This is a genomic window from Rhizobium sp. A22-96 (assembly GCF_053521805.1).
On the sequence record NZ_JBNWDQ010000011.1, the window covers coordinates 56,770 to 110,874 of the forward strand.

Genomic DNA, 54,105 nt, shown 5'->3' on the forward strand with positions numbered 1-54,105 from the left:
TTCACGGCTGGGGTTCCCGTAAATGGTCTATGACCGCCGATGGACATGCACGAGATACTGTTGAATGCGCCTGATGTATCGCAATTCCGGCCGATGGTAACGAGCCATCCCCGGCAACATAGAATTAACCTAAAGTTTTCGTAAAATTTTAGCCAATGCGGGTTAACGCGGCCGATTCGGCGCTCTCGCGGTCCCATCCGTTCTTCAGCCTGTTCGGACTAAGCAATAGAGCCGCACTCTCGACGCTCCATCCACACGCGGATCATCCATAGATTCGCCTCTATTCGAAAGAAGGTTCGTCTCTCGAATAGAAGCCGCATGCTGCTGATATCGTGAGGAGGGGAAGCCGAAATGGATGTCACGCGCCGCGCGGTGCTGCAAACTGGCCTTCTGGCCTTCGCCTCTACATGGCCGGCCGTGAGCTGGGCCAACGCGGCCACTCCAGCCTGGCCGGCATCGCTGGTACAGGCCGCAAGGGCGCAGATCGGCGTTACCACGCGCTATGACCCCACCTATGTCAGAATAGCCTATCCGGGCGGAGATGTGCCCCCAGATCGGGGCGTTTGCACCGACGTCGTCATCCGTGCCTATCGCCATGCCTTCGGGCTCGATCTGCAAGCGTTGCTGCACGAAGACATGAAGGCCAATTTTTCCGCCTATCCCAAAGCATGGGGCATGAAGGCGACCGACCCCAATATCGACCACCGCCGCGTGCCGAATCTCGCCGTCTACTTCACCCGGCGGAAAGCGGCGCTGCCGCTCAGCGCGGATTTTGCGGCCTATCGCCCCGGTGACCTCGTCACGCAGATGCTTCCGGGCAACCTGACCCACATCGTCATCGTCTCATCGAAAACATCGACAGAGGCGCCGGGGCGGCCGCTGGTCATCCAGAACATCGGTGCCGGCGCAAGCGAGGACGATACTTTATTTGCCTATCAACGGACGGGACATTATCGGTTCGCGCCCGTCTGATCCGGGCGCGCCACGTGTCATCTCGCAATATCAGCGAAAGCGGTGGCGAACAGGCTACCGTGGTCTGGCCAGATCTCTCTCGGGCCACTCTTGGCGCAGAACGGCATAGACATACTCGTCGCCCCAAATGCCGTTGAAACGATCGTTCTGGATGAGGTGCGCCTCGCGACGCAGGCCGAGCCGCTCGACAACGCCGACGGAGCCGGCATTCTTCGCATCCAGCCGCGCGAAGATCCGGTGAAAGCCGAATTTTTCAAAGCCGAGAGTGATGATGGCGCCGGTGGCTTCGGTCGCATACCCCTTCCCGGCATACGCCGGGTTGAAGGTATAGCCAACCTCGGCCTGAAGGGCTGCCTTGCTGGCAAGCTGCAGGCTGACGTCACCTAGCAGAGCACCGTCCTCCCGCCGAATGGCGGCACACAGGAGTGCATCTCCATCTTCGCAAAAAGAGGAATTCAAACGTGCATCGAAACGCTCCCTCATCACCGCCAGCGTAGGGGGATCGCGGTACAGGAAACGATAGATCTCAGGAAGCGAACGATAAGCGCGATAGGCCTCGAAATCCTCAGGCACAAAGCGGCGGAGAATGAGCCGCTCTGTGAATGCGAAGGGTTCGGCGTTCGTATTCGTCATCGGCAATCCTCTAAAAGGATATCCGGAAAGCTAGTCCTCCCGGCTAGTAACCGGGAGGGCAATTCAAATCAGCACGTTACTCGGCGTCGGCGCTCGACAGCGCTTCCAGCGTCGGCATCGAGGTGATGTTGTAGCCGGCGTCGACGAAGTGGATTTCGCCGGTCACGCCTGCCGACAGCTCCGACAAGAGATAGAGCGAGGACGAGCCGACCTGATCGATGGTGACCGATTTGCGCAGCGGTGCGTTGCGCTGGTTCCACGACAGGATGGCGCGGGCATCGGAAATGCCGGCGCCGGCGAGCGTGCGGATCGGGCCGGCGGAAACGGCGTTTACGCGAATGCCGCGCGGGCCGTAGTCGGCGGCGAGATAGCGAACGGACGCCTCGAGCGCCGCCTTGGCGACACCCATGACGTTGTAGTTCGGGATGACACGCGTCGAGCCGTTATAGGTCAGCGTCAGCATGCTGCCGCCTTCCGTCATCAGTTCGGCGGCGCGCTTGGCGATCTCGGTGAAGGAGAAGCAGGAAATCACCATGGTGCGGGTGAAATTGTCGCGCGTGGTGTTGGCGTAGAGGCCCTTCAGCTCGTTCTTGTCCGAGAAGCCGATTGCGTGGACGACGAAATCGAGCTTGCCCCAGCGTTCTCTAATTGCGTCGAAGACGCTATCGACAGAAGCGAGATCCTCGACATCGCAAGGCAGAAGAAAATCGGAGCCGACTTCGGCTGCGAGCGGCTTGACGCGCTTGCCGAGCGCTTCGCCCTGAAAGGTGAATGCCAGTTCCGCGCCTTGGGCTGCGAGCGCCTTCGAAATGCCCCAGGCAATGGAATGATTGTTTGCGACGCCCATGATGAGGCCGCGCTTACCCTGCATGATTCCGGTCATTGCCTTATCCGTTGTAGCGCTGGAATACGAGCGTAGCGTTGGTGCCGCCGAAGCCGAAGGAATTCGAAAGAGCGATGTCGATCTTGGCGTCATCGATGCGCTTGCGAACGATCGGCACGCCGGCAAATTCCGGATCGAGTTCGGTGATATGGGCGCTTTCGCCGATGAAGCGCTGCTGCATCATCAGGATCGAATAGATCGATTCCTGCACGCCAGCAGCACCGAGCGAATGGCCCGTCAGCGACTTGGTCGACTGGATCGGCGGGATCTTGTCGCCGAACACTTCGCGGATAGCGCCGATTTCCTTGCTGTCACCCACCGGCGTCGAGGTGCCGTGGGTGTTGATGTAGTCAATGTCGCCCTTCACGGTAGCCAGTGCCTGGCGCATGCAGCGTGCCGCACCCTCGCCCGACGGTGCGACCATGTCGTAGCCATCGGAGGTAGCGCCATAGCCGACGATCTCGGCATAGATCTTGGCGCCGCGTGCCTTGGCATGCTCAAGCTCTTCGAGAACCAGCACGCCAGCGCCGCCAGCGATGACGAAGCCGTCGCGGTTTGCATCATAGGCCCGCGATGCGGTTTCGGGGTGATCCTCGTTGAACTTCGAGGACATGGCGCCCATGGCGTCGAAGAGGTTCGACATGGTCCAGTCGAGATCTTCGTGTCCACCGGCAAACATCACGTCCTGCTTGCCCCACTGGATCATCTCAGCTGCATTGCCGATGCAGTGCGCCGAGGTCGAGCATGCCGACGAGATCGAATAGTTGACGCCGTGGATCTTGAACCAGGTCGCAAGCGTTGCCGATGCGGTCGACGACATCGACTTCGGCACGGCGAAGGGGCCGATGCGCTTCGGGCTGTTGTTCTTGCGGGTGATATCGGCGGCTTCGATCAGCGTGCGGGTCGACGGACCGCCGGAGCCCATGATGATGCCGGTGCGCTCGTTGGTGATGTCACCTTCCTCGAGGCCGCTATCGGCGATCGCCTGCTTCATGGCGACATGGTTCCACGCACCGCCCTGCGACAGGAAGCGCATGGCGCGGCGATCGACCAGATCGGTAGTATCGATGGTCGGCGCGCCCCATACCTGGCACTTGAAGCCATGCTCGGCAAAATCGGGGGAGAAAGAAATGCCGGACTTGGCTTCGCGCAGCGAGGCGGTCACTTCTTGAGCATCGTTTCCAATCGAAGAGACAATACCCAGACCCGTAACAACTACCCGTCTCATGTCGATGACCTTTTCTTAAACAGTCTGTCTTGGTGGAGGCGGCAGCGCCGCAGTTCAGGCAACCTTGTCCTTGGACAGGCCTACACGCAGGTCCGTCGCCTGATAGATGGTTTCGCCGTCGGCCTTCAGCCAGCCGTCGGCGGTGCCGAGGACCAGGCGGCCGCGCATGACGCGCTTGAAGTCGATGCCGTATTCGAGGAGCTTCGTATCCGGGCGAACCATGCCCTTGAACTTCACTTCGCCCGTGGACAGCGCCATGCCGCGGCCGGGCTCGCCGAGCCAGCCGAGGAAGAAGCCGGTCAGCTGCCACATGCCGTCGAGGCCGAGGCAGCCCGGCATGATCGGGTTGCCGGCAAAATGGCAGGGGAAGTACCAGTCGTCGGGGCGCACGTCATACGCGGCGCGAATGTAGCCCTTGTCGAAAGCCCCGCCGGTTTCGGAAATATCTGTAATGCGATGGACCATCAGCATCGGTGGCAGGGGAAGCTGTGCGTTGCCCGGGCCGAACAGTTCGCCGCGACCGCAGGCCAGGATTTCCTCGTAGTTGAAGCTGGATTGTCTCGTCGTCATAAAAATTCCGTTTCCCCCGCATGAATGCCGATGGATGTGAAGCTTTAGTGCAAGATCGACAGAAAATGAAGCGCAACCATCACACTCTCATTTATCTGTCCGATCGAACGTACCAGCTCTTATGTGGTGGTCGCATACAGGAACGCCAGAGCTGCTGCCAGTGGCAAATGCGCCAAAAGCCCGATTTTTCCGGCTTTTGAGCACCTTCCCACCCCATTGAAACTATTGAAAGCAATCAAGGCAAAAGTTATATGGCTTAGTGAAGAATTATGGAAATCAGGAATCCGGAGTCCCTGAATGGCGGAAGAAGCCGAAATCGCGATCGAGACCAGGCTGCGCAATGTGGGTCTGAGACCCACCAGGCAGCGGATCGCGCTGGGTGATCTTCTCTTCGCCAAGGGCGACCGACACCTGACGGTCGAGGAACTTCACGAGGAAGCGGTCGCCGCGGGCGTGCCTGTTTCCCTCGCAACTGTCTACAATACGCTGCATCAATTCACCGAAGCCGGCATGATCCGCGTTCTCGCCGTCGAGAGCACCAAGACCTATTTCGACACCAATGTCTCCGACCACCATCACTTTTTCGTGGAAGGCCATAACGAGGTGCTCGATATTCCGATCAGCAATCTCACGATCGGCAACCTGCCGGAGCCGCCGAAGGGCATGGAAATCGCCCATGTCGACGTCGTGATCCGCCTGCGCCGCAAGCAGCGCTGACCTCTTCCGCAGCACCGGGATTGCCCGGCAGCGGACAGCTTTCATTTACATGACATCATCCGGATGCCGCCCTGGCTTGTGATGATAGGTCGGGAAGGTCCAGCCGAACCAGAGCGCGCCGCCGCGCACGGCAAAGGCCGCAGCAACGCCGAGCCCCGCCGATGCATAGAGCGGCAGCATGGTCGCATTGGCAGCCGTGAAGACGCCGGCGCCGACAAGAGCCGCCGTCACGTAGATCTCCGGCCGCAGCAGCACCGAGGGCTCGTTTGCCAGGAGATCGCGCAGGATGCCGCCAAAGGTGGCCGTCAGCGCGCCGGTGATGATGGCAACCGTCGGCGAGCCTGTCGCCGCCATGCCCTTGGCCGCCCCCATCACGCAATAGGCCGAAAGCCCCACCGCATCGAGCCAGAGAAGCAGCCGATAGCGCGATTCGAACAGATGAGCGGTGAAGAACACCAGGACACCGACGATGGCGCAGATGATGATATAGGTTGGGTTCAGCACCCAGAAGACCGGCACCCTGCCAAGGATGATATCCCGAAGCGTGCCGCCGCCGATGCCGGTGACGGCGGCCAGGAACAGAAAGCCGATCGGATCAAGCTGCTTGCGCGACGCCGCGAGCGCGCCGGTTGCGGCAAAGAGAGCGACGCCGACATAATCCAAAAGCGAGAGAAGCGACATCGGGAACTCCAAAAGGGCGCCGGCGGCAATTTTGACGAAATGAATCACGACGGCAAGGGTCGCGCAAGCAGGCGCATGTAAAGATGTCGTAGCGGTCGCGGCGACCAAAGAGGCCGCGACGGCGCTTCGAAGAGGACCTCCCCCGGTGAAATCCCTGCTGATCGTGATTCTCAATCTCATCGCATTCGTGATCATGCCCGCTGCAGCGCTGGCGCAGCAATCGCTCCTGCAGGACCCGGTGGCTTTCGAGAAGGAACATTTCACCAAGGCTTGCGATGGCCAGGTGAGCTTTGGCGACCATTTCGCCACCCAGCAGGACATCAACAACGACAAGCTGATGGATATCGTCATCAACGAGGGCGAGATCACCTGCAAGGGCGAAAAGGGCCCCTACTGCACGGATGAAGGCTGCCCCTATAATTTCTATGTCCAGGTGGCCGAGGGCGGCTACCTGCTCATCGCCACAGCACAGACCTATGGCTACGATTTCATCCAGCGTTTCGGCAATATGGTGCTGGTCATGAAGATGCACCCGCGCTTCTGCGACCGCACCGATAACGTTCCGTGCGAGATCACCGTCAGGGTGCGCGGCGTCAAATTCGTCACCATCTCGAAGAAATAGATCTCAGAACGCAGGCGCGTCACTACGGCGCGGGATAAAGCGCCGAGGTGCGGCCGACGAAGTAATAGCCGACGAGGCCGGTCCACTCGCGCAAGCCGGTCGCCAGCAATTGCGCATTGAGCGAGGGCTGGGTGAAATCGAAGCGCAGTGTTTCCTTGCCGGTGCTGCGATAATCGACCGGCCAGGGCACGACGGGAATGCCCTGCTTGCGGAAAATACCCATCGAGCGCGGCATGTGGAAACCCGACGTGATGAGCAGGCAATCCGAAAGGCCATTCTGCGCCAGCAGCTCCTTGGTGTTGACTGCATTCTCGAAGGTGGTGCGCGAGGTCCTGTCCTCGACCATGCGGCTCGTCGAGATGCCGAGTGCGGTGAAGAAGCGCTCGGAGATGACAGCATCGCCCTCATAGGTGCCGCCGATCGAACCATCGCCGCCCGAGATAACGATGCGTGCCTGCGGATATTTCTGCGCCAGCCGCAGGGCCTCGACGAGCCGGTCGCCAGCCGAATCGAGCTCATAGCCGCCCCGCGCCGTCGTCACCTCATTCTGCGTGGCGCCACCGAGCACGATCATGCATTTGAGATCCGCAGGATCGGCGGCAGCGCGCGGAAAGCGCTCTTCCAGCCCCTGCACGACATAGGCGCCCGCCGTCGTGTACAGCGCGACGAACAGGATCAGGAGGGACAACAAGGATGCAGTGATTGCAGAAGCACGCCAACGCAGAAGCGTGGCGATGAACGCCAGCAGACCGAGGAAAAATGCCAGCGACAGCGGCTGACCGAAAATCCAGACAAGTTTCGAAAAAACAAACACGGCACACCTCAAGCTTGTCGGCAAAAACGATTCGCTTTCTCCCTAGCAGATTTTGTGCACTGCAATGTGGCTATTTCGATCGCCGCGTCATTGAAGCGGCAATGGTGAGGCGCTGATTGAAGCGATGCTGAAGCGGCCGGGGGATGAAGAGGGTCGCGAGCGCCAATACAAGCGCGACCATCGAAACCAGCCAGAGAGCGCCTGCGCCAAGGGCATTTGCGAGAAGTGCGCCGATAACGGCACCCGATATCATGCCGCTCCAAGGCACGATCTGCACCGTCCAGGCAAAATCACGGTCGCCAAGCAGAAAACGGCCAATGCCGCGGCCAAACCGCGACAGCGCGCCGGTCACGTAGGTGAGCCCGATCGGCAGACCCTCGATATGTTCGACCGTGGCGTTGACCATGCCCATGGCCAGCACGACCAGGTAGAACTGCACCAGCGGCAGAGAGGGCAACCCAAGGCTCGCAGCCGCAGCGAGAAGAACGCTGACGCAGACAAGCACGACGAAGGCGCGCCGGTCGGCAAGGTGGGCAACAACGATCCCGAGCGCATTGCCGGCGATGAAGGTGACGATCGCGGCCAGCAGCACCAGCGCATGGCCGAAATCACCCGTGCCGAAAGCAATCGCCGCCCGCGTCGTATTCCCGGTCATGAAGGACACGAAGTTGCCGGTGAGCATCAGACCGACCGCATCGGTCATGCCGGCGAGAAAAGCGATCGAGGCAACGAGGAGCAACCCCGTCACCCTGCGGCGGGTCTTGATGAGACGACGGCGGCGCTGTCTGGTCATGTCCGAATCGGATGAGTTGCGGAAGGCCAGAGGCTAGCATGGCATGGGTGAGATGCCGAGAATTATGGAAAGGGCCATCCGGCAGATAAGGCGGTCGTCTACCAGACGCTCAAATATCTCAGCAGGGAAACGATGCCGATGATGATGACGATGATCTGCACGATTTGCCGCGTGCGGCCATCGAGCGGTAAGCGCTGGACCAAGTAGAGAACCAGGACGATGACGAGGAAGGTAATCAAAATCCCGACCAGAACTGAAGCACCAAGCATGGACTTTCCCTTCGCAAACTAAAAACACCGTAGTCTATGAGGATTTAACTATGGGACGGCTGGTTAAAGTAAAGGCTTGGGGCCCAAAACAAGGCTGGCGTGCCTTGCCTAAGGAGGCAGATGCCACAGAAGAGAGAACTATAGTCTTTTCTTTGCAAAAGCTCGTCCCGAACCGGATTTCAGATATCTTTCGAATTCAAAAGCCTGCGATTCGTCGGAGAAGGCGATGTAGGTTTTGACTGACCACGGCGCATATTTGGAGGTATGCGGCACCTCCTTGGCATTGTGTTTTGCCATACGGGCTTTCAGATCGCCAGTCACACCGATGTAGTGGCGGTCTGGGAACTCGCAGCTCGTGAGGATATAAACGTATTTCATTCGGGGAATGATAGTGTGTCGAAGTGGATATGCAACTCATGCGTTATCCCCACCTAGACGAAAATCATCGGCGACGTTTAGCTAGACGATAATCGTAATATTTGGAGAAAGTCCGCTTTCGTTACTGCGTAACTTCAGCGCGACAGCCTTCGCCGTCTTCTCGCCTTCGGATCATCAAGCCTGACGGCTTGCCGAGCCGAAGCTCGCAGAGCGAAGGCTGGTGGAGCTAAGCGGGATCGAACCGCTGACCTCTTGCATGCCATGCAAGCGCTCTCCCAGCTGAGCTATAGCCCCATCAAGGTGGTGCCGTTTGACCGGCCCTGGGTCCCTTCCGAGCGCGTTGCCCGTCGGGGTGGCGGCTTATTACTTGTGGTTTTTACAGATAGCAAGCCGAAAAATTCGGCCCGGAACACTTTTCTTGCTGCCCGGGCCGATTGTCCTTGAGATCAGACGTCGTCGTCGTCGCCGGTGACGCCGATGATGTCGCTCATGTCGTCATCATCTTCATCTTCGTCGGCTTCGAGGAAGGTATCGTCGTCATCGTCATCGATTTCGACTTCGTCGTCACCGATATCCGGAATATCGTCGCCGCCGGCGGCTGCCTCATCGGCATCCTCGAGCGACACCAGTTCGACTTCGGTGTTCTCGGTATCGACTTCAGCCACTTCTTCTTCTTCCGGAACTTCCTTCGCAGCCGAGGTTTCCTCGAAGAAGGACAATGGCCAGGATTTGCCGGTATAGGGCGAGATCACCGGATCCCGGTTCAAGTCGTAGAACTTCTTGCCGTTATCCGGATCGGTACGTTTTGTTCCAAGGTCCGCTTTCGCCACTGTCAAAGCCTCATGAATGGCCGAATGGAAATTCGGCAATGCCGGGGAAGCCGGCGTTTTAAGGGAAATATCAGCCGGTCCCCTTAATCGTTGCGGTCGTTTCTGTCAAAGCTAAACTTCATACCGCTCTGCACACGGTTTTCGCGCATTGCGGCAGAATGGGTCAACCGATGTCTATTGAAGAGCAGTTGCGCCTCCAAAACATCTATCGCAAGGCCACCGCTTTTTCTGTTTTTTTGATATGATGACAAGATTGGGCGCGACGATCGAGGTCGAGGACTGCTAGAGCGCGATCAGGCAACCAGACGGCAGCCTACCTTCATCACGTGCCCCAGGATGGCGACAGCAAACGGACCGGAACCATGTATCAGCCGCCCCAACATCGCGAAGACGATCTCGATACGCAGCACGACCTTATCCGCGCGCACCCGCTCGGATTGCTCGTTACGGCTGGTGATGGCGGCCTGATGGCCAATGCCATCCCGTTTCACCTCAAGACCGGCTCTTCGCCGAAGGGCATGCTGCAGGCGCATGTCGCGCGGGCAAACGGCCAGTGGAAGGAAATCGCAGCCGGCGCACCGGTCCTCGTCGTCTTCCAGGGCGCCGACACCTATATCACGCCGTCCTGGTATGCGACGAAACAGGAAACCGGCAAGGTCGTGCCGACCTGGAACTATGCGATCGTGCAGGTTCGCGGCAGCGCACGGACGATCGACGATCCCACCTGGCTGCGCGCCCAGATCGGCGCATTGACAGGCGAGAACGAAAGCAGCCGCCCGCAGCCCTGGGCGGTCGACGATGCCCCGCCGGAATTCGTTACGGCCCAGCTGAAGGGTATCATCGGCATCGAGATCGACATAGAAACGATTGAAGGCAAATGGAAAGTCAGCCAGAACCGACCGCTTGCCGACCGGCAAGGCGTGGCCGGTGGCCTCGACACGATCGATCGCACCGACGCCGCCGAAATGGCGGATCTGGTGCGTCGCTATAGCAAGTAATATCTGGATTAAGGCTGGGGACAGAAGAAGAATGATCATCGCCATCGATGGGCCTGCGGCGGCGGGCAAGGGAACCTTGGCGCGCCGGATTGCGGAAACCTATGGCTTTCATCATCTCGACACCGGCCTCACCTACCGCGCAACCGCCAAGGCCCTGCTGGATGCAGGCCTGCCGCTTGATGACGAAGCCGTCGCCGAGGCGATGGCGCGCAAGGTCGATCTCGCCGGGCTCGACCGGGCTATACTGTCGAAACACGAGATCGGCGAAGCGGCATCGAAGATCGCCGTCATGCCGGCGGTGCGCCGGGCTCTCGTCGAGGCGCAGCGCCGCTTTTCGCTGAAGGAACCGGGCGCCGTGCTCGATGGGCGCGATATCGGCACCGTCGTCTGCCCGGATGCGCCGGTGAAATTCTATGTCACGGCTTCGGCCGAGGTGCGGGCGAGACGGCGCTACGAAGAGATCGTGGAGGCCGGCGGCAGCGCCGACTATGCAGCCATTTTCGAAGATGTGCAGCGGCGCGACGAGCGCGACATGGGCCGCACGGACAGTCCGCTTCGCCCTGCGCAAGAGGCGTACTTGCTTGATACCTCAGAAATGAGTATAGAAGCGGCGTTTCAGACGGCAAAGTCGATCATCGACGCCGCTCTGAGCCGAAATGCATGACAATATGAGCGGCTTTCGCGCGTTCCTAGCGCCCGAAACCGCCAATCAATAGCCTGACATTCCGTCCATGCGCCGGATAGCTTCCCGAAGGGGAGGCGGACTGGGGTCAGGCCTGTTTAACGCGAACCACCGGCGCGTCAGTGTCCAGATTGCATGATCGGGACACGCCAGGAGATTTTATGTCTGTAACAACCCCCTCTCGCGAAGATTTCGCGGCCCTTCTCGAAGAATCCTTTGCCAAGAACGACCTGGCTGAAGGCTATGTCGCCAAGGGTATCATCACGGCCATCGAGAAGGATGTCGCCGTTGTGGACGTCGGCCTCAAGGTCGAAGGCCGCATCGCGCTGAAGGAATTCGGTGCGCGCGCCAAGGACGGCACGCTCAAGGTCGGCGATGAAGTCGAAGTCTACGTCGAGCGTATCGAAAACGCGCTTGGCGAAGCCGTTCTCTCGCGCGAAAAGGCTCGCCGCGAAGAAAGCTGGATCAAGCTCGAAGTCAAGTTCGAAGCTGGTGAACGCGTCGAAGGCGTCATCTTCAACCAGGTCAAGGGTGGCTTCACCGTCGATCTCGACGGCGCTATCGCCTTCCTGCCGCGCTCGCAGGTCGACATCCGTCCGATCCGCGACGTGACCCCGCTGATGCACAACCCGCAGCCCTTCGAAATCCTCAAGATGGACAAGCGCCGCGGCAACATCGTCGTATCGCGTCGTACGGTTCTCGAAGAGTCCCGTGCCGAGCAGCGCTCTGAAATCGTTCAGAACCTCGAAGAAGGCCAGGTTGTTGACGGCGTCGTCAAGAACATCACCGATTACGGTGCGTTCGTTGACCTCGGCGGCATCGACGGCCTGCTGCACGTCACCGACATGGCATGGCGCCGTGTGAACCATCCGTCGGAAATCCTGTCCATCGGCCAGCAGGTCAAGGTACAGATCATCCGCATCAACCAGGAAACCCACCGTATCTCGCTCGGCATGAAGCAGCTCGAGAGCGATCCGTGGGATGGCATCCAGGCCAAGTATCCGGAAGGCAAGAAGATTTCCGGTACCGTCACGAACATCACCGACTACGGTGCGTTCGTCGAGCTGGAGCCGGGCATCGAAGGCCTGATCCACATCTCGGAAATGTCCTGGACCAAGAAGAACGTTCACCCCGGCAAGATCCTGTCCACTAGCCAGGAAGTCGAAGTGGTCGTTCTCGAAGTCGATCCGACCAAGCGCCGTATCTCGCTTGGCCTGAAGCAGACGCTCGAAAACCCGTGGGCTGCGTTCGCCCGCAACCATCCGGCCGGCACCGAAGTCGAAGGCGAAGTCAAGAACAAGACCGAATTCGGCCTGTTCATCGGCCTCGACGGCGATGTGGACGGCATGGTGCACCTCTCCGACCTCGACTGGAACCGTCCAGGCGAACAGGTCATCGAGGAGTTCAACAAGGGTGATGTCGTCAAGGCTGTCGTTCTCGACGTCGACGTCGACAAGGAACGCATCTCGCTCGGCATCAAGCAGCTCGGCAAGGACGCAGTCGGCGAAGCAGCAGCTTCCGGCGACCTGCGCAAGAATGCAGTCGTTTCCTGCGAAATCATCGCAGTCAACGAAGGCGGCATCGAAGTGAAGCTCGTCAGCCACGAAGACATCACCTCGTTCATCCGCCGCGCCGATCTGTCGCGTGACCGTGACGAACAGCGTCCGGAGCGTTTCTCGGTTGGTCAGGTTGTCGACGCTCGCGTCACCAACTTCTCCAAGAAGGACCGCAAGATCATGCTGTCGATCAAGGCTCTGGAAATCGCAGAAGAGAAGGAAGCTGTTGCTCAGTTCGGTTCGTCCGACTCGGGCGCTTCGCTCGGCGACATCCTGGGTGCGGCTCTGAAGAACCGCAACGCCGAATAATCCTCGGTAGAAGCCTGGAAACAAAAGACCCGCCGGAGCGATCCGGCGGGTTTTTCTTTGGCTGCGATACGATCCCGGCTATTCCCAGGCCACCATGCGCCGATAGAAATCGAAAGCGTGGTCGCGCTGGCGATCGGCGAGCGAAGGTTGCGGCAAGGCAGGCAATTCCGGTGTGACAGTGGCGCCCTGGCGGGAAGCATCGAGGTCTGCTTCCGCATCATCGGGAGTCCCTGCAGCCGTCTGCGGCTGTGTATCCCGCTGCTCTGAATCCGCGTCATCCTGATCTTGCGGCGTTTCGCCGTCGTCGGCACGTTCCCCTTCTTCATCCGCAATGGGGTCCACGCGATCGACCCGTTTCGATTCGCTTGTCTTGGCAGGAGTGGTTGCCGGCAGGTAGTTGGCGACGACGAAGGGAACACCAACCACCGGCACCTGAGCCGGCATCCCCGCCTGCTCCGCCGTATCGTACATGGCCATGCCGGCCGAAGAAGGCGCCGGCGGCTGCGATTTGCCGGCAAGTACCGCAGCGGAAACGGGCACTTCCGGCTCTCCGGCCAAGGAGACCGGTATCGCGCTCGCCGCAACAAGCCGGCTCCTGCCATTGTCATCAACGGAAGGTTGCGGCTGCGATGCCTGCCCTGCCCCGTTGCCCGTCAGCGCCTGCGCTATGGTTTTTTCCACCGAAGCACCGGGATTGCTGATGATCTGCATGAGGTCGGGATTGGTGGCAATCACTGACGGGCTGATGACGACCTGCAGTCCCTGCTTGAGGTCGGCCTGGATCTGCTGGATGTCGCGCGGCGCCTGTGGCGGCGCCAGCGGCGATCTGATCAGTTCGACTTCGGTCGGAAGCTTGGCCTCGGCGACGATCGCTGCCAGCAAAGGTCCCGCGGCCAGATCTTCGACAAGGGAGGCGAGCTGCAAGGGCGAAATCGTGGCGGTACCGGTGTTCGGGCTTGCTGACGTCGCTTGCTGCGGCGGAACGGCTCCATTTTGCGCGGGTGCCTGCAGCAGGACTGTCTGAGCAGCGGTGGGCACCGATTGGGCCACAGTACCCGGCTGAGACGCTTCCTGTGGTGCGGGCGTCGGCAGTGCCGTGGGTTGGGTGGCCGCAGTCGCCAACGGCTCCTCAGACGGGAGCGCCAGGCTTGTCGCCTGGGTGGCCAAGACAGCTGCTTTCTGCAATGCTGCGGCCCCGGGCGCCTGAGTCTGGGCCGGCACCGGCTTTGCCTCGCCGGCATTCTGACCGTAGGAATTGACGACCGCCTTCAGCACCGCATCGGGCTCGGCAGCCGCTGACTGCTCCAGATTGAGAGCCAGTTGCACCGCCTGCGGGCTCTCGGGCTCCTGCAACACCTCGGCCAGCAGCGGCAGCGGCACCCTCGTGCTCAGCTGCGCGTCCAGCTTTTGCTGCACCACGACGAGCTGTTGCGGCGAGAGGCTGCGAATTGCGACAGCGACGCGCTGGGCGAAGGCGGCGTTGCTTTCACCCGGTTCGCGGGAAACGTTGAGCGCCGCGCTGGCGGCATCGATGGCGGAAAGCAGGCTATCGAACATGCGCTCACGCGCTGCGGCCAGCAGCATGTTCAACTTGCCTTCGACGCTGGTATTGACCGCACTCGACAGAACGGCAACCGGCGTTGCTGCCGTCTGTAGCCCGGCGGTCTCTGCCGTCGCGACTACGGGCTTTTCGACGGGCACACCCACAACAGACACGGCACCAACGGGAAGCAACATGACATGCTCCTTTGTCTGGCAAGACGACGATGGAAGCGGGGGCAGGTTCAGTCAGGGTCCGCTCATGCGGCCGGTGGATTTTCGATTGCCCGATGACCGAGATGGCAAGCGCTGATGCGCCGGGCTGGAAATCAGCTGCAAAATAGCAGCCTATTCCTTAAAAGATCACTAAATTAAGGAGGACGATGCCACTTTTGCGGCACCGACCCGATGAATTTCACCCGCAGGGCGAAGCTCTCAGCTATGGGCGAAAATATCCGCCTCCTCCCAGCCGAGAAGGTCGAGCTTGGCGCGAGTCGGAAGGAAGGCGAAGCAATCATCCGCATAATCCATGCGGCCGTCGCGCAGCAGGCGCTGCGTCAGCTTCTCCCGCAACGCATGGAGATAGAGCACGTCCGAGGCGGCATATTCGAGCTGCGCCGGCGACAGCTTTTCCGCCGCCCAGTCCGACGACTGCTGCGCCTTGGAAATATCGACGTCGAGCATTTCCTTGAGATTGTCCTTCAGACCGTGGCGGTCGGTATAGGTGCGGCAAAGGCGCGAGGCGATCTTGGTGCAGAATACCGGCGTGGTGGTGACGCCGAAGGTGTGAAACAGGACAGCGATGTCGAAGCGGCCATAGTGAAAGATCTTCTGGCGGGCCGGATCGGCAAGCATGGCAACGAGATTGGGAGCCTGCTTCTGGCCGGCGGCAATGCGGATGACGTCAGCCGTGCCGTCACCCGGCGAAAGCTGCACGAGGCAAAGCCGGTCACGCCGCGGAACGAGGCCAAGCGTTTCCGTATCGATGGCTATGGCGCCGGTATAGCGGGCGGCATCGGCGACGGAAATATCGCCTTCGTGGTAACGGATGGTGGCAGCCATGGGATTCTCCGGGCTCTGTCGTCTGAATTCGATTTTCGTCAGTTCTATAGAAAAGACAGGGGGATGACGATACCGCCGCCGTTCAAAATGTCGGCGGCGTATTGATCCAGAGCAATATGGTTTCGCCGTCATGATGATTGCGCCAGGAGTGATAGCGGCGGCTTTCGAAGTAAAGCGAATCGCCCGGCAGGAGATCAAAGAACTGGTCGCTGTCGAGCACCAGCTCCAGACGGCCGGCGAGGACGTGGATGAACTCCTCGCCGTCATGGCGATAGGCGCCCTCGCTGGTCGCACCCGGCGCCAGCACGAAGCGATGGCAGTCCATCATCGTCCTTCCCTCGGCGAGCAACTGCACGGTGACGCCCGGCGTCGTTGCCGGCCAGGCCCGCCATTCGCCCGACCGGATCAGGGACGGAACATCCTCGCGCTCCTCGCCCGACAGACGCGAGACGGTCGTGCCGTAGTAATCCGCGAGATCATGGAGGGTCTTGAAGCTGACGCCCTGCGAGGTCCGCTCCAGCGTCGATAGCGTCGATGAGGTCATGCCCATGTCGGCGGCAACCTGATCCAGCGTCCGGCCGGCGGCATGGCGAAGCGCCCGCAGCTTGCGGCCAATGCCGGAGGGCGCCACCTGCTCGCCATTGTCGGCGCCGGGTGCCGCGGCATCCTCGGTTTCCAGTGCCTCGCGGATAGCTGCCGGGTTGAGGCCGCGCTCGGCACGGAACCAGGAAATGCGCTTCAGCCGCGCCACATCCTCGGCGCTGTACTGGCGATGCCCGGTTTCGGAACGAAAGGGCACGACCAGACCCTGGCTTTCCCATAGACGCAGCGTGGAGGCCGACACGCCGGCAAGACGCGCCGCTTCCGCCACTTTGTAGCGCACGGGCTCGATGCTGCTCATTTGCCAATAATCCCTGATACCAAGTCTTTTGCTCTGCTTAGCATGGATGAAGCGCCCGCTACAGCATCCTTAGCGGGCCTTTAAAGACCTGCTGCGCTGGAGTTGAGCCCTCGGCCTATTCTTGTCACCGCCACAAAATCCCACTTGAAATCTTGCAGGAAAAATGTAGGAATTTTCTACAGAACTTGCAGAAGTTCTGCAAGCTAATTTAAACCACCCTCCCTGGAGCCATAGCGATGACCCTGACTGATCGGAAGAACGCCGCCATTTCCCGCGGCGTCGGCATGACGACGCAAATCTACGCCGACCGCGCCGAAAACGCCGAGATCTGGGACAAGGAAGGCAACCGCTACATCGATTTCGCCTCCGGCATCGCCGTGGTGAATACGGGCCATCGCCATCCCCGCGTCATCGCCGCCGTCAAGGAGCAGCTCGACCGCTTCACCCACACCTGCCATCAGGTCGTGCCCTATGAGAGCTATGTGCATCTGGCCGAACGGCTGAACGCGATCGTTCCCGGTGATTTCGCCAAGAAGACGATCTTCGTGACGACGGGTGCCGAAGCGGTCGAAAATGCCGTCAAGATCGCCCGCGCTGCCACCGGCCGCTCCGCCATCATCGCCTTTGGCGGCGGCTTCCATGGCCGCACCTTCATGGGCATGGCGTTGACCGGCAAGGTCGCGCCTTACAAGATCGGCTTCGGCCCGATGCCGGGCGATGTCTTCCATGCGCCCTTCCCGGTGCCGCTGTATGGCGTCACCGTCGAACAATCGCTGGCAACGCTGAAGAAGCTGTTTGCCGCCGATGTCGATCCGCAGCGCGTTGCCGCCATCATCCTCGAACCCGTGCAGGGCGAAGGCGGCTTCTATCCGGCGCCCACAGCCTTCATGAAGGCGCTGCGCGAGATCTGCGACCAGCACGGCATTCTGCTGATCGCCGACGAGGTGCAGACCGGCTTTGCCCGCACCGGCAAGATGTTCGCGATGGATCATCATGAAGTGGCAGCCGATCTCGTCACCATGGCAAAGAGCCTTGCCGGCGGTTTCCCGCTCGCCGCCGTCACCGGCCGCGCCGAAATCATGGATGCGCCGGGACCGGGTGGCCTTGGCGGCACCTATGGTGGTAATCCGCTTGGCATTGCAGCCGCACATGCCGTCCTCGACGTCATTGCCGACGAGGGCCTATGCGATCGCGCCAATCAGCTCGGATCGCGCCTGAAGCAGCGGCTGGAATCGCTGCGCGACAAGGTGCCTGAGATCGTCGACATTCGCGGTCCCGGCTTCATGAACGCCGTGGAGTTCAACGATGTGACAACGAAGCTGCCGAGTGCCGATTTCGCCAACAAGGTGCGGCTGATCGCCCTCGACAAGGGGCTGATCCTGCTGACCTGCGGCGTCCACGGCAATGTCATCCGTTTCCTGTCGCCGATCACCATTCAGGATGGCGTGTTCAGCGAGGCGCTCGACATTCTCGAAGCCTCGATGATCGAGGCGAGTGCCTCACACTAACGGCTGTCCTTCCCCGTTTCCTCTACGATCGCCCGTGCGGCCTGCCGGGCGAGAACCTGTCGGAGTGCATATAATGTCCTTTACAACAGCAATGACCAAGCATGTCCCCTTCTCCTCGCGCTTCCTGCGCGCCGCCGGCTATATCAACGGCGTCTGGACGGCGGGTGGGGCAACGAAGACATTCGACGTCACCAATCCCGCTACCGGCGAAGTACTTGCCTCGCTCCCCGACATGGGTGCCGCCGAGACCACCGCGGCAATCGATGCTGCCTATATAGCCCAGGTCGCCTGGGCCGCCCGCCCGGCCAAGGAACGCGCCGTCATCCTGCGCAAATGGTTCGATCTCATGGTCGCCAATGCCGATGAGCTCGGAGCAATCCTGACGGCCGAAATGGGCAAGCCGCTGCCGGAAGCCAGGGGCGAGATCCTCTACGCCGCGTCCTATGTCGAATGGTATGCGGAAGAGGCCAAGCGCATCTATGGCGAGACCATTCCCGCGCCATCCAACGACAAGCGCATGGTCGTCATCAAGCAGCCGGTCGGCGTCGTCGGCACGATCACGCCGTGGAATTTTCCGGCGGCCATGATCGCCCGCAAGATCGCGCCGGCCCTTGCCGTCGGCTGCACGGTTGTCTCCAAGCCTGCCGAGCAGACGCCGCTGACGGCGATCGCACTTGCGGTTCTTGCCGAAGAGGCCGGCGTTCCCGCAGGCGTACTCAACATCATCGTCGGCATCGATGGTCCGGCGATCGGACGTGAACTCTGCGGCAATCCGAAGGTGCGCAAGATCAGCTTCACCGGTTCCACGGAAGTCGGCCGCATCCTGATGCGCCAGTGCTCGGACCAGATCAAGAAGGTCAGCCTCGAGCTCGGCGGCAACGCACCCTTCATCGTCTTCGACGATGCCGATCTCGATGCCGCCGTCGAAGGTGCGATGGCTTCGAAGTACCGCAATGCCGGCCAGACCTGCGTCTGCGCCAACCGCATCTATGTGCAGTCCAACGTTTATGATGCCTTTGCCGCCAAGCTCGCTGCCAAGGTTGCCGAACTCTCTGTCGGCGACGGCTTCAAGCCGGGGGTATCAGTCGGGCCGCTGATCGACGAACAGGGCGTTGGCAAAGCCGAAGACCACGTTCGGGACGCAGTCTCGAAGGGTGCCCGCATCGTGGCGGGCGGCAAGCGCATCGAAGGCGCCGGCACCTTCTTCGCACCGACCATTCTGACCGGTGTCGACAGGACCATGAAGGTCGCCCGCGAAGAGACCTTCGGCCCGGTGGCGCCGCTCTTCCGTTTCGAGACGGTCGAAGACGTCGTTCAGCAGGCGAACGACACCGAATTCGGTCTTGCCGCCTATTTCTTCGCCGGCGACCTAAAGAAGGTCTGGCGCGTGGCGGAAGCGCTGGAATACGGCATGGTCGGCATCAACACCGGCCTGATGTCATCGGAGACTGCGCCGTTCGGCGGCATCAAGCAATCCGGCCTCGGCCGCGAAGGCTCGCGGCACGGCGCCGATGACTATCTGGAAATGAAGTACCTCTGCATCGGCAATCTCTAGGGCGCTTTGTTTTTACGCATTCCTGACGGAAAACCGCTGCGCAGTTTTCCTGGAAATGCTCTAAGCCGGCAAATCAAGTCGACGTAATGCTGATGCGGCCCTGCCATAGCCGGGCCGCAGTCAACCGGCCGGTGCGGTAGGCCCCGGTGTCGAGATTGAGCCGGAGCCCGCTGGCTTCGGCCTTACTGATCGGTGTGTGACCATGCACGATCAGCTTCGGCAGCGGCTGCGCGCTGTCGTAGAAATGCGAGCGGATGAAGACGAGATCGTGATCCTGCTGATCGGCAAGCGACCTGTCAGGGTCGATGCCGGCGTGGACGAACAGGGCCTGCGGCGTATCCAGCATGATCGGCAAGCGCCGCAGGAAATTGATGTGATCGTCGGGAAGCCAGGTTCGCAGGAAGATATCGAGCTTTTTCTGGCTGGGATATTGCTCCCGCAGTGCTAGGATATCCGCGCCATAGGAGGCAAGAGTGGCATCGCCTCCGAGCCCTACCCAATCATCCAGCGATATCTCGCCATCGATATAGGCGAGCATTTCCATTTCGTGATTGCCGGTCAGGCAGATGCGATCGAAGCCTTTCGGCGGTGGTGCCATCAGCCGGCCGATGACCTGTGCCGAGGCCGGGCCGCGATCGATGTAATCCCCCAGCATGATGATGAGCTTTTGGCCGGGCAGGCCCGCGGCATCGGCAACGATCTTGCGCTCGAGCGCGCTCAGCAGATCGTAGCGACCATGCACATCGCCGATGACATAGGTGGGCATATCAAGATTATCGAGCCACTCGCGACGCCGGCGATGGCCGAAACCATGAGCCATTTTTTCGCGGATCCTAGCTGCCGACATGAAACTCCCTTTCGAGCGTACACCCCGGAACGCCTTAACAAACTCTGCAAAAAGGACTCAAAAGCGACGATTCTGTGCCGAAAGGCAGGAATCCGCGCTGCTGAGCGATATCGTGGCCGACCGAAGCCTGCGATACCGGATTGCCTTGCGGCAAAGCGTCCCGAACGGCGCCTTTATGCATGGAGAAAGTTGACAGGGCGTATCCGCAATCCTATCGCGCTTGACAACATGACGGAAGAATCTTCCATCATCCCGATCATGGCAGGCTGGCTTTCCAGCGCCCTCGACGCGGTGTCCCTACGATTGCCCAGCAAAAGCCGACCCAGCATCAACCCGGAACGTCACTCCGATGGCGCTTGTAACTTTATCGTGAAGCCTTGATGGATCCGACGACAGCGCTCGAACTCTGCCGCTTTCTTCATGATGCATCGCTGATGCTTCTCTGGGGTGCGTGCGCCTATCTTTCCTTTCTGGTGCCGAGGGAGCTTGCAAACACCGTCTGGCGCATGTCCGCAATCCCATTTTTCCTCATCGCGGTGGTCGCGGCCCTGACGATGCTGATATCCCTGCCCGCGGCAACGGCCATCATCGGCAACGGCTGGAGCGACGCGGCCGATCTCGGCACTCTGCATGATGTCCTGTTCGATACGACAGTCGGGCAAGCCTGGCAGGCACAGGCGGCCGCAGCCGTCTTGATGATCGGCGCCTTCCTGCTGCCGGAAGGCCGGCGCCGGCTTGGGCTTGCCTTGGCCTCCGGACTCGGGCTCGCCGCCCTCTCGCTCACCGGCCATGCCTCGATGCTGGATGGCTGGCTACGCCAGGCGCACCGTGCCAACGATGTCCTTCATCTGCTGACTGGCGGCGGCTGGCTCGGGGCGCTCGTGCCGCTGATCCCCATTCTCCGGCTATTGAGCCGGCCGGAATGCCGGGCGGAGGCGCAACTGGCCCTGCGCCGCTTCTCGACTGTGGGGCACTGGGCGGTGGCGCTCGTCATCCTCTCCGGCATCGTCAACACCATGTTGATCCTCAAACGCCTGCCGACGGACTGGTCCTCGCCCTACCAGACGCTGCTTGCCATCAAGATAGCGCTGGTCGCGGGCATGTCGTTGCTGGCGATCGTCAATCGCTATGTTTTCGTTCCCTGGATGAGTCGCAACCCGAGCCGCGCCTTGCAGGCGCTTCGCATCGGAAGCATCGCCGAAATCATCATCGGTTTCGTCGTCATCGGGCTGGTTGCTGTCTTCGGCATGATGGAGCCGGTCTAGACGGCTGCTTCAGCCGCCCAACGACTTCACCACGGCGCGAACGGCTTCGGCGTCGTCTGCCTTCGGCCTGTATTCCAACCCCACCCTGCCGTCATAGCCCTGGGCAAACAGCCAGTTCAGCCGCTCGGCCAGATCGATGTGTCCGGTGCCGGGATCGCCACGGCCCGGGTGATCGGCGACATGGACATGCACGACGCGGTCGATACGGCCGCCGATGACATCTTCGGTCTTCTCGCCCATGACGGCCGAATGATAGACGTCATAGACGATGCCGATTTCCGCACGGCCGACCGCGTCGACAATATCGAGGCCTTCCTCGGTCGAGGACAGATAATAGCCGACATGGTCGATCTTTGTGTTCAGAGGCTCCAGTCCGAGCCGAACACCCGAACCCTTGAGGATATCCGCACCCGCGCTGAGGGCCGCCACAAGAGCCACGCGCTGCTCGGCGCGTGAAAACTCCGGTAGATCGTCACCCGCCTGCGCGATGAGAACCTTCGCGCCGAGGCGCTGCGCGACAGCAATCGACTCCCGCAGGCCCTTGAGCCAGGCCTCCTTGTTTGCCGGATTCGTTAGCGCGATCATCGGCTCGGCCACCATGCCTGAGACCGCGATGCCGGTCTCGGCGACCGCGGCGGCGATCGCATCGAGATCCTTGTTCGTCCAGTGCCAGAATTCGACCGCATCCAACCCTGCCTGATGTGCCAGACGAATACGGTCGGCAAAGGCATCGCCGTCGCGCGCGAACAACCACTCGATACAAGCCGAAAACTGCCGCATGAGATTCTCCCCTTCCTCAACCGGCCAAGAGCAATGCGCGAGATCGACCGCGACCGCAAGGGGAACTAGCGATGGAACTGCGGCGATGGCCGATGCATCGGAAGCTTGATGGCTTCGACATTCATCGCGGAGAGAACGCGCATGTCGCGGCGGAAATCCGAAGGCGTCATGCCGGCAATGTGGCGGAAGGATTTGTTGAAGGCGCTGATCGAGCCGAAGCCGCTATCCATGGCGACCTGCAGCACATTGGCGCCATCGCGCATCAGCATCGCCTGGGCGCGCGAAAGGCGCAGCAGGTTCACATATTTGGCCAGCGTCATGCCGGTCGATTTCTTGAAGAGATTCATTGCGTATTTCGGATGGAGATGCGCCGCCTTGGCGATATCGACCGTATCGATGTCATGCAGAAAATTCTCGGCGATGAAATCGCACATTCTCGCCAGGCTGCGCGAGGATTGCGGATGGGCTTGTTCGTTTGCCGGGTTTTGCTGCTTCTCCGGCACCATGCGGTAGGGTTCGAAGGCGATGCGCTCTAGACGCAGGAGAAGTTCTGCCACCGCATGTTCCGCCTTGGCGCCGTCTTCGGACATGACGTAACGATGCCAGCGCGCGAAATTCTCGTCATCCGCGGCATCGGTCGCCGAGCTGATCAGGGTCTGCCCGCGAATGAGGCGGCCCGAGATGTCGAGCGGCAGGCGCAGGCGGAAAAAATGCACCAGCGGCAGATGCGCGCCCGCATAGATCGCATCCTCCGACAGATCGTCCAACAGATGCGGCTGACCGCCCCAGAAAAGACAGATCTCGCCCGCTCTCAAAGTAAGCTCGTGATCGCCTATGCGGTAGTGCACGGTTCCGCGCACGATGTAATTCACTTCCACCTGCGCGTGCCAATGCGGTTTTGCCATCGGCAACGGGTGGTTATGGAACATCTGCAGGACATTTGGCAGCCCTTCGACGCTGCTTGCACCCGGCTGATAAACCGCCCGTTGACCCACCTTACTTTTCGCCAAGTCGATGTTCCCTTTTTAGGAGACAGAAGCGTGCCGACAGATAGTTTAAACGCGTTCGCTTGCGGACAGCAATTGAAAAGGGAGGATTTTCAATGCGTTTAAAACTTGCTGGGGCGACGGCGCTTGCCGCCTTGCTCGCTTCCGGTTCTGCCTTTGCAGAGCAAACCACCATCACAGTCTGGAGCTGGAACATCGCCGCGTCGGCGCTGAAATCCACGGTCGAAGGGTTCAATAAGAAATATCCCGATATCAAGGTCGATGTTCAGGACATCGGCAACCCGCAGGTCTTCGACAAGATGCTGGCCGCTTGCGCTGCCGGCGGCGACGGCCTGCCCGACGTCATGTCGATCGAAAACCACAAAGCTTCGATCTTCTGGAACCGCTTTCCGGACTGCCTGACCGATCTGACAAAGCTCGGCTACAATGACGAACTCAAGAAGCAGTTCCCGGATTTCAAGCGCGCCGAACTTGAAGTCGGTGATGCCGCCTATGCGATGCCTTGGGATTCCGGCCCCGTCACCATGTTCTATCGCCGTGATCTCTATGAAAAGGCAGGCGTCGATCCGGCAACGATCAAGACATGGGACGATTTCATCGCCGCCGGCAAGAAGATCTCCGCCGCCAATCCCGGTGTCGTCATGACGCAGGCCGATCTCAACGGCGATAGCGAATGGTTCCGCATGCTCGCCAACGAACAGGGCTGCGGCTATTTTTCGAGTGACAGCCAGAGCATCACCGTCAACCAGCCCGGCTGCGTCAAAGCGCTGGACAAGGTGAAGGAAATCAAGGACGCGGGCCTGATGACCGCGGCGAACTGGAACGAGAAAATTCAGGCGAACACTGCAAGCAAGGTGGCATCGCAGCTCTATGGCGGCTGGTACGAAGGCACCGTTCGTTCCACCTCGCCGGATCTTGCCGGCAAATGGGGCGTCTATCCGATGCCGAGCATGACGGCCGACGGCCCGCATGCTGCCAATCTCGGTGGTTCGTCGCTCGCAATCGCCAGCAGCTCGAAGCACAAGGAAGCCGCCTGGAAATTCCTCGACTACACGCTTGGCACCAATGAGGGCCAGGTGACCATGCTGAAATCCTTCGGCCTCGTGCCGTCGCTGCTGTCGGCGGTGAAGGATCCCTTCGTCAACGAACCGCAGCCCTACTGGGGTGGCCAAAAGGTCTGGGCCGATATTCTCGCCACGCTGCCGAGAATCCACCCGAGCCCCGGCACCCAGTATTTCAGTGACGCCGATGAAGTTATAAAGGCCGTCCAGACGAAATACCTTGCCGGCGGCTATCCGGACGGCAAGGCGGCGCTCGACGACGCGGCCCAGCAGATCGCCTCGGCGACAGGCCTGCCGCTCGCGAAATGAGTGACACTGCCGGGCGCGCATCCCAAGCCGCGCCCGGCATCCCCGCCGCCCTAGAATCAAAGAAACAGAGCGTGATGTCGTCCGAAAACCGCCTACACTTTTCGGCGTCACGCTCTGGGGCGGCGCGGATGCGATGTCACGCGTCATTTCACTGCGCTTAAAGGAGGAGGCTTTCATGCGGTTGCGAAACCGGAGCGCCTATGCGTTCCTTGCACCCTATCTTCTGGTGTTCGCCGCTTTCTGGGTTTGGCCGATCATCGATTCGTTCCTGATTTCGTTCCAGAACACCCGGGTTAATCCGTGGGTCTACAATCTGTCGCTCAATTGGGGGCGCCTGTTCGGCGACCCGGCCTTCTACAACGCACTTCAAAACACGCTGATCATCCTGATCGTTCAGGTTCCCGTCATGATCACGCTTGCCACGGTCATGGCGGTGCTGCTGAATTCACCACTGCTCAAGGCGCGTGGCGTTTTCCGCTTCGCTTTCTTCGCACCCGTCGTGGTCGGCGAAGTTGCCTATGCAGCCGTCTTCCGCCTGATGTTCAACGTCGATTTCGGCATCGTCAACAAGCTGCTCGGCGGTGTCGGCATTTCGCCGGTATCGTGGTTTGCCGACTCCCATGCGGCCATGGTCCTCATCATCATCGCCGTCACCTGGCGCTGGGCCGGATACAACGCCATCATCATCCTGTCCGGGCTGCAATCGATCCCCGAGGATGTCTATGAGGCCGCAACGCTCGACCGTGTCAGCCGCTTCCAGCAGTTCATCCACATCACCCTGCCGCTCCTGAAGCCGATCATTCTCTTCTGCGTCGTCCTGTCCGTTATCGGCACCATGCAGCTCTTCACCGAACCATATCTGATCACCAACAGGGGTGGTCCCGGCGGCGGGACGGAAACGCTCGGCCTGTTGCTCTATCGCCAGGCCTTCCAGTCGACCAACTTCGGCTACGCCTCGGCGGTTGCCTACACGATGGCGGCGCTCGCCGTGGTCATCTCTCTTCTCAATCTCTGGGTGGGGCGCGAAGCGAAATGAAATCAAAGTCCAAATCCAATCTGATCCGCTCCCTCGCCCTGCACGGCCTGCTGGCACCGCTCGCCATCATCTGGCTGTTTCCGCTGTGGATGATGTTCGTCTTCTCGACCATGCCTGATTACGGCATTTTCAGCCCCGGCATCATCCTGACACCGTCGACAGGGTTCATGGACAACTTCCGCAACCTGCAGGCCGACACCAACTTCATCGGCGCCATGACGATCTCCATCGTCGTTGCCATCGTCTATACGGTCCTGTCGGTCATGCTGACCTCGATGGCGGGATGGGCGCTCGCGCGCTATCGTTTCCTCGGCCAATCCGTTGTCGTGGGCATCATCCTCGGGACGATCACGCTACCCTACTCCGTCGTCATCATCCCGCAATTCATCATGGTGGCGCGCGATTTCGGGCTTGCGAACACATGGGTGGCACTGATCGTACCTCCGCTCTTCAATTCGCTCGGCGTGCTGTTCATGCGCCAGGCCTTCTCGATGATGCCGGGCGAGCTGTTTGATGCGGCGCGCGTCGAGGGCGTCAAGGAATGGCAGATCTTCCTGCGCATCGCCCTGCCACTCGCAAGGCCGACGATGGCGGCACTCGCCATCATCCTGTTCCTGGCCTCCTGGAACAACTACCTCTGGCCGCTGCTCATCAATTCCCGGCCGGGAATGATGACCGCGCCCGTGGCGCTCGGAACGCTTATCGGCCTCACCAGGGTCTCCTGGGGCGGCATCATGGCCGGCGCGGTGATGTTGACGGCGCCGATCCTCATCATCTTCGTTCTCCTGCAGCGCCACTTCATCGCCGGCATCGCCGCCGGCGCAATCAAATAATTCCGGGAGACCCGTATGGCTGAACTGTCCCTTACCAATATCGTCAAACGCTACGGTTCACTGGAAATCATCCACGGCGCCAATCTCGATGTGAAGGATGGCGAGTTCGTCGTCTTCGTCGGACCGTCCGGATGCGGCAAGTCCACGCTGCTACGCATGATCGCCGGGCTGGAGGATATTTCCGGCGGCGAACTCAAGATCGGCGGCCGCGTCGTCAACGACATGGAGCCGGCCGATCGCGGCATCGCCATGGTCTTCCAGTCCTATGCCCTTTATCCACATCTGACCGTCGAGCAGAACCTCAATTTCGGCCTGCGCATGAACGGCAACCCGAAGGCTGATACCGACCGCCGCGTCAAGCAGGCCGCCGAGATCCTGCAGATCACCGAGCTGATGCAACGCCGTCCGAAGCAGCTTTCCGGCGGCCAGCGCCAGCGCGTCGCCATCGGCCGCGCCATCGTGCGCGAACCGCAGATCTTCCTGTTCGACGAGCCGCTGTCCAACCTCGATGCCGAGCTGCGCGTACAGATGCGCGTCGAAATCTCGCGTCTTCACAAGAAGCTCGGCACGACGATGATCTACGTCACCCACGACCAGACCGAGGCGATGACGCTTGCCGACAAGATCGTCGTGCTGCGCAGCGGCAATATCGAGCAGGTGGGAGCGCCTCTCGACCTCTACGACGATCCGGCCAATCAGTTCGTAGCCGGATTCGTCGGCTCGCCGAAGATGAATTTCATCCAAGCCGAGGTCACCGACAATCAGTCCGGCCGTGTCGCTATCGTTTTGAAAAACCAGCGCAATGTTCGCCTGACGCTGCCTACCACCTCCGCGAAAGTGGAGGCCGGCCAACAGGTGACGATCGGCGTTCGCCCCGAACACTTTCTCGACGCTGGGCGCGGCGACGCCGATTTGACCGTCGATGTCGATGTCGCCGAGCATCTCGGCAACACCAGCTACATCTACGCCAATATCGCCGGCGGCGAGCAGATCGTCATCGAACGCGAAGAGTCCCGCACTACCAGCAATCGGGACACGCTCACCGTCGCGCTTTCCGCGGCCAAGACATTCCTCTTCGACAGCGCTGGAAACCGATTGCGGTAGGCGCTGCCCTCACAGCAATTCCAGGAAAAGTGCGCCGCAGTTTTCCGTCCGGAATTGCTCAAAACAAAGGCTTGGAGCGCTTCAGCGATCGACGTGGCGCGCTCTGACCCCTCCCAAGACAGCATGCAGATTTACGAAAGGATCGTTCCATGAGTACAGATACACCCATCCGCTGGGGCATTATCGGCCCCGGCAGGATCGCCCAGACTTTTGCCGAGGGTGTCGCCCATTCCCGCAGCGGCAAGCTGGTCGCCATCGCCAGCCGCAATCCGGACAAGCCAGGTCTCGGCGACGGCTTCCCCGGCGCGCGCATCGTCAATGGCTATGAAGCGCTGCTCGCCGACAAGGACATCGACGCCGTCTATATTGCCACACCGCACACCGGCCATGCCGAATGGGCGATCAAGGCAATCCGCGCCGGCAAGCATGTGCTTGTCGAAAAGCCGATCGCTCTTTCCGCTTTCGATGCCGAAGCCATCTACTATGAGGCCAGGAAGGCCGGCGTCTTTGCCGGCGAGGCCTTCATGTACCGCGTGCATCCGCAGACCGCCAAGCTGATCGAACTGGTGAAGAGCGGAGCGATCGGTGAACTGCGCATCATCCGTTCGTCCTTCGGCTTCAACATGGGCACCGTCAAGCCGGAACACCGGCTGTTTGCCAACGAGACGGCCGGCGGCGGCATTCTCGATGTCGGCGGCTATCCGGTGTCGATGGCCCGCCTCATCGCCGGTGCTCGTGACGGTAAGCCGTTCCTCGATCCCGACAAGGTCTCGGGCGTCGGCCATCTCGGCCAGACGGGCGTCGACGAGTGGGCTTCGGCGGTGCTGAAGTTCCCGAATAATGTCATTACCGAAGTCTCCTGCTCGATCATGGCGAACCAGGACAACACGCTGCGCATCATCGGCTCGGAAGGGCGCCTCGAAGTCACGGATTTCTGGTTCGCTTCCGGCCACAAGGGCGGCGTCGGCAAGATCGAGCTCATCAAGGGCGGCGAGACCCAGACCATCGAAGTCAAGGAGGGGCGCTGGCTCTATTCCTTCGAAGTCGATGCGGCCGGCGATGCCATTCGTGCAGGCAAACAGGAATTTGCCTATCCCGGAATCGGCTGGGCGGATTCGATCGGCAATCTCCGGGTTCTCGATCAGTGGCGCGCCTCCATCGGTCTCGAATACGAGGTCGAGAAGGCAACCCACAGAACGAAGAACATTGCCGGCGCGACCGTTGCCAAGGGCAACAGCATTCCCAAGCGCAGCATTCCCGGCGTCGCCAAGCCGGCATCGCTCGTCATGCTCGGCTTCGAGTTCTTCCCGAACTTCGCCTCGGCATCCCTGACCCTCGACGCCTTCTATGAAGCCGGCGGCAACGCCTTCGACACCGCCTATGTCTATAGCGGCGGCAAGACGGAGAGCATCTTCGGCGATTGGCACACCAGCCGGAAGGTTCCGCGCGAAGAGATCGTGCTGATCGGCAAGGGCGTGCATTCGCCGCTGTGCTACCCCGATATGATCGGCAAGCAGCTCGACCAGTCGCTCAACCGGCTGAAGACCGACTATGTCGACATCTACTTCATGCATCGCGACAATACCGACATTCCGGTCGGCGAGTTCGTCGACGCCATGGATGCCGAGGTCAAGGCTGGCCGCATTCGCGGCATCTTCGGCGGCTCGAACTGGACGCGTGCCCGCTTCGACGAAGCAATTGCCTATGCCGAGAAGAACGGCAAGGCAGCTCCGGCGGCGCTTTCCAACAACTTCTCGCTCGCCGAAATGCTCGATCCGATCTGGGCTGGATGCATCGCGGCTTCCGACGATGAGTGGAAAGCTTGGCTCAATGCCAAGCAGCTTCCGAACTTCGCTTGGTCGAGCCAGGGCCGTGGATTCTTCACCGACCGTGCCGGCCGCGACAAGCGAGACGACGAGGAACTGGTTCGCGTCTGGTATTCCGATCGCAATTTCGGCCGCCGCGACAGGGCGATCGAGCTGGCGCAGAAACTCGGCCGCAACCCGATCCACATCGCGCTTGCCTATGTCATCGCCCAGCCGTTCCCGGTGATACCACTGATCGGCCCGCGCACGATCGCCGAGCTGGAAGACAGCCTCTCGGCCCTCGACATCAAGCTGACGCCAGAACAGGTGAAGTGGCTCGAAGGCTAAGACGATACGGCGGCTGGCGGCGCCATCGCCAGCCGCGCCCAAATGGGTAAAATCGAAACAGCTCATCTGGCTTCCCGGATGGGCTGTTTGCATTAGAGCTGCCGGCAATCCCGCGGCATTCGCTCAAGCAGCGAAATCGAAGGCTTTCGTCTCGGTCCCTTCGAGCTGCAACAGGTAGACCTTGCGCTCGAGACCGCCGGCAAACCCTCGAAGATCTCCGGCCGAGCCGATCACCCGATGGCAAGGGGCGATGATCGAGATCGGGTTGCGGCCGTTGGCAGCACCCACCGCCCGGATCGCTTTAGCGGCCCCGATCTCCGCTGCGATCTGGCTGTAGGTACGCGTCTCGCCGAAGGGAATGGCCAGCAATGCCTGCCAGACCTTCCGCTGAAACTCCGTTCCCGAGAAGTCGAGCGGGAGATCGAATAATTTTCGTTCGCCGGCGAAATATTCCCGGAGCTGCCGTTCCGTCTCCAGCAGGACGGGATGGTTTTCATCCTCTGCAACGATCAGCAGAGGCACGCGATTGGGCCGATCATTGTCCCATAGGATCGCTGCAAGCCCGTCATCGCCGCCGACAAGCTTCAGCTCTCCGACGGGCGAAGCGATAATCCGGCAGACATAATGCTTGCCGGCGTTTCGTGAAGCTTTGGTCATGCGGATATCCTTTCACCGAATCACGCCACAGGGGCGCGGCTATCTCTTTGCGGTCTTGCCATAGGACCTCAAATGCCGAGCGCGAGCCACCCGAAAAGCGCCCTGGCGACAGGAAATTCAATGGCCCACATTCCGTGTCCTGACGATCAAAATGCCGAAGTCGCGATCTGGAAATGACGCTGGAATTGTGCAGAATCGGCTGAGGACAGATCATCAGCATGCGGAGCTTGAGATGACAGTTCGCCTGCCCGGCAGTTTAAATCCAGCCAATATGGCGATGACCGGCCTTGGAATTCTCGAATATGAACTGATGTCGGAGCGTGCCAGCACGCTCGGCCAAAACGGCCTGAAGGTTGAGGCGGCGCTTGCCGCCCTGCAAGAGGCCGAAGCCAAGGGCAAAGAGGGCGTCGAACACGAGCGGCTGGTCGATACCGCCGCACAAGCGGTCTGGGCGATGTTCATTCATCGCGAGATCTGCGGCCTGCGCAACGGCCGCGACATCATCCAGCGCTACGGCATTCCGAACAAGGTGCTCGCTCGCCTCGGCGCAAGCCCGCGCCATCCCTAAGCGTCAGGATTTCAGGATCGCCGAGAAACGCGGATCGAAGGCATGGCCGATCGGCTCGACGGCCGCGCCGCGTGCAACAGCCCAGGGATCGGTCATGCCCAGCTGCAGGCGCGGCAAAAGCCGGCCCTTGTGATCGGCGTTGGATGGAAGCAACGGCTGCATGGCATCGATCAACCGGGTTGCAAGCGCTGCCGGCGCGCCGCCACACAGGATCACGGTCTGCGGATCGAAGACGGTTTCGATGAGATGCACGCTCCAGCGCAGGTCGATGGCCGCCTTTTCGATCCAGGCCAGAATCTCCGGATCGGCCGCGGCGGCGCGCTTGTCTATCAGCGAATAAATATCAGGCGTCATAGGATCGACGCCCAGATGCTCGTAAAGCGAAGCCAGGGAGGCGTTATGCTCCACGGTTCGCCGGCCGCTGACCGATAGTAGCGCCATGCCGATTTCGCCGGCATTGCCACGGGCGCCGCTATAGAGTTCGCCGCCGAGGATAAGTCCGGCACCGATACCATAACCGACATAGAGGCAGACGGCATGATCAAGCCCATGCGCGGCCCCGACCATACGCTCGGCGGTGGCGCAGGCGGCGGCGTCGTTTTGCAGGGTGACGTTGAGGCCGGTGCCGGCAGACAGTGTTTCGAGTAGCGGGAAACGCTGCCAGGGGCCCATCATCCAGGGATTTTCGGCCTCATCCTGCTCGGTGCCGAAGGGACCCGGCATGGCGACGCCGAGCCCGACGAGGCGCTTCTCCGCTTGCGCGACACGCTGCTTCAGCTCGGTGCGGACATCTTCTATGAGCTGCAGCACGACGGGGGTGCCGGTGGCCGGCCCGCCGGCCGGTAAATTCGCCTCTTTGCGGATCAGCACATTGCCGACGAGATCCACGGCGATGGCGCGGGTAATGTGACGGTCGATCTGCAGGCCGATCGCGAAGGCGCCTTCCGGCACCAGGCCATAGGGCGTCGAGGGTTGGCCCCTGCCACGCCGCACCGTTTCCCGCGACGTCACAAGTCCGTCGTTTTCCAGCTCCTCCATGATGTTGGAGACCGTCTGCTTCGTCAGGCGGGTGGCGCGCGCCAGATCGGCGCGGGAAAGCGCACCGTTCAGTCGCAGGGCATCGATGATCACCCGCCGGTTATGGGCGCTGGTGCCTTCGTGGTTCGTTCCGCTCGTGGCCCTGATCGGGCGAATATCGTTCATCTGTTTTTGCCTCTTGACACCAATAGAATATTGAAGAACAAATTAGTCAAGACAATTGACTTAAAAGAAACCACAGAGTTTCATCAGGGAACGCAGGGAGCTCAAGGGCTCCGAAGACATGCCGATCCATGTTCGGCAGCCGCCCGGCCAATTGCCTGCCCGACAACCGAAGGCGACGCTTCAGCCGCCATCGGGAACATCGCGTGACTGTCAAAAACTGGAGGATGGAATGTTGAAATCATTGAACAAGACATTGCTCGGCGCAGCGCTGATCGGCGTATCTTTCGCCTCGCATGCCTTTGCCGAAACGACGATCAATGCCCTCTTCATGGCGCAGGCTGCCTATAGCGAAGCCGACGTGCGCGCCATGACGGACGCCTTCTCCAAGGCCAATCCGGACGTGAAGGTCAATCTCGAATTCGTGCCTTACGAAGGCCTGCACGACAAGACCGTGCTGGCGCAGGGCTCCGGCGGCGGCTACGACGTCGTGCTCTTCGACGTGATCTGGCCGGCCGAATACGCGACCAACAAGGTTCTGGTCGACGTTTCCTCGCGCATATCGGACGATACGAAGAAGGGCGTGTTGCCAGGCGCCTGGACGACGGTCCAGTACGACAACAAATATTATGGCATGCCCTGGATCCTCGATACCAAGTATCTGTTCTACAACAAGGAAATCCTGGAAAAGGCCGGCATCAAGACGCCGCCGAAGACCTGGGACGAGCTGAGCGAACAGGCCAAGATCATCAAGGACAAGGGCCTTCTGGCCACGCCGATCGCCTGGAGCTGGTCGCAGGCGGAAGCCGCGATCTGCGACTACACCACGCTCGTCAGCGCCTATAAGGGCGACTTCCTGAAGGACGGCAAGCCGGACTTCCAGAACGGCGGCGGCCTTGATGCCCTGAAGTACATGGTCGCCAGCTACAAGTCCGGCCTCACCAATCCGAACTCCAAGGAATTCCTCGAAGAGGATGTCCGCAAGGTGTTCGAAAACGGCGATGCCGCCTTCGCGCTGAACTGGACCTACATGTACAATATGGCAAACGACCCGAAGGACAGCAAGGTTGCCGGCAAGGTCGGCGTCGTGCCGGCGCCGGGCGTTGCTGGCAAGAGCGAAGCCTCGGCCGTCAACGGCTCGATGGGCCTCGGCATCACCACGGCCAGCAAGCATCCGGATGAGGCCTGGAAGTACATCACTTTCATGACCTCGCAGGCAACGCAGAACCAGTATGCCAAGCTCAGCCTGCCGATCTGGGCATCGTCCTATAGCGACCCGGCCGTCACCAAGGGCCAGGAAGAACTGATCGCGGCCGCGAAAGTCGGTCTTGCCGCCATGTATCCGCGTCCGAACACGCCCAAGTATCAGGAACTGTCGACGGCACTTCAGCAGGCGATCCAGGAATCGCTGCTCGGCCAGTCTTCTCCGGAAGACGCGCTGAAGTCTGCTGCCCAAAACAGCGGTCTCTGATAGTCTTACCGGGCGGCGCATTGCGTCGCCCGCCTCTCCATCCTCCATGAAGAATGAAAGAAGGGGCCCGTCATGTCCGGCACCTCCATGACAACTCGCGCCTGGTTTTTGATGTTGCCGCTGCTGGTGGTGATGGTCGCCGTCATCGGCTGGCCGCTCATCGATACCGTCGGCCTTTCTTTCACCGATGCAAAGCTCGTCGGCACTGGCGGTAATTTCGTCGGCATCGACAATTACGCGAAGATGCTGGCGAACTCCAATTTCCAGCGCACCCTCATCACCACGGCCTGGTTCGCGATCATCTCCGTCGCCGCCGAAATGGTGCTCGGCGTGCTCGCCGCGCTGCTGCTGAACCAGGACTTCAAAGGGCGCGGCGTGCTGCGCGCGCTGATGATCCTGCCCTGGGCATTGCCAACAGTCGTCAACGCCACGCTCTGGCGGCTGATCTACAATCCGGAATATGGCGCGCTCAATGCCGCGCTGACCCAGCTCGGTCTGCTTGACGCCTATCGCTCCTGGCTTGGCGAACCGGGCACGGCGCTGACCGCGCTCATCGTTGCCGACTGCTGGAAGAATTTTCCGCTGGTGGCGCTGATCGCACTCGCCGCCCTGCAGGCCGTACCGCGCGATATCGTTGCCGCCTCGCTGGTCGATGGCGCCTGTCCCTTGAAGCGCTTCCGTTTCGTCATCCTTCCCTATCTTGTCGGACCGCTGATGGTGGCGCTGGTGCTGCGCACCATCGAGGCCTTCAAGGTCTTCGACATCATCTGGGTGATGACCCGCGGCGGCCCGGCAAACAGCACGCGCACTCTATCGATCCTCGTCTATCAGGAGGCCTTCTCCTTCCAGCGGGCGGGATCAGGCGCGTCGCTTGCCCTCATCGTCACGCTTTTGGTCACGGTGCTGGCCGCTGCCTATGCCGCCCTTGTCCGCAAAACCGCAGGGAGTGCCACCTGATGGAACGCAAGAGCTCGCTCTTTACCTGCTTCATCTATGTCTGCGCCATCCTGCTCGCCGTCGTCATCCTGGCGCCGATTGCCTGGCTGTTCATCATGAGCATTTCGCCGGCTGCTGATCTTGCTGCCAAGCCGCTGCGCTGGTGGCCACAGACGGTCGATTTCTCGCGCTACAAGTTGCTGCTGTCGACGCTGGAAAACAGTGAGGGTGCAGCCTTCACCTCGTCGCTGCGCAACAGCATCGAAGTCGCCGGCATGGCGACCATCGCTGCGATCGCGCTCGCCATCCCGGCCGGCTGGGCCGTCTCGCGCACGCCGTCTGTCGGGTGGTCGCTCTCCATGGTGATCGCCACCTACATGCTGCCGCCGGTGGCGCTGGCCGTCCCGCTCTATATGGGCCTTGCCTATCTTGGCCTGCTCAACAACGTCTTCGGACTGGCGCTCGTCTATCTGACAATCCTCGCGCCGTTCACCACCTGGCTGATGAAATCCGGCTTCGATTCCATTCCGAAGGAGATCGAGGCCGCCGCAATGATCGACGGCGCGGGGCTGTTCCAGACGCTGAGGATCATCACGCTGCCGCTTGCCATGCCCGTGGTGGCGACCTCGGCGCTCTTCGCCTTCCTGCTTGCCTGGGATGAATTCTTCTATGCGCTGCTGTTCACCTCGGACCAGCGCGCCAAGACCCTCACCGTCGCTATTGCGGATCTCGCCGGCGGCCGTGTCTCGGATTACGGACTGATCGCGACTGCCGGCGTGTTGGCCGCCCTGCCCCCGGTGCTGATCGGCCTTGTCATGCAACGTGCCCTCATTTCAGGGCTGACCAATGGCGGCGTCAAGGGATGAACATGACCAAAGAGAAAACCCGCCCCGAAGGCCTTGCCGCCATCGATCGCGAAATGGGCCGTCAACATGCAGACGCGCTCGCTTCCTTCGAAGCATCACCCGATATGGCCGCCAGGGCCGCCGCCTCGCTGAAGCGCACCGGACGGCTGCTGCTGCTCGGCATGGGCGGCTCCCACGCCGTCAACCGCGCCGTCGAGCCGCTCTATCGCGCCGCCGGTATCGATGCGGTTGCGCTGCCGCTCTCCGAACAGCTCGGCCAGCCGCTGCGGCTTGAGGGACGCACGATCTTCGTGACATCGCAATCCGGCGAAAGCGCCGAGGTCGTGCGCTGGTTCAACGAGACCAGCGGCACGGTCGAGACTTTCGGCCTGACGCTCGAGGGCAGCTCTTTTCTTGCGAGAACCGCGCCTTCTCTCGTCGGCGCCGGCGGCACCGAGCTTGCCTTTGCCGCAACACGCAGCCTCACCGTCAGCTTCGCGCTGCACTTGGCGATCTTCGCCGCACTCGGGCAGGATCCGGCACGCGCTTTGGCGGTGTTGCAGGCTCCTGAGACGCCCGCCATCGAGCCGGCCCTTGAAGCCCTCGCCAATGTCGGCACCGTCGTCACCTCGGGCCGCCGCCTGCAGGGCGTTGCCGAAGCCCTGGCGCTTGGCCTCACCGAACTCTCCCGCCGTCCCTGCTTCTCGCTCGAAGGCGGCCAGCTGCGGCATGGGCCGATGGAAATGCTCGGCCCCTCGATCGGCGTGGTGCTTTTCCGCGGCAATGATGCGACAGCCAGCCTGGTGACCGCCATGGCCGCTTCCGCCGCCGAAACAGGCGCGCCGGTGGTGATCTTCGATGGCTCCCAGGAAGAGGCAGTACCGGGCTGCGTGACGCTGCGCTTCAAGCCGGAAACCGGTCTTGCCGCCGTCTTTCAGATGCTGCCTGTGGCGCAGCTGCTGATGATCGCCTTTGCCGACGAGCGGGTGGAAGATGCCGGCACGCCGGTGCGCACCACCAAGATCACCCGGAGCGAGTGAATGAAGCCGCTTGCAGTCATCGGCAACGTCAATATCGACCTGATCCTCGGGCCGGCCGCACCTTGGCCGAAGGCCGGCACCGAGATCATCGTCGATCATGACGAGCTGCGCGTCGGCGGCCAGGCGGGCAATAGTGCCCTTGCTTGGGAAGGCCTCGGCGTCGATTACGAAATTTCCGCCAATGTCGGCAACGACCAGTTCGGCCGCTGGCTGAGCGAAGCCTTCGGCGCACGCAGCAGCAAATGGCCCGTTCGGCCGGAGGGCACGACGCTTTCGGTCGGCATTACCCATCCCGATGGTGAGCGTACCTTCTTCACCACCCGCGGCCACCTGCCACGCTTCAATCTCGATGACGTGTTTGCGGTGCTCGACGGCCAACGGCTCAGCGGCGGCTATATGCTGCTGTGCGGCGCCTTCCTCACCGAAGATCTCACCCGGGATTACGACGCCCTTTTCGACTGGGCAGACAAGCACCGGATCACCGTTGCGCTCGACACGGGCTGGCCGCTCGACGGCTGGACGGAGAAAAACTGCGATGCAACGCGCAACTGGCTCTCCCGCTGTGGCGTCGCGCTGATGAACGAAGTCGAGACGACGACGCTTGCCGGCATGGACGATCCAGTCGAGGCTGCGATCGCTCTTCGATCGCACATGCCTGAGGGCGCCATCTTCGTCGTCAAGCGCGGCCCGGACGGGGCGATTGCCATCGACGCCGACGGCACGTCGGTTTCGGCCGCGGCGCCACGCGTCACGGTCGTCGATACGATCGGCGCCGGCGATGTCTTCAATGCGGGCTTCCTCGCCGCCCTTGCCCGCGGCGAGCCGCTTGCGGCCTGCCTTTCGGCAGGAACCGAAGTTGCCTCCCGCGCCATTTCCACTCTGCCGCGCAGCTACGGCCCGGCCAAAGCATCCGAGGAGGCCGTTCGATGAGCGCGCTCGAAATCCAGAATATCCGCAAAAGCTATGGCGAGCTGGAGACGCTGAAAGGCATCGACATTTCGCTTGAGAGCGGCGAGTTCCTGGTGCTGCTCGGCTCGTCAGGCTGCGGCAAGTCCACGCTTCTGAACATCATCGCCGGGCTTGCCGAGGCAACCAGCGGGCATATCCGCATCGGCGATCGCTCCGTGCTCGGCGTCCATCCGAAAGACCGCGACATCGCCATGGTGTTCCAGTCCTACGCGCTCTATCCGAACCTCTCGGTCCACCGTAACATCGGCTTCGGCCTGGAGATGCGCAAGGTGCCTGCGGCCGAGCGCGACAAGGCAGTGCGCGAGGCGGCAAAGCTCCTGCAGATCGAGGCGTTGCTGGAGCGCAAGCCGAGCCAGCTTTCCGGCGGCCAGCGCCAGCGCGTTGCGATCGGCCGGGCGCTGGTGCGCAAGCCGGAGGTCTTCCTGTTCGACGAGCCGCTATCGAACCTCGACGCCAAGCTGCGCATGGAGATGCGCACCGAACTGAAGCGCCTGCACCAGATGCTGAAGACCACGGTCGTCTACGTGACACACGACCAGATCGAGGCGATGACGCTCGCGACCCGCATCGCCGTGATGCGAGACGGCAGGATCGAACAGCTTGGCACGCCGGACGAGATCTACAATCATCCGGCAACGCTCTACGTGGCGACCTTCGTCGGCGCACCGCCGATGAACCTTCTGAATGCCACCGCCGATCAGGGTTCGCTCCGCATCGACGGAACCTCGATTACCCTGCCGATGCCGCCGACGAAGGCGGAGATCAAACAGGGGCAGGAGCTGGTGGTCGGCATCAGGCCGGAAACGTTGCGGCTTGACGAACAAGGCAAGCTCGAAGCCATTTGCGAAGTGGCGGAATTGACGGGACCTGAGCTGATCGTGACGGCGCAAGCCGGTTCGCAGCGGCTGATGGCCTGCCTGCCGCCGCGAACCGCAATTGCCGAAGGACAGACGCTGAAACTCGGTTTCGACGCAAACGCGCTGCATCTCTTCGACCGCGCCACCGGCCTTCGCTGCGAATAGGTTTCGCAGGCTTCCGGATCGCCCGGTCAATCGCCAAAGGCGTCGAGATACCGGGGCGCGCCGCCTGCCATCCGACGATCGAGTCTCTCGTTCGGCCAGATCGGCGAGCGCGTGATCCGATAGACCGAAGCCGGCGGCAGGTTGAAGAGGGTTCCTCCCACCCTTTCCGTCTGCAGCCCGAGGAAATTCAGAACGTCGTCCGACACGGGGCAGCGTGGGCCATAGGTGAACTGGTAGAATGCACCCGCCGGCCCGAGGCAGCGAAATGCGCCTTGCATGATCTTCACCACCTGGCGCGTCGGCATCGAGAGCAGCCCGAGACCGCTCAACACGGCTCCAGCACTGCCCTCGCGCAATGCAGCTGATGTCGCGATATCGGCGGCACTCATCTGCAACACGCATGCGGCCGGAAAGCGGCGTTTCAACAGGACTGCAAAATCCGGATTGAGCTCGACCAGTGTCAGGTTGTGCTCCGCCACGCCGCAGTCGCGCAGGGCCTTGGTGAAGACTCCGGTGCCCGGTCCAAGCTCGATAACTGGCCCAGTCGCCACCGAAATGTCGCGTGTCATGATTTTGGCCAGTGCCCGGCTCGACGGTGCGACGGCTGCGGTGCGAAGAGGAGCTGCCGCCCAATGGCGCAGGAAGAAGAAGCTGTCTCTCATGATATCGGTTCGTCCCTTGTCGGTTGATTGCCTTCCCCAGGGATCTCGATGGTTCGTCTGACGCCTGCATTGCTTCGAAACGTCATGTTGTCGCAATGTCGCCTCGGCAAAAATTACAAGACGAATGGCGAAAGGACGAGTGATGCGGCTCCTTGTGGTCGAGGACGAGCCGGAAATGGCTCTGGCTCTGCAATCGGCGCTACGGCGCTACGATATGATTGCCGATCACGCAGACGACATGAGCATGGCCATGGAGATGATCTTGGCAGGCTCTTACGATGCCATCATCCTCGACCGCGGACTTCCGGACGGCGACGGCCTTTCCCTCATTCCCAAGATCAGGCAGCACAAATCGAACATTCCGGTGATCGTGCTCACCGCCCGCGGCCGGCTTGCCGAGCGCGTCGCCGGCCTCGATGGTGGCGCCGATGACTATCTGGCGAAGCCTTTCGCCTTCGAGGAGCTTCTGGCGCGGCTGCGCGCCGTGCTGCGGCGGCCCGACCATATCAGCCCGATGGCCGTCAGGCTCGGCCGCGTCGTCCTCGACCTGGACCACCGCGAAGCCAGGGTGGAGGGCATGCGCTTCGATCTACCAAGGCGCGAACTCCTCGTCCTGGAAGCGCTGATGCGGCGCGCCGGCCGGATGGTGCCGCGCGAAATCCTGATGGAATCGGTTTTTGGTATGAGCGACGAGGTCCAGTCCAATACGCTCGACAGTCATATCTCGAGGCTGCGCCGCAAGCTTGCCGAGGCGGATGCCGGCGTCACCATCAATGGCGTGCGCGGGGTCGGCTACATGCTGATGGAGCAGGCATGAAGGAGGCGACTGGCCGCTCGCTGACATGGCAGTTGATCCGGCGGCTGCTAGTTCTCCAGAGCCTGATCCTTTTCTTCGTTCTCGGAGCCTTGTTCCTGAAGGGCGATCTCTTCGCCTTCCGCTCGACCGATCGAACCATCGAAGCCCTTCAGCATGCCATTCAGCGCGACGCAGCCGGTGCGTTGCAGCTGCGTGATACGGCGGAGCTGACAGCGCTCAGGGGAGCCGAGCCTGGCCTCTGGTTCATCATCCGCGATGCACGCGGGATGCACATCTCCGAAGGCCCGATCCCGGCGATCTTTACCCGCATCAGTGAAGCGCTGCCCGGCATCGGCCAGGCCCGCTTCGGATCGACGGTCGACGCCGCCGCCATGGATCGACCCGAGGCGCGCATGCGGACTGTCTATACGCCGGCAGGCGAGATGCAGATCCTGACGGGAACCGAAAGCAAGGCTCCGCCGGCCATCGTCGCGCTCGGGCTTCTGCTTGTCTTTCTCAAGGTTGGCATGCCGATCATGATCGTCATCGTCTTCGGCATCCTGCTCGCCACCCCTCTCGTCGTGCACGGCGCGGTGGCTGGCATCGCGAAGGCGGAAAAACAGGCCGCACTGATCGATATCGGCCAACGCGGCGTACGGCTGGAAACCGCGGGCACGCCGCCCGAGATTGCCTCGCTGATCAGCGCCGTCAACGAAGCCCTTCGCCGGCTGGATGACGGCTATGAGCGGCATCAGCGCTTCCTGGCGGATGCCGCGCATGAGCTCAGGACTCCGATCGCCATACTCGGCACCCGCATCGCCGCGCTGCCGCCGACTCCGGAACGCGTACAGCTGATCGCCGACGTGGCGCGGCTGACGACGCTGACCGAGCAGTTGCTCGATATCGAGCGCCTTCAGCGTGATATGGCCGAGTTCAAGCCCATCTCGCTGTTGGCCCTCGGCAAGCGGGTGGTGAGCGATATGGCGCCGCTTGCCTTTCCCGCCGGTTACCAACTGGATCTCATCCATGAAGGGCCGGACGACCCCATTCATGGTGACGAGGCAGCGCTGGAGCGTGCGCTCGCCAGCCTCATCCAGAACGCCATCGATCACGGCGGCGGCAAGGGAACGATCAGCATTCGCATCGCACCCGGACTGATTGACGTCTGCGATGACGGCCCAGGCGTGCCGCCCGCCGAGCGCGATCGGATCTTCGAGCCTTTCTACAGGCTGAAACCGCGCTCCAGCGGGACGGGCCTCGGCCTTCATCTGGTGAGACAGATCGTGGAATTGCACGGCGGCAATGTCACGGCCGATACCAGCCCCACGGGCGGCGCACGACTGACCATCGATCTGACATCGGATCGCCGGCGGATATTGCCGGCGAAACAGGCCGGCACCGCATATCCCCAGCCTCGATGAAGCAATTGTTGGTTGCCGCATAAATTTCGCTTCCCGTAATGTTGCTGCAAGGCGATGGGCCGACTCTGATGACCTAACGATCATCGGAACAGAACCGTGCTTCAACGACTTCAACGCAACGCGCGATGGCCTTTTGTCGGGCTTCAATTGAGCAACGTGGCCCTGAATTTCAGCCATGCCTTTGCGACGGTGCTCTATCCCTGGATCATGTATGATCTCACCGGCAGCGTGGTCTGCATGGCGCTGATGGCGTTCATCAACGGCGGCGTTCTTCTGATCGGCATGGCGTTCGGCGGCTATGTGGCGGAGATGCTCGGCATCCGCCATACAGCGCTTATTTCCGCAAAAATCGGCGCGCTGACGTCGCTGCTGATTGCCGCGCTCTATACCGCCGATTTTCTCAGCCCCGGCACTCTCCTGTTTCTCAGCCTTCTAAGCTCCATCCTCGATGGGCCGGCGACGGTGGCGACCGAAGTGAAGGTTCCTGAAATTGCCCGGCTTTCGGGACTGTCGAAGACCGATGCGAATTCCATCGACGATATGATCGACGGCCTCGTGCTGCTCACGGCCTCGGCAGCCAGCGCCTTCATCATCGCCGCCATAGGTTCGAAAGATGCCGCATGGTGGATCACGATCTGCAACTTTGCCGCCATGATGCTTCTGTCGTTCAGCCTGCCGAAATTTCGGCTGCGGGCAGCGCCGCACTTGCTTGACATCATCGTTGCGGGAAGACGATTCCGCGGTGCGGCCACTTCGCTGCCGCTGGCGCTTTGCGCGAGTGCCGCGCTCGGCTTTTTCATGACGCTGCAGATTTTCCTCGTGCCGGCAGCCTTGCGGCTGCAGGGCGAGTCCGTAGCTTGGCTCGGCATCTTCATTGCGGCATCGGCCACGGGCACGATCATGATGAACCTGCACCTGGCATCCCGCCAGGACAGGCCCGCGCCGGCCTCCACCGTTTCCAGAGCCTTCCTGGGACTGGCGCTCGCAACGGGACTGATGTGGATCGAGATTTCGCCGCTAACGATGATATTTGCCGGCCTTGTCGCGGGATTGGCGAACGGCTGGCTCTCGCCCGCTTTCGTGGCGATCCTCCAGGTGAAGGCGCCGCGCGATATCAGGCCCCATGTGATGGGCCTTTCCTATTCCGTCGTTCTGTTGTTTCTGCCGCTCGAATACATGCTGACCGGCGTGGCCATCGGCCTCACATCCTTCAAGACGACCTGCATTCTCGCAATATTCCTCTTGTCCCTGGCAGCGGCCGTCAGCGCCGCATGGCTGGAATGCATTGAGAATGATTAGCCGGAAATAGACCGGGCAAAGGCCGACAATGCGAGAAGCGCCCCATAGCGCGCAATGATGCCGCAATGTTCATCGCTATGTCTTGAACGAAATGTACCGCCTTAGAAAGGGAAACAATGCGCCTCTTGCTCGTGGAAGATGAGCCGCAGATGGCAGATGCGCTTGCGACCGCGCTGCATCAGTACGACATCATCGTCGATAACGCGCCGACCCTGGAATTTGCGAGAAACGCCGTCTCGGAACATGTCCATGACATGATCGTGCTCGACCGGCAATTGCCCGATGGGGACGGGCTCGAACTCATTCGGCACCTGCGTTCGATCGGCGCGACGATACCGGTCATCGTATTGACAGCCCGCGGCTCCCTCGCCGATCGCGTCAACGGCCTCGATCTCGGTGCGGACGACTATCTTTCAAAGCCCTTCGCCCTCGAAGAACTTCTGGCGCGCATCCGCGCCTTGATGCGTCGGCCGGCAAACGTGGCGCCGATGGTTGCCCGGCTTGGTCAGCTTGAATTCAGCCTCGATAACAGGGAGGCCCGGATATCAGGCAAACTGCTGGACTTGCCGAGGCGCGAGCTTCTCGTTCTGGAGACGCTGATCCGCCGGCAGGGCAGAACGGTCCTGCGTGCGGCGCTGGAGGAAGCCGTTTATGCCTTCGACGACGAAATCCAGTCGAATGCGCTCGATTCGCATGTATCGCGGCTTCGCAAGAAGCTCGCCGATGCGCAGGCAGGCGTGGAGATCCATGGCATTCGCGGGGTCGGCTATCTGTTGAGGCCAATCGCATGAAGCGTGCCCGGGCAAAATCGCTGAAGCGCCGGCTGATCGCGCAGCTTCTGCTCTTCCAGGTCGGCATCCTCCTTTTGTTCAGCGTGGCGTTCGTCGCCTACCTGATACAGGCGGGCGAAGGCATCGTTCTCTCCGATCCCGAGTTTGCTGATGCTGCCGGACGCGCAATCGAGCGCAAGGCCGACGGCCAGCTCGTTCTCAACGAGACGGACGAAATTGCCAAGCTGCGGCAAAATTCGGCGGACTTCTGGTTCGTCGCCCGCAGCGAAAAGGGTGAAATCATTCAGACCGGCAATGTGCCTGCGGTTTACGCCGCGATGGCGGAACACCTGGATCGCATAACCTTCGGCGATATCCGGGATACCAAACCACCCTTCTCCTATCTGGCCGTCATACGCAACACATCCGGCCCCGCGGGAAACTTTACCGTGATCGGCAAGGGTGATGTGTTCAGCATGACATATGCCATCTTGCTTCTCTCCAACCTGCTGATGGTGCCGATCCTTGTGCTGTTGGTCATTGTCACGATCGTCATCATTCCATGGATCGTGAGTAGGGCATTTTCCCGCCTGTCCACCGTCGCCAAGGAAGCCGAATCCATCGATATCGACCGGCGCGGTTACAGGTTGCCGGAAACGGGGATCCCGCGCGAAGTCATGCCGCTCGTCAATGCGATTAACGGTGCGCTTCAACGCCTCGATGAGGGGCATGAGCGCCATCAGCGCTTCATTCTCGATGCCGCGCATGAATTGCGCACCCCTGTCGCCATTCTGCAGACGCGCGTCGAGACGATCGTCGAGGGGCCCATCCGCAACCGGCTTCTGTCCGATGCCGGTCGCATCTCCGCACTTGCCGAACAACTGCTCGATCTGCAGCGTCTGGATGTCATCGGTGCGAACTTCTCGCCCGTCGATCTGGTGGACATATGCCGCGATGTTGCCGCCGACATGGCGCCTTTGGCCATCGCGCAGGGATATGACCTTTCGCTCGAGACAAGGCTCGACCGCCTGATTGTCCAGGGCGATGCCGGGGCGCTGCGCCGCGTCGTTTTCAACATCGTTCAGAATGCGATCGAGCATGGCGGCGGCAAGGGGAATATCACGATCAGGATCGACAGGCGCGCAATCATCGAGGTGACGGACGAAGGTCCAGGTGTGCCCGCTGCAGAGCGCGAGAGGATCTTCGAGCCCTTCCATCGCCTTCATCCGCATGAGCATGGGGCCGGCCTCGGGCTCAATCTGGTCAGCGAAATCATGCAGCGGCATGGCGGCAATGTCATCGTCTTGGATGGCCCGCAAGGCGGCGCCTGTTTTCGCCTGTCTTTCCCGAATTAACGGCTGGATGGATCTAATTTTCCTTAACAGATAGTTAAGTATTTCCCTTCAACCCTATAAAAATACTGAATAATTTTTCAATATTTTCGAATCCTGCAATGTACCCGCAATTCTCGCAGGCAAAATGATCCGCATCTCCTGAGACCGATCCGTTCCCAAGACGGGCGGCGCTGGAGACCAGCAGGAACCGGTTTCCGGTTCTCCAACGCAAATAGAGACCTTGCGAGCGCCTAGGGATGGCGCATGGGTTTCGTATGGAGTTATCAATGTCTCTCAGCGCAAAATCTTTCCTGTTCGCGGCTCTGGCCATTGCGGCCGCAGCCAACGCATCCGCGGCCGACCTCACGACCTATCAGGCTCCGGACGCCGGCTACGAACAGCCACCGGCCTTCAGCTGGGGCGGCGCCTATTTCGGCGCGCATGGCGGCGTTGCCTCGCCGAAGCTGAACCCTTTCGCCAGCGGCAAGGGTCTGACCGCCGGCGTACAAGCCGGCTACAATTTCCAGGTGGGGCCTGGCATCCTCGGTGCGGAACTGGAAGGCTCCTACCTCGGAAACAACGAAGTGAACGTTCCTAACGGCAAACTGGAAGAGCGCTTCCGCGGTGCCGCCAAGGCAAAGGCCGGCCTGACCTTCGACCGCACGCTGGTCTATGGGACGGCGGGTCTGACGATGACGAAATTCGACGGCGGAAGAGGCGTCTCCGGCCCGAGCGGCTGGAAGCAGGGCTACCTCTTCGGCGGCGGCATCGAGCAGGGCTTCGGCGGTGGATTATCGGCCAAGGTCGAATACAACTACGTCATGACCAATGATGTGTCGACGACGAGCTCCAGCGGCAGATCGAAGACCGATGTTCGCGACCACGTCATCAAGGCCGGTCTGAACTATCGCTTCTGACCGGCAGGTTCCGCAGACGTCGGCACGGCTTTCAAGCAAGCCGTGCCTGGCGGGGAGCGGCGAATGACGGCTAATCAAACCCCGAGCCAGCCGCTTCGCCGCTCTCACTTTTGAGACGACAGTCCAAGTTGGATGCCATGACCAGTCGCATCACGAAAATAACGATCATCCTGGCGCTGGTTGCGCTGGGCGTTGTAAGCGCCGTGATCGTGCCGGCCAGCCGTGACATCAGTGGCGCGGCCCAGATCACGCAGGCGCCAGCGGCCAAGACGATCGAGGTCGCCTCCATGGAGGTGATGCGGGTCCGTCGGCAGACCTACAGCCAGGAGCTTCGCATCAACGGCTTCATTCAGCCGGCCCGGCGCGTGACGCTGACTGCAAGATTGTCCGGGACGCTGGCATCCGTCGAGGCTGACGTGGGAACGACCGTGCGCGCCGGCGACGTCATCGCGCGCTTCGACACCGAAGCCCTGACGCTTTCGCTGAACAGGCTGGTCGCGACGACGGATGCCAAGGCGGCAACGCTTCTGCGGGCGCAGAAGGATCTTGAGCGCACGCGCAGCCTTGTCGCCACCGGAGGCGTCGCGCAGGCCAAGCTGACCGAGGTTGAGACCGACGTGGCGGTGCTGAAAGCGGAGCTGCGGGCGCTGCAGGCCGAACAGGCGGAAGCACAGCGCGCACTCAGCGACGCGGTCGTCACCGCACCTTTCGACGGCATCGTCAACTCCCGCAGGATCAATCCGGGACAGGCCGTATCGATCAATACCGAGCTGTTCGAGATCGTCGATATCGCGCAGCTGGACCTGGTCGCCCTCATTCCTCCGCAGGAGAGCGCCGGACTTTCGATCGGACAGACAGCGTCCATCAAGGTCGAGGGATTGCCGGACGAGGCTCTCCTGGCGCGGCTCGACAGGATCAGTCCCGCAACCCTCGACAATTCGCGATCGCTGCAGGTCTATCTGAGGCTCCAGCATGTCGTCCCCGGCCTTCGAGGCGGTATGTTCGGCCATGGCTCGCTGCAGATCGACAGCCATGACAACATTCTCGCCGTGCCCGCCGCCGCAATCATTACAGAAGGCGGCGAAACCCTTGTCCGGACGATCATCGATGGCGCCGTGCATCGACAGCCGGTCACCCTCGGCACGGCGAAAGTCGGCGAGGATCTCGTCGAGGTTCGAACCGGACTGAGCGAAGGCGATGCGGTCATAACCGTTCCGCTCCGGGACGCTGCCAACGGCACCTCCGTGAAGATCGCCGAGCGCTAGGGATCACCGATGTTTCTTGCCCGTATTTCCATTCAGCAGCCCGTTTTTGCGACCATGGTGATGGTCGCCATCGTCGTCCTGGGGATGACAGCCTGGTCGCGCCTCCCCGTGGACTTGCTGCCCTCCGTCGACTTGCCAGCCGTCGTCATCTCCACCAATTATGACGGCGCATCGGCGCTTGCCGTCGAGCAACAGGTCAGCCGACCCATCGAGGAAAGCATCGGCGCTATTGCCGGCGTCAAGAAGATCACCTCGAAATCATCGACGGGCAACTCCCTCGTCATCGCGGAATTTACGCTTGAAACGCCATCGAGAGCAGCAGCGGATGAGGTGCGCGACCGCATATCGCGGCTGCAGGATGTGCTTCCCGAGGGTGCGGATCGGCCGCTCGTCACGCGCTTCAATCCGCAGGACGCGCCGATCATGTCGCTCGCGGCCTTCTCCTCGGATCTTTCCCTTAGCCGGATGACGAAGATCGCCGACACGACGATCGTGCCCCGGCTGCGGCGGGTGCCCGGAGTGGGCCAGGTGACGCTTGTCGGCGGCAGTGAAGACCAGGTGCGAATCCAGCCAGACCCGGCCAAGCTGCTTTCCTTCGGCATTCCGATGCCGACGGTCATCGAAGCCATACAGCGGGCCACGCGCGACAGCGCCATCGGATCCATCGTCTCGTCGACGCGCGAGCGCAGCGTGACCGTCAGCGTGCAGCCGGGCAGCGTCAGGGATTTCGCCGATATCGTTATCACACAGGACAGCGCCGGTCGCCCGATCCGGCTCACGGAAGTCGCCGATGTGATGGAGGCCGGGGCCGACCCGAAGAGCCGGGCCTGGTTCAACGGCAAGCCTGCACTCGGCCTCGACATCAACAAGCTCGAAGGCGCCAACACCGTCGACGTTGCAAATGGCGTCGAGCGAGAGCTGGCTCAACTGAGGAAGGACGATGCGCTCAAGGATATCGGCATCGTCATATCGCAGGATAGTTCGCGAACGATTGTCGGACAGATCGGCAATGTCCAAAGGACCATCATCGAGGGTGGCGCACTGACCATCGCGATCGTCCTCCTGTTCCTGAACTCCTGGCGCTCGACCATCATCACGGCCCTCACATTGCCGGTCTCCGTCATCGGCACCTTCGCGGCCATGGCCGTTCTGGGCTTCAGCCTCAATCTCATGACCATGCTGGCGCTGTCGATCTGTATCGGCATCCTGATAGACGACGCGATCGTCGTCAGAGAAAATATCACTCGCCACGCTGCCATGGGCAAGGATCGCAAGCGGGCGGCGCTGGACGGCACATCGGAAATCGGCCTTGCGGTGCTTGCCACCACGCTGTCGATCGTCGCCGTCTTCCTTCCTGTCGCCTTCATGGGCGGGGTGATCGGCCGGTTCTTTCTGCAATTCGGCGTCACCGTCTCCGTCGCGGTGCTGATTTCGCTTTTCGTGTCCTTCACGCTCGACCCGATGCTTTCCAGCGTCTGGGCGGATCGTCCCTCGTCGGGCAAAAGAGGACGCCTTCAGGCGATGCTCGATCGCTTCGACCATGGCTTCGAAAGGATCGCACAGCGTTATGGCGGCATCGTCGGCTGGTGCCTTGCGCACCGGGCCGTGACCTCCCTTTGTGTTCTCGGGTTCTTTGCCGGAACTCTTTGCCTCATCCCGCGCATCGGCACGGAATTCGTGCCTAAATCGGATCAGGGCATGGTCGCGGTCGGCCTCACCTTGCCGGAGGGATCATCGGTCGAATATACCGCCTCCAAGATCAGGCAGGCCGAAACCATCCTGCGGCAATTTCCGGATATTCTCGATCTCTATTCGACCGTCAACAGCGGCGACGGCGCCAACACCAATGAGGCAAGAATTGCCGCTTCCATGGTGTCGGCGGACAAGAGAACGATGACATCCGTCGCGATCGCGCCGAAGCTGCGCGACGCCCTAAGCCCGCTCGCAGGCGCCACGGTCGAGGTGGGGCAGCCCGGAGAGATTTCCGGCGCCGAGGCAAAAACGATCCAGATATCGATCCTGGGCGGCGACCTGAACGTGCTGGAGCGCCTCTCGCTAGATATGAAGGCAAAGCTCGGCAAGGTCGCAGGGCTCATCGCTCTCGAATCCTCCGCCGACAAGAAACGGCCGATGCTGATGATCCGGCTTCGTGCCGAGCAGGCGGCCGATCTCGGAATTTCAACGGCGACGATCGAACGCAATCTTCGGCCGCTGGTGGCTGGCGAAAAGCTGACAAGCTGGGCTCATGGCGGCGACGAATCCCGTTATGTCGCCATTCGTTTGCCGGAAGCTGGCCGCCGGACGATCGAGGATCTCAGGCAAATTCCCATCCCCGTCGCAAGGGTCGGCGCAACGGGGCCCGCGACAACCGTGCCGCTGGCGCAAGTCGCCGATGTCTCGGAAACCCTCGCGCCACAGACGATCGTAAGGCGCGACGGGGATCGCGAGGTTCGCCTCTCCGCCAATCTCAGCGGCCAACCCCTCGGTGTCGTTGTCCGCGACATCCAGACCGTCATCGGCTCGATGGACCTGCCAGCTGGCTACCGCATCGCCATCGGCGGCGAGGCGGACGACATGATGGAAAGCTTCGGCTATGCGGCTCAGGCCCTGGTGCTCGCGGTCATCTTCATCTACCTCATCCTTGCCTCGCAATTCGGCTCCTTCGTGCAGCCGATCGCCATCATGACCAGCCTGCCGCTTTCGATCAGCGGCGTACTGGGCGGCCTTCTGCTAACCGGGTCCACCATCAACATCTTCTCGGTGATCGGCTTCATCATGCTGATGGGCCTGGTGACGAAAAATGCCATCCTGCTCGTGGATCACGCCAACAAGCGCCGCCAGGAAGGCGCCAGCATGCGACAAAGCCTGATTGATGCCGGCACGATCCGTTTCCGGCCGATCGTCATGACCACGTCGGCCATGATCATCGGCATGTTGCCGCTGGCGCTTGGCTTTGGCGAAGGCGGGCAGGAGCGTGCCTCCATGGCCCATGCCGTCATCGGCGGCCTCCTGTCGTCGACTGCGCTGACGCTTGTGTTCGTGCCGGTCGTTCTGTCCCTGATCGAAAGCTGCAGGACAATGCTAATGAGGCGAAAGGCCAGTCCGGAGACGGATAGAGCGGAGGATGTGCCCGCATGAGGACACAAGGCGCCTGGTTCCGCGTCAAGGCCTATGGCTATGGAGCAGGAGCAGGCCTGCCCTGCAGCTGGCAAGGCTGGGCGGCGCTGACGGCCTACGCCCTGGTCCTCGGAGCAGTCTTCGCCATGGGAGAAACATGGCGGGACGGCCATCCGGCGAGCTACGTGCTCGCGATCTTCATTCCGACGGCATTGCTGTTCCTGGTCAGCTGGTGGAAAAGCGACGCTCCATGGCGCTGGCGATGGGGCGGAGACAAGGGCGATGGAACGTGAATGCGCCAGGTGTCCAGGCCTTGCGAGAGCAAGTCCGTTTAAGCGTCCATGCTCCGGAAATGCCCGCGTCACTCATATCGCATCGGGTTTTGTGAAGAGATCGGCAAGAATGGCATCGCGCGCCCGTTTGCCGGCCGAGCCCGATATCTTCTGTTCCTCGCCGATCAGACGCGCAAAGACGATCTTACGATCTCCCCTGACCGCCCAGCCGACGAACCAGCCATACATCTTGAACCGGTCGCCACGAATGCCGATCCGCGACGACGGCATGGCGCCGGTCTTGCCGAAGGCATGCCAGCCGGATTGCTGCACCCCATAGTCGGCTATCCTTGTCGTCATGTCATAGGCCAGCTCGCTCACTCCCAGCTCCCGCCGCACCAACTTTCGCAGGAAGGCGAGCTGCTCGACAGGAGAGATCTTCAGTGACGATCCAAGCCAGGCATGCGTCAGGCCATCATGCTTGCCGGGATTGCCCGACACGTCGACGTTGCCGTAGTTGAATTGCTTCGTATAGGCCTGAAACTTGATGGGGCCGAGCGCCTCCGTGAGGCGCTGCGAATACCAGACGATGGATTTTTCCATCCAAAGACGTGGGGTCGCGCTATCTTCCCAAGTCGCCGGCCAATCCGAATAGCCCTTCACGAACGGCCAGACCGGCTTTGACTCGTCAGCCAGAACATGGGCATCGTAGCCCATGAGGCTCAGGGCCAGCTTGAAGGTCGATGCCGGTGACAGACGGCGGTCGCAATCCCCCTGTTTCAACAGGACCTTTCCGCTTTCGACATCCTCCACGACGGAGCAGATCGTCTCGGCTTGCGAAATTGCAGGCAGTGCAGCAAAGGCCACGGTCACCGCGGCGAGGCATATATGTCTCATGATGTTTTCCCCTTACCGTGCGACCAGGTAGGACACCGCGACGCGCGCCGTGATGACATTCTTGCCGGTTTCGATCGGCACGCCGGCGTCCGAACTGGCGGCACGCAGCCTTGCTTCCGTCGACGCATAGGGAAATATGGTCGCCGCGGGCTGATCTTCGATGGCGACGATCGGCCCGAGCCTGAGGCCCGAGGCCTGCGCCACGGCGCTGGCGCTTTTCGCTGCGGCGGCCACGGCATGCTTGCGCGCTTCATCGACAGCACCGGCAGCATCCTCCACGAGAAAATCGACCGAGCCGCCCTCGTTGACGCCACTCTTCAGGGCCACATCAAGGACATTTCCGACCTCGGCAACCTTGCGAACACGCACCATCAGCGTGTTGCGGGCATCATAGCCCGAGATGGTCGAGGAAGGCGCTGTGCCATCGGGCTTCGCCGTATAATCGAAACGCGGTGAGATCTGGAAATCCGCGCTCTGCATGTCGTCTCTCCCGATGCCCAGCGACACGAGCGCGGCGATGAGCTTGCGGGTCGCCTCCGTGGAGGCCGAAACCGCCTGGCTCGCCTCACCGGCCTGGCGCAATACCGTCAGGCGGACGACGGCGATATCCGGGCTGCGAAGAATCTGCCCCTCGCCGACGACGCGAATGAGGCCTGCGCCCTGGCCTATCATTTCCTCGGCCCGCGCGGAGGCGGCCAGAGCGATGGAAAGGCTGGCAATGGCAACTGCGATCATGGAACTACGCTTCATGTCCTGTGATCCTGCGACTGGAGGTATTCACGCCTGGGCCTATTCGCATTCGAGCGAAGGCTGCCGGAAGCTGGTCACGTACCAGTCCGATCCGGAGCTTCGGGTGTAGAAGGTGTAGAAACATTCCGTTCTCTCGACATAGCCGGGGGTCTCCGTGACCTCATAGCGGCTGCCGCGCCGTGTTTCCTTCACTTCGCCGGTGGATTGACCCGGCACCACCTGCGTCTTCTGCTTGCGCCACTGATAGGCCCGCTCGCCGGGGCGCAGATCATAGACATTGTCCGGCGGACCATAGTCGAGCATGACGCTGCTGATCGGCGCGCCGATATAGCTCTTCATGATTTGCGAGGCGCAGGCCGAGAGGACCAGCAAGACCGTCAAGGCGGCAATGCCGAGCGGGAACCGCTCGATGCGAATGGCAGACATCAGGAACGTCCTTTTGCAACTGAAGAGAGACCGCGGCAGGGGTACGTCGGCTGGATTACCGCAGCATTGCGGGAGACCGCATCAGCCGTCTTTTGTCGCGCGCCCAAGGATCTGGCGAATCCCATCCTTTCGGAAAGGCTGTGCCAATTGCCGCAGGAAGCCTTTGGCGATCTGGCCGCGAATGCCGATATCGGTTGAAGAGGGCCGGTCCGGATTAAAATAGGTGCCGAACAGCAGATCGAAGAACACGACGTTTTCGCCGTAATTCGTGTTGCCCTCACGGATATCCTTGGAATGATGCCAGCGATGCAGGCGCGGCGTGCTGAAGATATAGTCGAAGAAGCCGGTCCTCATGTCGACATTGCAATGGGTGAGAATGCCCATGAAGGCCGTGACGGCGCCGAGCCACCAGAACACTTCGAGCGGTGCGCCCATCAGATAAAGCGGGATCTGGCTGAGCGCGACCTTGAACAGCGAATCGGCAATATGAAAGCGCCCGGTATTGATGACCCAGAGGCGGGTCACGCTGTGGTGCAGGGCATGGAATCGCCAGAAGAAAAGCCTCTCATGGGCAATCCGGTGCGACCAGTAGAGCCCGAATTCAGCTATGACGACGGCCATAACCACCTGCAGAGGCATGGGTATCGCAGCCGGCCAGGCATCAAACCGCGCGCCGGCGAGAGGTTGCAGCACGGTCGCGGAGAGCATCGGAAAGACAACGGCCGCGAGCGCGACGATCTGCACCAGCCCCTTGGTCAAAAGCGTATGGGCAATATCGTTTGCCGTTTCCCCGTCCGCAAGCAGCCAGCGCCGCTCATAGGGGATGTAACGCTCGAGCAGGAAAAGTAAAAGTACTTCGCCGGCATAGACGAGAGCGAAGGCAAGCATGGGCCGCTCGCTCGAAAAAGCGAAATGGGCGCCCAGCAGGCCGGAAAAGAACACAAGCGGCCAGGATGAGAAGGACAGGATCGTCTTCATTGCCGATCCAGCCAGTCCAGCAATTCAGGGCAAGATCGGGCACGCCCATCGCTGAAGCGCCCATCGGTGCATGGGTTCACACGAGGCCGCCGTGGCCGGCGATCGTCATCCGGCCATTCGCGCCATCGATCCTGCCGCAATGCACGCCTGAGTTCCGCGCAGGTTCGCGGTCGCCCATCGCTGACGCGACCATCGGTGCAAGGGTCATATCGGTACTGGATGGAGAGAACAGGTGGCTCCTTGTATTCGGTGCCCGGCTGCTGCCCCGAGAGGCAGTGTCCGCCGGTCAGGACTACACAGGCCAACAGGAACGGTAATTGCATAACATCCGCCTTCGATTGATAGGACGGCGGCAATTTCCGCAGGCTGAATTGCGTGAGCATTGCGGTTTTCGGAAGAAATGCTCATTGGCTGTTTTGGGGTTGATGTGCCCCATTCTCACGTCCGCTTCCGTTTTGCATTGGAAGTTTGATGTTGCTTGAGGCAATACCCGAACAGAGCTCGAACGCGCCTCACCCTTCAGGTTATGGTGCTGAGGGACGATGAGCTACGATGGCCAGCGAAGAAGAAGTCTTCGCGTCAGCGATAGCTTTTGCAT

The 54,105-nt window shown here is 61.2% G+C and carries 54 protein-coding genes and 1 tRNA gene (1 of these 55 only partly in view); 30 read left to right on the top strand and 25 right to left on the bottom strand.

The window, feature by feature from the left end:
• Positions 1 to 5, bottom strand: the start of a protein-coding gene (locus ACQZ6F_RS32650; protein ID WP_449096104.1) for an acyltransferase family protein. The gene continues 1,207 nt to the left of window position 1, outside the view; only the first 5 of its 1,212 coding nucleotides appear in the window; the start codon lies at positions 3 to 5; its stop codon lies beyond the left edge, outside the window.
• A 346-nt stretch (positions 6 to 351) separates the two neighbouring features.
• Between ACQZ6F_RS32650 and ACQZ6F_RS32655 the strand changes: the two genes are divergently transcribed.
• Positions 352 to 972 (top strand): DUF1287 domain-containing protein, encoded by a 621-nt coding sequence (locus tag ACQZ6F_RS32655; protein WP_449096105.1) that lies wholly within the window; start codon positions 352 to 354, stop codon positions 970 to 972.
• Positions 973 to 1,026: 54 nt separating this feature from the next.
• Here the strand turns inward: ACQZ6F_RS32655 and ACQZ6F_RS32660 are convergent, their stop codons facing one another.
• The 4 genes from ACQZ6F_RS32660 to fabA all read right to left on the bottom strand — a co-directional run bounded on the left by ACQZ6F_RS32660 (position 1,027) and on the right by fabA (position 4,286).
• On the bottom strand, positions 1,027 to 1,605 hold the full coding sequence (locus ACQZ6F_RS32660; protein WP_449096106.1) for a GNAT family N-acetyltransferase: 579 nt from the start codon (positions 1,603 to 1,605) through the stop codon (positions 1,027 to 1,029).
• Between the two features lie 76 nt (positions 1,606 to 1,681).
• Positions 1,682 to 2,488 (bottom strand): enoyl-ACP reductase FabI, encoded by an 807-nt coding sequence (gene fabI / locus ACQZ6F_RS32665; protein ID WP_068394791.1) that lies wholly within the window; start codon positions 2,486 to 2,488, stop codon positions 1,682 to 1,684.
• Between the two features lie 4 nt (positions 2,489 to 2,492).
• Positions 2,493 to 3,716, bottom strand: a complete 1,224-nt coding sequence (gene fabB / locus ACQZ6F_RS32670) for a beta-ketoacyl-ACP synthase I (RefSeq protein WP_449096107.1) — start codon at positions 3,714 to 3,716, stop codon at positions 2,493 to 2,495.
• A gap of 54 nt (positions 3,717 to 3,770) precedes the next feature.
• Positions 3,771 to 4,286, bottom strand: a complete 516-nt coding sequence (gene fabA, locus ACQZ6F_RS32675; protein WP_068394789.1) for a 3-hydroxyacyl-[acyl-carrier-protein] dehydratase FabA — start codon at positions 4,284 to 4,286, stop codon at positions 3,771 to 3,773.
• A gap of 297 nt (positions 4,287 to 4,583) precedes the next feature.
• Here fabA and irrA point away from each other — a divergent pair, with 297 nt between their 5' ends.
• On the top strand, positions 4,584 to 5,003 hold the full coding sequence (gene irrA / locus ACQZ6F_RS32680; protein WP_034485455.1) for an iron response transcriptional regulator IrrA: 420 nt from the start codon (positions 4,584 to 4,586) through the stop codon (positions 5,001 to 5,003).
• Positions 5,004 to 5,048: 45 nt separating this feature from the next.
• Here the strand turns inward: irrA and ACQZ6F_RS32685 are convergent, their stop codons facing one another.
• A complete protein-coding gene (locus ACQZ6F_RS32685) occupies positions 5,049 to 5,684 on the bottom strand; it encodes a trimeric intracellular cation channel family protein (protein WP_077472242.1) in 636 nt (211 codons plus the stop codon).
• Positions 5,685 to 5,829: 145 nt separating this feature from the next.
• Here ACQZ6F_RS32685 and ACQZ6F_RS32690 point away from each other — a divergent pair, with 145 nt between their 5' ends.
• The gene (locus ACQZ6F_RS32690) at positions 5,830 to 6,306 is read left to right on the top strand and encodes a hypothetical protein (protein WP_449096108.1); all 477 of its coding nucleotides are present in this window, start codon (positions 5,830 to 5,832) and stop codon (positions 6,304 to 6,306) included.
• Between the two features lie 22 nt (positions 6,307 to 6,328).
• On the opposite strand, the gene ACQZ6F_RS32695 is transcribed toward ACQZ6F_RS32690, so the two are convergent.
• From ACQZ6F_RS32695 to ACQZ6F_RS32720, 6 genes are all read right to left on the bottom strand, one after another.
• Positions 6,329 to 7,120, bottom strand: coding sequence for a YdcF family protein (locus tag ACQZ6F_RS32695; protein WP_449096109.1), 792 nt, complete (start codon positions 7,118 to 7,120; stop codon positions 6,329 to 6,331).
• Between the two features lie 70 nt (positions 7,121 to 7,190).
• On the bottom strand, positions 7,191 to 7,913 hold the full coding sequence (locus tag ACQZ6F_RS32700; RefSeq protein WP_449096110.1) for a YoaK family protein: 723 nt from the start codon (positions 7,911 to 7,913) through the stop codon (positions 7,191 to 7,193).
• A 98-nt stretch (positions 7,914 to 8,011) separates the two neighbouring features.
• Complete coding sequence (locus ACQZ6F_RS32705) at positions 8,012 to 8,182, bottom strand: Thivi_2564 family membrane protein (RefSeq protein WP_136686861.1); 171 nt, start codon at positions 8,180 to 8,182, stop codon at positions 8,012 to 8,014.
• Between the two features lie 138 nt (positions 8,183 to 8,320).
• Complete coding sequence (locus tag ACQZ6F_RS32710; RefSeq protein ID WP_449096111.1) at positions 8,321 to 8,560, bottom strand: GIY-YIG nuclease family protein; 240 nt, start codon at positions 8,558 to 8,560, stop codon at positions 8,321 to 8,323.
• Positions 8,561 to 8,778: 218 nt separating this feature from the next.
• A tRNA-Ala gene (locus tag ACQZ6F_RS32715) sits at positions 8,779 to 8,854 on the bottom strand.
• 152 nt (positions 8,855 to 9,006) lie between these two features.
• Positions 9,007 to 9,390 carry a TIGR02300 family protein gene (locus ACQZ6F_RS32720; protein ID WP_068395033.1) on the bottom strand — a complete coding sequence of 128 codons (384 nt, stop codon included), beginning with the start codon at positions 9,388 to 9,390 and terminating at the stop codon, positions 9,007 to 9,009.
• Between the two features lie 362 nt (positions 9,391 to 9,752).
• Here ACQZ6F_RS32720 and ACQZ6F_RS32725 point away from each other — a divergent pair, with 362 nt between their 5' ends.
• From ACQZ6F_RS32725 to rpsA, 3 genes are all read left to right on the top strand, one after another.
• On the top strand, positions 9,753 to 10,388 hold the full coding sequence (locus tag ACQZ6F_RS32725; protein ID WP_449096112.1) for an FMN-binding negative transcriptional regulator: 636 nt from the start codon (positions 9,753 to 9,755) through the stop codon (positions 10,386 to 10,388).
• Between the two features lie 31 nt (positions 10,389 to 10,419).
• Positions 10,420 to 11,052: a (d)CMP kinase gene (gene cmk / locus ACQZ6F_RS32730; RefSeq protein ID WP_449096113.1), complete on the top strand. Its 633-nt coding sequence runs from the start codon at positions 10,420 to 10,422 to the stop codon at positions 11,050 to 11,052.
• 179 nt (positions 11,053 to 11,231) lie between these two features.
• A complete protein-coding gene (rpsA, locus tag ACQZ6F_RS32735; RefSeq protein WP_068395003.1) occupies positions 11,232 to 12,935 on the top strand; it encodes a 30S ribosomal protein S1 in 1,704 nt (567 codons plus the stop codon).
• A 78-nt stretch (positions 12,936 to 13,013) separates the two neighbouring features.
• Here the strand turns inward: rpsA and ACQZ6F_RS32740 are convergent, their stop codons facing one another.
• From ACQZ6F_RS32740 to ACQZ6F_RS32750, 3 genes are all read right to left on the bottom strand, one after another.
• The gene (locus tag ACQZ6F_RS32740) at positions 13,014 to 14,672 is read right to left on the bottom strand and encodes a hypothetical protein (RefSeq protein WP_449096114.1); all 1,659 of its coding nucleotides are present in this window, start codon (positions 14,670 to 14,672) and stop codon (positions 13,014 to 13,016) included.
• A gap of 237 nt (positions 14,673 to 14,909) precedes the next feature.
• Positions 14,910 to 15,536, bottom strand: a complete 627-nt coding sequence (locus tag ACQZ6F_RS32745) for a ribonuclease D (RefSeq protein ID WP_077472194.1) — start codon at positions 15,534 to 15,536, stop codon at positions 14,910 to 14,912.
• 82 nt (positions 15,537 to 15,618) lie between these two features.
• Positions 15,619 to 16,437, bottom strand: a complete 819-nt coding sequence (locus ACQZ6F_RS32750) for a MerR family transcriptional regulator (RefSeq protein WP_077472193.1) — start codon at positions 16,435 to 16,437, stop codon at positions 15,619 to 15,621.
• A 236-nt stretch (positions 16,438 to 16,673) separates the two neighbouring features.
• Between ACQZ6F_RS32750 and ACQZ6F_RS32755 the strand changes: the two genes are divergently transcribed.
• Together ACQZ6F_RS32755 and ACQZ6F_RS32760 are read left to right on the top strand one after the other, a co-directional pair.
• A complete protein-coding gene (locus ACQZ6F_RS32755) occupies positions 16,674 to 17,945 on the top strand; it encodes a 4-aminobutyrate--2-oxoglutarate transaminase (protein ID WP_449096115.1) in 1,272 nt (423 codons plus the stop codon).
• 73 nt (positions 17,946 to 18,018) lie between these two features.
• The gene (locus tag ACQZ6F_RS32760; RefSeq protein ID WP_449096116.1) at positions 18,019 to 19,500 is read left to right on the top strand and encodes an NAD-dependent succinate-semialdehyde dehydrogenase; all 1,482 of its coding nucleotides are present in this window, start codon (positions 18,019 to 18,021) and stop codon (positions 19,498 to 19,500) included.
• Between the two features lie 73 nt (positions 19,501 to 19,573).
• On the opposite strand, the gene ACQZ6F_RS32765 is transcribed toward ACQZ6F_RS32760, so the two are convergent.
• Positions 19,574 to 20,347: a metallophosphoesterase gene (locus ACQZ6F_RS32765; RefSeq protein WP_174069567.1), complete on the bottom strand. Its 774-nt coding sequence runs from the start codon at positions 20,345 to 20,347 to the stop codon at positions 19,574 to 19,576.
• Between the two features lie 380 nt (positions 20,348 to 20,727).
• On the opposite strand from ACQZ6F_RS32765, the gene copD reads away from it, so the two are divergent.
• Complete coding sequence (gene copD / locus ACQZ6F_RS32770; protein ID WP_449096117.1) at positions 20,728 to 21,612, top strand: copper homeostasis membrane protein CopD; 885 nt, start codon at positions 20,728 to 20,730, stop codon at positions 21,610 to 21,612.
• A gap of 9 nt (positions 21,613 to 21,621) precedes the next feature.
• Here the strand turns inward: copD and ACQZ6F_RS32775 are convergent, their stop codons facing one another.
• Together ACQZ6F_RS32775 and ACQZ6F_RS32780 are read right to left on the bottom strand one after the other, a co-directional pair.
• Positions 21,622 to 22,392, bottom strand: a complete 771-nt coding sequence (locus ACQZ6F_RS32775) for a TIM barrel protein (RefSeq protein WP_449096118.1) — start codon at positions 22,390 to 22,392, stop codon at positions 21,622 to 21,624.
• A gap of 65 nt (positions 22,393 to 22,457) precedes the next feature.
• Entirely contained in the window at positions 22,458 to 23,408 is a 951-nt protein-coding gene (locus tag ACQZ6F_RS32780; protein WP_077472187.1) for a helix-turn-helix domain-containing protein, read from the bottom strand.
• A gap of 86 nt (positions 23,409 to 23,494) precedes the next feature.
• Here ACQZ6F_RS32780 and ACQZ6F_RS32785 point away from each other — a divergent pair, with 86 nt between their 5' ends.
• The 5 genes from ACQZ6F_RS32785 to ACQZ6F_RS32805 all read left to right on the top strand — a co-directional run bounded on the left by ACQZ6F_RS32785 (position 23,495) and on the right by ACQZ6F_RS32805 (position 29,895).
• Complete coding sequence (locus tag ACQZ6F_RS32785; protein ID WP_449096119.1) at positions 23,495 to 24,769, top strand: ABC transporter substrate-binding protein; 1,275 nt, start codon at positions 23,495 to 23,497, stop codon at positions 24,767 to 24,769.
• 175 nt (positions 24,770 to 24,944) lie between these two features.
• Positions 24,945 to 25,805: a carbohydrate ABC transporter permease gene (locus ACQZ6F_RS32790; protein ID WP_068395029.1), complete on the top strand. Its 861-nt coding sequence runs from the start codon at positions 24,945 to 24,947 to the stop codon at positions 25,803 to 25,805.
• Positions 25,802 to 26,638: a carbohydrate ABC transporter permease gene (locus ACQZ6F_RS32795; protein WP_068394983.1), complete on the top strand. Its 837-nt coding sequence runs from the start codon at positions 25,802 to 25,804 to the stop codon at positions 26,636 to 26,638. Before ACQZ6F_RS32790 ends, ACQZ6F_RS32795 begins: the two co-directional genes overlap by 4 nt.
• 15 nt (positions 26,639 to 26,653) lie before the next feature.
• Entirely contained in the window at positions 26,654 to 27,742 is a 1,089-nt protein-coding gene (locus ACQZ6F_RS32800; protein WP_449096120.1) for an ABC transporter ATP-binding protein, read from the top strand.
• A 149-nt stretch (positions 27,743 to 27,891) separates the two neighbouring features.
• Positions 27,892 to 29,895 (top strand): aldo/keto reductase, encoded by a 2,004-nt coding sequence (locus tag ACQZ6F_RS32805; protein ID WP_449096121.1) that lies wholly within the window; start codon positions 27,892 to 27,894, stop codon positions 29,893 to 29,895.
• A gap of 123 nt (positions 29,896 to 30,018) precedes the next feature.
• Here ACQZ6F_RS32805 and ACQZ6F_RS32810 read toward each other — a convergent pair whose 3' ends face one another.
• Positions 30,019 to 30,552 (bottom strand): methylated-DNA--[protein]-cysteine S-methyltransferase, encoded by a 534-nt coding sequence (locus ACQZ6F_RS32810; RefSeq protein WP_449096122.1) that lies wholly within the window; start codon positions 30,550 to 30,552, stop codon positions 30,019 to 30,021.
• A 232-nt stretch (positions 30,553 to 30,784) separates the two neighbouring features.
• Here ACQZ6F_RS32810 and ACQZ6F_RS32815 point away from each other — a divergent pair, with 232 nt between their 5' ends.
• Entirely contained in the window at positions 30,785 to 31,120 is a 336-nt protein-coding gene (locus ACQZ6F_RS32815; RefSeq protein WP_449096123.1) for a DUF6665 family protein, read from the top strand.
• Positions 31,121 to 31,123: 3 nt separating this feature from the next.
• Here the strand turns inward: ACQZ6F_RS32815 and ACQZ6F_RS32820 are convergent, their stop codons facing one another.
• Positions 31,124 to 32,323: an ROK family transcriptional regulator gene (locus tag ACQZ6F_RS32820; protein WP_449096124.1), complete on the bottom strand. Its 1,200-nt coding sequence runs from the start codon at positions 32,321 to 32,323 to the stop codon at positions 31,124 to 31,126.
• Between the two features lie 229 nt (positions 32,324 to 32,552).
• Here ACQZ6F_RS32820 and ACQZ6F_RS32825 point away from each other — a divergent pair, with 229 nt between their 5' ends.
• The 6 genes from ACQZ6F_RS32825 (at position 32,553) to ACQZ6F_RS32850 (ending at position 38,603) form a co-directional block, all read left to right on the top strand.
• The gene (locus ACQZ6F_RS32825) at positions 32,553 to 33,791 is read left to right on the top strand and encodes an extracellular solute-binding protein (protein WP_449096125.1); all 1,239 of its coding nucleotides are present in this window, start codon (positions 32,553 to 32,555) and stop codon (positions 33,789 to 33,791) included.
• Between the two features lie 72 nt (positions 33,792 to 33,863).
• Positions 33,864 to 34,748 carry a carbohydrate ABC transporter permease gene (locus ACQZ6F_RS32830; protein WP_449096126.1) on the top strand — a complete coding sequence of 295 codons (885 nt, stop codon included), beginning with the start codon at positions 33,864 to 33,866 and terminating at the stop codon, positions 34,746 to 34,748.
• A complete protein-coding gene (locus ACQZ6F_RS32835; RefSeq protein WP_449096127.1) occupies positions 34,748 to 35,593 on the top strand; it encodes a carbohydrate ABC transporter permease in 846 nt (281 codons plus the stop codon). Before ACQZ6F_RS32830 ends, ACQZ6F_RS32835 begins: the two co-directional genes overlap by 1 nt.
• Complete coding sequence (locus ACQZ6F_RS32840; RefSeq protein WP_449096128.1) at positions 35,590 to 36,612, top strand: SIS domain-containing protein; 1,023 nt, start codon at positions 35,590 to 35,592, stop codon at positions 36,610 to 36,612. The genes ACQZ6F_RS32835 and ACQZ6F_RS32840 overlap by 4 nt, the downstream gene beginning before the upstream one ends.
• Positions 36,613 to 37,542: a PfkB family carbohydrate kinase gene (locus ACQZ6F_RS32845; protein ID WP_077472178.1), complete on the top strand. Its 930-nt coding sequence runs from the start codon at positions 36,613 to 36,615 to the stop codon at positions 37,540 to 37,542.
• Complete coding sequence (locus ACQZ6F_RS32850; RefSeq protein WP_449096129.1) at positions 37,539 to 38,603, top strand: ABC transporter ATP-binding protein; 1,065 nt, start codon at positions 37,539 to 37,541, stop codon at positions 38,601 to 38,603. Before ACQZ6F_RS32845 ends, ACQZ6F_RS32850 begins: the two co-directional genes overlap by 4 nt.
• 26 nt (positions 38,604 to 38,629) lie before the next feature.
• Here ACQZ6F_RS32850 and ACQZ6F_RS32855 read toward each other — a convergent pair whose 3' ends face one another.
• Positions 38,630 to 39,265 carry a class I SAM-dependent methyltransferase gene (locus tag ACQZ6F_RS32855; protein ID WP_449096130.1) on the bottom strand — a complete coding sequence of 212 codons (636 nt, stop codon included), beginning with the start codon at positions 39,263 to 39,265 and terminating at the stop codon, positions 38,630 to 38,632.
• 142 nt (positions 39,266 to 39,407) lie between these two features.
• Here ACQZ6F_RS32855 and ACQZ6F_RS32860 point away from each other — a divergent pair, with 142 nt between their 5' ends.
• From ACQZ6F_RS32860 to ACQZ6F_RS32900, 9 genes are all read left to right on the top strand, one after another.
• Positions 39,408 to 40,082 (top strand): response regulator transcription factor, encoded by a 675-nt coding sequence (locus ACQZ6F_RS32860; RefSeq protein ID WP_267555630.1) that lies wholly within the window; start codon positions 39,408 to 39,410, stop codon positions 40,080 to 40,082.
• Positions 40,079 to 41,482: a sensor histidine kinase gene (locus ACQZ6F_RS32865; protein ID WP_449096131.1), complete on the top strand. Its 1,404-nt coding sequence runs from the start codon at positions 40,079 to 40,081 to the stop codon at positions 41,480 to 41,482. The genes ACQZ6F_RS32860 and ACQZ6F_RS32865 overlap by 4 nt, the downstream gene beginning before the upstream one ends.
• Positions 41,483 to 41,629: 147 nt before the next feature.
• Positions 41,630 to 42,781 carry a hypothetical protein gene (locus ACQZ6F_RS32870; RefSeq protein WP_449096132.1) on the top strand — a complete coding sequence of 384 codons (1,152 nt, stop codon included), beginning with the start codon at positions 41,630 to 41,632 and terminating at the stop codon, positions 42,779 to 42,781.
• Between the two features lie 116 nt (positions 42,782 to 42,897).
• A complete protein-coding gene (locus ACQZ6F_RS32875; RefSeq protein WP_077472172.1) occupies positions 42,898 to 43,572 on the top strand; it encodes a response regulator transcription factor in 675 nt (224 codons plus the stop codon).
• The gene (locus tag ACQZ6F_RS32880; RefSeq protein WP_449096133.1) at positions 43,569 to 44,906 is read left to right on the top strand and encodes a sensor histidine kinase; all 1,338 of its coding nucleotides are present in this window, start codon (positions 43,569 to 43,571) and stop codon (positions 44,904 to 44,906) included. The genes ACQZ6F_RS32875 and ACQZ6F_RS32880 overlap by 4 nt, the downstream gene beginning before the upstream one ends.
• A 266-nt stretch (positions 44,907 to 45,172) precedes the next feature.
• Entirely contained in the window at positions 45,173 to 45,802 is a 630-nt protein-coding gene (locus ACQZ6F_RS32885) for an outer membrane protein (RefSeq protein ID WP_449096134.1), read from the top strand.
• A gap of 137 nt (positions 45,803 to 45,939) precedes the next feature.
• Entirely contained in the window at positions 45,940 to 47,067 is a 1,128-nt protein-coding gene (locus ACQZ6F_RS32890; protein ID WP_449096135.1) for an efflux RND transporter periplasmic adaptor subunit, read from the top strand.
• 9 nt (positions 47,068 to 47,076) lie between these two features.
• Entirely contained in the window at positions 47,077 to 50,205 is a 3,129-nt protein-coding gene (locus tag ACQZ6F_RS32895) for an efflux RND transporter permease subunit (protein WP_449096136.1), read from the top strand.
• The gene (locus ACQZ6F_RS32900) at positions 50,202 to 50,477 is read left to right on the top strand and encodes a hypothetical protein (protein ID WP_449096137.1); all 276 of its coding nucleotides are present in this window, start codon (positions 50,202 to 50,204) and stop codon (positions 50,475 to 50,477) included. The genes ACQZ6F_RS32895 and ACQZ6F_RS32900 overlap by 4 nt, the downstream gene beginning before the upstream one ends.
• A gap of 72 nt (positions 50,478 to 50,549) precedes the next feature.
• On the opposite strand, the gene blaOXA is transcribed toward ACQZ6F_RS32900, so the two are convergent.
• The 4 genes from blaOXA to olsE all read right to left on the bottom strand — a co-directional run bounded on the left by blaOXA (position 50,550) and on the right by olsE (position 53,507).
• Complete coding sequence (gene blaOXA / locus ACQZ6F_RS32905; protein WP_449096138.1) at positions 50,550 to 51,353, bottom strand: class D beta-lactamase; 804 nt, start codon at positions 51,351 to 51,353, stop codon at positions 50,550 to 50,552.
• A 12-nt stretch (positions 51,354 to 51,365) separates the two neighbouring features.
• Positions 51,366 to 52,103: an SIMPL domain-containing protein gene (locus tag ACQZ6F_RS32910; RefSeq protein WP_449096139.1), complete on the bottom strand. Its 738-nt coding sequence runs from the start codon at positions 52,101 to 52,103 to the stop codon at positions 51,366 to 51,368.
• Positions 52,104 to 52,142: 39 nt separating this feature from the next.
• Positions 52,143 to 52,529 carry a hypothetical protein gene (locus tag ACQZ6F_RS32915; protein ID WP_449096140.1) on the bottom strand — a complete coding sequence of 129 codons (387 nt, stop codon included), beginning with the start codon at positions 52,527 to 52,529 and terminating at the stop codon, positions 52,143 to 52,145.
• Positions 52,530 to 52,610: 81 nt separating this feature from the next.
• Entirely contained in the window at positions 52,611 to 53,507 is an 897-nt protein-coding gene (olsE, locus tag ACQZ6F_RS32920; RefSeq protein WP_449096141.1) for an ornithine lipid hydroxylase OlsE, read from the bottom strand.
• Between the last annotated feature and the right edge of the window lie 598 nt (positions 53,508 to 54,105).

What these genes read in the sequence shown, in the direction of transcription:
- ACQZ6F_RS32655 (WP_449096105.1), top strand. Translation starts at nt 352, where the DNA reads ATGGATGTCACGCGCCGCGCGGTGCTGCAAACTGGCCTTCTGGCCTTC.
- ACQZ6F_RS32660 (WP_449096106.1), bottom strand. Translation starts at nt 1,605, where the DNA reads ATGACGAATACGAACGCCGAACCCTTCGCATTCACAGAGCGGCTCATT.
- fabI (WP_068394791.1), bottom strand. Translation starts at nt 2,488, where the DNA reads ATGACCGGAATCATGCAGGGTAAGCGCGGCCTCATCATGGGCGTCGCA.
- fabB (WP_449096107.1), bottom strand. Translation starts at nt 3,716, where the DNA reads ATGAGACGGGTAGTTGTTACGGGTCTGGGTATTGTCTCTTCGATTGGA.
- fabA (WP_068394789.1), bottom strand. Translation starts at nt 4,286, where the DNA reads ATGACGACGAGACAATCCAGCTTCAACTACGAGGAAATCCTGGCCTGC.
- irrA (WP_034485455.1), top strand. Translation starts at nt 4,584, where the DNA reads ATGGCGGAAGAAGCCGAAATCGCGATCGAGACCAGGCTGCGCAATGTG.
- ACQZ6F_RS32685 (WP_077472242.1), bottom strand. Translation starts at nt 5,684, where the DNA reads ATGTCGCTTCTCTCGCTTTTGGATTATGTCGGCGTCGCTCTCTTTGCC.
- ACQZ6F_RS32700 (WP_449096110.1), bottom strand. Translation starts at nt 7,913, where the DNA reads ATGACCAGACAGCGCCGCCGTCGTCTCATCAAGACCCGCCGCAGGGTG.
- ACQZ6F_RS32705 (WP_136686861.1), bottom strand. Translation starts at nt 8,182, where the DNA reads ATGCTTGGTGCTTCAGTTCTGGTCGGGATTTTGATTACCTTCCTCGTC.
- ACQZ6F_RS32710 (WP_449096111.1), bottom strand. Translation starts at nt 8,560, where the DNA reads ATGAAATACGTTTATATCCTCACGAGCTGCGAGTTCCCAGACCGCCAC.
- ACQZ6F_RS32725 (WP_449096112.1), top strand. Translation starts at nt 9,753, where the DNA reads ATGTATCAGCCGCCCCAACATCGCGAAGACGATCTCGATACGCAGCAC.
- cmk (WP_449096113.1), top strand. Translation starts at nt 10,420, where the DNA reads ATGATCATCGCCATCGATGGGCCTGCGGCGGCGGGCAAGGGAACCTTG.
- rpsA (WP_068395003.1), top strand. Translation starts at nt 11,232, where the DNA reads ATGTCTGTAACAACCCCCTCTCGCGAAGATTTCGCGGCCCTTCTCGAA.
- ACQZ6F_RS32740 (WP_449096114.1), bottom strand. Translation starts at nt 14,672, where the DNA reads ATGTTGCTTCCCGTTGGTGCCGTGTCTGTTGTGGGTGTGCCCGTCGAA.
- ACQZ6F_RS32745 (WP_077472194.1), bottom strand. Translation starts at nt 15,536, where the DNA reads ATGGCTGCCACCATCCGTTACCACGAAGGCGATATTTCCGTCGCCGAT.
- ACQZ6F_RS32750 (WP_077472193.1), bottom strand. Translation starts at nt 16,437, where the DNA reads ATGAGCAGCATCGAGCCCGTGCGCTACAAAGTGGCGGAAGCGGCGCGT.
- ACQZ6F_RS32755 (WP_449096115.1), top strand. Translation starts at nt 16,674, where the DNA reads ATGACCCTGACTGATCGGAAGAACGCCGCCATTTCCCGCGGCGTCGGC.
- ACQZ6F_RS32760 (WP_449096116.1), top strand. Translation starts at nt 18,019, where the DNA reads ATGTCCTTTACAACAGCAATGACCAAGCATGTCCCCTTCTCCTCGCGC.
- ACQZ6F_RS32765 (WP_174069567.1), bottom strand. Translation starts at nt 20,347, where the DNA reads ATGTCGGCAGCTAGGATCCGCGAAAAAATGGCTCATGGTTTCGGCCAT.
- copD (WP_449096117.1), top strand. Translation starts at nt 20,728, where the DNA reads ATGGATCCGACGACAGCGCTCGAACTCTGCCGCTTTCTTCATGATGCA.
- ACQZ6F_RS32775 (WP_449096118.1), bottom strand. Translation starts at nt 22,392, where the DNA reads ATGCGGCAGTTTTCGGCTTGTATCGAGTGGTTGTTCGCGCGCGACGGC.
- ACQZ6F_RS32785 (WP_449096119.1), top strand. Translation starts at nt 23,495, where the DNA reads ATGCGTTTAAAACTTGCTGGGGCGACGGCGCTTGCCGCCTTGCTCGCT.
- ACQZ6F_RS32790 (WP_068395029.1), top strand. Translation starts at nt 24,945, where the DNA reads ATGCGGTTGCGAAACCGGAGCGCCTATGCGTTCCTTGCACCCTATCTT.
- ACQZ6F_RS32795 (WP_068394983.1), top strand. Translation starts at nt 25,802, where the DNA reads ATGAAATCAAAGTCCAAATCCAATCTGATCCGCTCCCTCGCCCTGCAC.
- ACQZ6F_RS32800 (WP_449096120.1), top strand. Translation starts at nt 26,654, where the DNA reads ATGGCTGAACTGTCCCTTACCAATATCGTCAAACGCTACGGTTCACTG.
- ACQZ6F_RS32805 (WP_449096121.1), top strand. Translation starts at nt 27,892, where the DNA reads ATGAGTACAGATACACCCATCCGCTGGGGCATTATCGGCCCCGGCAGG.
- ACQZ6F_RS32810 (WP_449096122.1), bottom strand. Translation starts at nt 30,552, where the DNA reads ATGACCAAAGCTTCACGAAACGCCGGCAAGCATTATGTCTGCCGGATT.
- ACQZ6F_RS32815 (WP_449096123.1), top strand. Translation starts at nt 30,785, where the DNA reads ATGACAGTTCGCCTGCCCGGCAGTTTAAATCCAGCCAATATGGCGATG.
- ACQZ6F_RS32820 (WP_449096124.1), bottom strand. Translation starts at nt 32,323, where the DNA reads ATGAACGATATTCGCCCGATCAGGGCCACGAGCGGAACGAACCACGAA.
- ACQZ6F_RS32825 (WP_449096125.1), top strand. Translation starts at nt 32,553, where the DNA reads ATGTTGAAATCATTGAACAAGACATTGCTCGGCGCAGCGCTGATCGGC.
- ACQZ6F_RS32830 (WP_449096126.1), top strand. Translation starts at nt 33,864, where the DNA reads ATGTCCGGCACCTCCATGACAACTCGCGCCTGGTTTTTGATGTTGCCG.
- ACQZ6F_RS32835 (WP_449096127.1), top strand. Translation starts at nt 34,748, where the DNA reads ATGGAACGCAAGAGCTCGCTCTTTACCTGCTTCATCTATGTCTGCGCC.
- ACQZ6F_RS32840 (WP_449096128.1), top strand. Translation starts at nt 35,590, where the DNA reads ATGAACATGACCAAAGAGAAAACCCGCCCCGAAGGCCTTGCCGCCATC.
- ACQZ6F_RS32845 (WP_077472178.1), top strand. Translation starts at nt 36,613, where the DNA reads ATGAAGCCGCTTGCAGTCATCGGCAACGTCAATATCGACCTGATCCTC.
- ACQZ6F_RS32850 (WP_449096129.1), top strand. Translation starts at nt 37,539, where the DNA reads ATGAGCGCGCTCGAAATCCAGAATATCCGCAAAAGCTATGGCGAGCTG.
- ACQZ6F_RS32855 (WP_449096130.1), bottom strand. Translation starts at nt 39,265, where the DNA reads ATGAGAGACAGCTTCTTCTTCCTGCGCCATTGGGCGGCAGCTCCTCTT.
- ACQZ6F_RS32860 (WP_267555630.1), top strand. Translation starts at nt 39,408, where the DNA reads ATGCGGCTCCTTGTGGTCGAGGACGAGCCGGAAATGGCTCTGGCTCTG.
- ACQZ6F_RS32865 (WP_449096131.1), top strand. Translation starts at nt 40,079, where the DNA reads ATGAAGGAGGCGACTGGCCGCTCGCTGACATGGCAGTTGATCCGGCGG.
- ACQZ6F_RS32875 (WP_077472172.1), top strand. Translation starts at nt 42,898, where the DNA reads ATGCGCCTCTTGCTCGTGGAAGATGAGCCGCAGATGGCAGATGCGCTT.
- ACQZ6F_RS32880 (WP_449096133.1), top strand. Translation starts at nt 43,569, where the DNA reads ATGAAGCGTGCCCGGGCAAAATCGCTGAAGCGCCGGCTGATCGCGCAG.
- ACQZ6F_RS32885 (WP_449096134.1), top strand. Translation starts at nt 45,173, where the DNA reads ATGTCTCTCAGCGCAAAATCTTTCCTGTTCGCGGCTCTGGCCATTGCG.
- ACQZ6F_RS32890 (WP_449096135.1), top strand. Translation starts at nt 45,940, where the DNA reads ATGACCAGTCGCATCACGAAAATAACGATCATCCTGGCGCTGGTTGCG.
- ACQZ6F_RS32895 (WP_449096136.1), top strand. Translation starts at nt 47,077, where the DNA reads ATGTTTCTTGCCCGTATTTCCATTCAGCAGCCCGTTTTTGCGACCATG.
- ACQZ6F_RS32900 (WP_449096137.1), top strand. Translation starts at nt 50,202, where the DNA reads ATGAGGACACAAGGCGCCTGGTTCCGCGTCAAGGCCTATGGCTATGGA.
- blaOXA (WP_449096138.1), bottom strand. Translation starts at nt 51,353, where the DNA reads ATGAGACATATATGCCTCGCCGCGGTGACCGTGGCCTTTGCTGCACTG.
- ACQZ6F_RS32910 (WP_449096139.1), bottom strand. Translation starts at nt 52,103, where the DNA reads ATGAAGCGTAGTTCCATGATCGCAGTTGCCATTGCCAGCCTTTCCATC.
- ACQZ6F_RS32915 (WP_449096140.1), bottom strand. Translation starts at nt 52,529, where the DNA reads ATGTCTGCCATTCGCATCGAGCGGTTCCCGCTCGGCATTGCCGCCTTG.
- olsE (WP_449096141.1), bottom strand. Translation starts at nt 53,507, where the DNA reads ATGAAGACGATCCTGTCCTTCTCATCCTGGCCGCTTGTGTTCTTTTCC.